Source organism: Streptomyces humicola (assembly GCF_024436035.1).
Taxonomy (GTDB): domain Bacteria; phylum Actinomycetota; class Actinomycetes; order Streptomycetales; family Streptomycetaceae; genus Streptantibioticus_B; species Streptantibioticus_B humicola.
On sequence record NZ_JANFNG010000026.1, the window covers coordinates 1 to 53716 of the forward strand.

A 53716-nucleotide genomic window follows, 5' to 3' on the forward strand; every position below is an offset into this window, starting at 1 on the left:
GACCGGGCATCTCATGCTCGGCCAGCGTGATCTCCTTACGGCCGAACTCGGCCAGCGAAAGATCGGCGACCTTGAAGTCGTCTGCCATGGAAGGCTCCTCGGGGTCGGCAACGCCGCCATGGTCCGGAGCGCAGCTCAACGCCCGTTCGAGCCCTGCTGCAGTGCGGCGGCGCAATCCTCCACCGGTCCACGAGCGGGCGCAGGCACCGTGTCGCCGTGTTCTGCCGCCGCCCGGGCGGCGGACCGCCGGGAGTCGAGGGGAGCGGCGCACATGGCCGTGCGGAAGGGTCGGTCACCGTTGGAGATCCTGATCATCGGCGGCGGCATCGGCGGGCTGTGCCTGGCGCAGGCGCTGCGCCAGGCCGGGCTGCCGGTCACCGTCCATGAACGGGACGAGTCGCCCGAGGGGCGTCGGCAGGGCTACCGGCTGCGGATCAGTCCCGAGGGCGAGGAGGGGCTGCGGGCCTGTCTGCCGCAGCCGTTGGTGGACCTGGTCGTCGCGACCTCGAACCGGCGCGAGTCCGCCGGTCTCATGGCGTACGACGAGAATCTCGAGGAGCAGTGGACGCCGAGCTTCGACGATCCGCGCGGTGACCGCCCCGACCGGATCGACGCCGTCGACCGGGTGACGCTGCGCCGCATCCTGCTGGCCGGCCTGGGCGACACGGTCCGGTTCGGCAGCACCTTCGAGCGGTTGGAGCGGACGGACGGCGGCCGGATTGCGGCGCACTTCGCGGACGGGACGGTGGCGGAGTGCGACGTGCTTGTGGCCGCCGACGGCGTCAACTCCCGGGTGCGTGCGCAGCTGCGGCCGCAGGACAAGCCGCGGGATCTGGGTGTGCGCACGGTGTTCTCCCGGATCCCGCGGACGGCCGCCATCGGGGCCGGGCTGCCGGAGATCCTGCGCGACCGGTTCTCGTACGTCATCGGCACCGACGGCCATCACCTGGGCCTGATGCCGATGGTGTTCCGCACCCGGCCGACCGAGGCCGCGGCGCGGCTGTGGCCGGACGCGGGCCTGGCGGACGCCGAGGACTACTACATGTCGGTGTTCAACGTGCACCGCGACGACCTCGGCATGGCCGAGGCGGACTTCTTCGCCCTGTCCGGCGAGGAGTTGTGCGACTTCGTGGTGAAGCGCACCGCGGCCTGGCATCCGGATCTGCGCGGCATCTTCCGGCACGCCCTGCCCGAGGAGTCGTTCGCCGTGTCGCTGCGGGCCACCCACCCGGTGCAGCCGTGGGAGGCGGGCCCGGTCGTGCCGCTCGGCGACGCCGTGCACACCATGCCCCCGTCGGGCGGGGTGGGCGCCAACACGGCGATCCGGGACGCCGCGTCGCTGGCCCACGCACTGGCCGATGTCGCCTCCGGCGCACGGGAGTTGACCGATGGGGTGGCCGGCTACCAGCAGGAGATGGTGCGGTACGCCACCGAGGGCGTGCAGATGTCGCTGCGCATCGCCCAGTGGTCGATCAAGAAGGTCGACGTCGAGGCGGCGTGATTGTCTCTTCGCGGCCGGGGAATGACCACCCGTCGGCGAACCCCGAGGACGAGGCGGCCGGGACGACCGTGTGGCTGGGGCACGCGCGTCCGCGCCGGGCCGGGGCCGCCAAGTGCCCAGCGGGTTCATCTGCACGGTGCGCTCGACGAGGTCGAGCGGGACCGTCAGCGGTCCGGTGCGTGCGTCGGGGAGCAGCCCGACGCTGCAGACCGCGATGTCGACGGGCCCGGCCGCCTCGGCGGCGCGTTTGACGCTGCCGGCGTCGGTGGTGTCCAGCGCGTGCCGGGTCCGAGGTCGGCGGCCGCGGCGAGGGCGTCGACATCGCCGCGCCACGAGATGGGCCCCTTCCGCACTCCGCCGGAAGGGACCCTCGCCGTGTGTGCGCTCAGGCGGCCTTGCCCGGGATGTGCGCGACCACCTCCATCGTGTGGAAGGAGCCCGCGCTGCGGAACGGGTGCAGCTTGCTGCGGTGTTCCAGGTGCTCGGGGCTGTTCTCGAACTCGCGGAAGCGCGGCTCGTCGACCCAGTCGCTGACGATGTAGTAGGTGGACTCCTCGGTGGTGCTCTTCGAGAGCCACTGGCCGATGTTGGCGGGGTGCCCGGTGACGGCGCCGGTGCCGGCGTGCCACTCGCGCTCGAACGCGGCCTCCTCGCCGGGCTTGATCTCCATGCGGAGCATGACGCGGAAGGTCATCAGGAGATGCCTCCGTCCACGCCGATGGCGGCGCCCGTCACGTACGACGACAGGTCGCTGGCGAGCCACAGCACCGCGCCGGCCACCTCCTCGGGGCGTCCGAGCCGGCCGAGTGCGGTCTTGCGGCTGTACATCGCCAGGGTCTGCTCGCGCTGCTCGGCGGGCTTGTCGTCGAGCGCCTCGGTGTGGATCACGCCGAGCAGCAGGGTGTTGACGCGGATCCCCTGCCCGCCGAGCTCCTTGGCGAGGGAGCGGGTCAGGCCGAGCTGCGCGGCCTTGGTCGCGGTGTAGTGCGCACGCAGCGGGACGCCCGCCTCGGCGGCCTTGGAGCCGATGTTGATCACCGAGGAGCCGGCGCCCAGGTACGGCAGTGCGCCCTGGATGACCAGGTGGGTGCCGGTGAGGTTGACGTCGACGATGCGCTTCCACTCGGCGACGTCCAGGTCTGCGTATGGGACGTGGCTGATGGCACCGGCGTTGTTGACGATCAGGTCGATGTGGCCGTAGCGCTCGCCGGCGGCCCGTACGAACGCGGTGGCCTGGTCGGGGTCGGCGATGTCGGCGCGGGCCACCAGATGATCGCCCGGGGTGCCCTTCAACTCCCGTTCGAGCGAGGCCACGAATTCGCTCTGCTGCCGGTAGTTGGTGGCGACGTCCACTCCGGCGCGGGCCAGGGCGAGGACGACGCCCCGGCCGACACCGCGGACGCCTCCGGTGACGATGGCCTTCTTTCCGGTGAGGCCGAGATCCATGAATTCCTCCGGGTCTTGCGGTGGTTGGGGGTCTTGGCAACGACGCAGGTCACAGCAGGACGACGAGGGCTGAGCAGTTGACCACCAGCGCGGCGATGGTCATCACGGCGCGGCGGCGGTTCCACATGCCCCACACCTCGCGCCGCTCGAGGCCGTCGAAGTCGTCGGGGAGGTTGTCCGGGTCAAGAGAGCGCACCCAACGGTTCGTCGGCACGTTCTTCGTCCACGAGATGACGCTCACCGCGGCCGCCAGCACCGCCCCGGCGGTGAAGAGCACGGCCGCGGACTGGGCGGCGGCGACCGCGAGGGCGATGTCGCCGACGAGGGTGCCCATCAGGCAGATCGGCATCCACGGGTCGTAGCGTCCGGCGAAGAACGCGTGGGCGTGGACGTACCGGTCGGCGGGGAGCGAGGCCAGCAGCGGGAAGCCGCCGAGCTGGGTGCCGAGCAGTACGCCGGCGGCGAGCCCGTTGAGGAGCACCACCAGCGGTGCCAGGAACTGGAGCACGGTCGCCTCCGGGTCAGCGGGCAGCGGTACGCGCCGCGGCCTCGACCTTCTTCTTGATCAGATCCATCTGGATCGCGGTGTTGCGGTTGAGGTGCGCGGTCATGCCGGCGTCGTCGACGGGCGCCTGCGGCTTCATGTGGAAGTCCTGGACCCAGCGCATCCGCACGCCGTCCTGGAGCTGGGTGTACTCCCAGTAGATGTTCATGTAATCGAACGGCCCGGTCTCCACGCGGTGTGCGCGCACCGTCCGGGTGGCCGGGTCGGGTGTGCGGCGGGAGACCCAGCTCCATACCTTCCCGTCCTCGTCCGGGTGCATGGTGAGGCGGAACTCCACGGTGCCGTCCTCGTCGGTCGACAGGATCTCGGCGGAGGCGTACTCGCTGAACAGCTCCGGCCACGAGGCCACGTCGTTGGTGCGCTCCCAGACCAGGTCGAGCGGCGCGTCGATGATGATGCTGTTGTCGGTGTGTCCGGCCATGTCGGGACCTTCCTGACGGTTGTTGGCGCCGCGAGAGCATGTCAGGGCCGTCTACAGACCGGCTCGAAGGAACATCCAGTGGTCACGCGGGCGCACGCCTCGCTCGCTCCACCGCCGTACGAGCCGCAACTGCCAGCATCTCCCGGTTGGCCCGCGGCCTTCTATCTGCAAAGCGGCATGGGCTTCTCGGCGTTCGGCGCGGGCGTCGCGGTCGTTCCCTACTCGATCGGGGCGATGGCCACGTCGTCGTTCTCCCCGCTGGTCGTCCAGCGGGCGGGCCGGATCGCGCTGAGCGCCGGAATCGCGGTGGTGATCGCCGGCATGGTGTGGATGATCCTGACGCGGACGGCGTCCCGTCGGCCGCGTGATCTTCGAGCCGGATCCGAGCGCGCTGCGGTGCGATGGCGGCATGCCTTTCGCCGCGATCACCTACGATGTCAAGTCCGGTTTCGAGAAAGAGATCACGGAGGTGTTCCGGGGCTTCCGGCGGGTACGCTCGTCGGTCGTCGAGGACGACACCGGCCGGCCCGAGGCGACGATCCTGTCGACCGCCGTGTTCATCCGCGACGCCACCCTCGTGCGCGTCATCGAGTACGAGGGCGACCTCGACGCCGTCGCCCGCTTCATGGCGAACCAGCCGGGGGTGCGCGAGTTCGAGGAGCGCATCGCCCCCTACCTCAGCCGCCCGCGCTCCACCGCGACCATTGAGGACTTCGTCGCCACCTTCAAGCGCAGCCTGCTCAACCCTGTGGTGCAGTTCTCCGTGCGCGACCGGTGAAACCCGTCAGGTGACGCCCGGTCGTTTCAACCGCCCAGCGCCAGGGCGGTGTTGACGAGCCCGATGTGGCTGAACGCCTGCGGGAAGTTCCCGAGTTGGCGCCCGGCGCGGCAGTCCCACTCCTCGGCGAGCAGCCCGACGTCGTTGCGCAGCGCCAGCAGCCGCTCGAACAGCTCGCGCGCCTCGTCGCGCCGACCGATCGCGGCCAGGGCGTCGGCGAGCCAGAAGGAGCACACCAGGAACGCGCCTTCGCCGCCGGGCAGTCCGTCCACGCCGATCTCGCTGTGCCGGGTGGGGTAGCGGGCGACGAAACCGCCCTGGAGGAGTTCGCGCCGGATCGCCTCGACGGTGCCGGCCACACGCGGATCGTCCGGCGGTAGAAACCCGACCTGCGGGATCAGCAGCAGCGAGGCGTCCAGCTCTTTGGAGCCGTAGGACTGGGTGAAGGTGCGCCGCTGCGGGTCCCACCCCAGCGCGCACACCTCGCGATGGATCGTCTCCCGCAGCGACTGCCAACGTCGCACGGCGTGCCCGGCGCGGTCGTGCCGCTCCAGCAGTCGTACGATCCGGTCGGCCGCCACCCAGGCCATCACCTTCGAGTGCACGAAGTGGCGGCGCGGCCCGCGGATCTCCCAGATGCCCTCGTCGGGCTCCCGCCAGCGGGTCTCCAGGTGGTTCATCAGCTTGTGGCGCAGCAGCCCTATGTCGTCCGTGGGCGGCAGCCCGGACCGCTCGCCCAGGTAGAGGGCGTCCATCACCTCGCCGAACACGTCGAGCTGGAACTGGCCTGCGGCGGCGTTGCCGACCCGCACCGGCGCCGAGCCCTCGTAGCCGGGCAGCCACAGCAGCTCGGCCTCGGGCAGCTCCCGCTCCCCTGCAACCCCGTACATGATCTGCAGGTTCTGCGGGTCACCCGCGACCGCCCGCAGCAGCCAGGACCGCCACGCCTCGGCCTCCTCCCGGTAGCCGGTGTTCAGCAGCACCGACAGCGTCAACGCGGCGTCGCGCAGCCAGGTGTACCGGTAGTCCCAGTTGCGCACCCCGCCCAGCTCCTCGGGGAGCGAGGCGGTCGGCGCGGCGACGACGCCGCCGGTGGGCCGGTACGTCAGCGCCTTGAGGGTGATCAGGGAGCGCACCACCGCGTCCCGCCACGGGCCGTCGTAGGTGCAGCGGCCCACCCAGTCCGCCCAGAAGCCGTCGGTGGCCCGCAGCGCCGCCGCCACGTCGCGCTGGGGCGGCGGCGGAAGGTGCGACGCCTGCCAGCTGAGGGTGAACGCGGCCTGCTCGCCGGGGCCGAGGGTGAAGTCCGAATAGGTCGTCAGGTCGCTGCCGTGGGTTTCGACGTCGGTGTCGAGCCAGAGGGAGTCGGGCCCGGCGACGGCGGCGAGCCGTCCCGCGGTCTTGCGCGCCCAGGGGACGACGCGGCCGTAGGAGAAGCGCATGCGCAGCGCGGACCGGACGGCGACGCGGCCGCAGACGCCTTCCACGATCCGCACCAGTCGCGGGGCCCGGCCGCGCGGCGGCATGAAATCGGTGAGCCGCACGGTGCCGTCGCGAGTGTCCCACTCCGATTCGAGGATCAGCGAGCCGCCGCGGTAGCGGCGGCGGACGGCGTGCGCAGGGCCTCCGGCGGGAGCGATCCGCCAGAAGCCGTTGGCGTCGTCGCCGAGGAGACCGCAGAAGACCGCGGGGGAGTCGAAGCGCGGCAGGCACAGCCAGTCGACGGAGCCGTCGCGGCCGACCAGCGCCGCCGTTTGCATGTCCCCGACAAGCGCATAGTCCTCGATCCGGCCGGCCACACACACCTCCTGCTCTGCGAGGGACGAGGCGATGGACGGGTGTCCGGCACACCGTAGGCAAGGGCGCTAGAGCACCGGTCCAGCGCCCGGCGGTCGTCCTGAGCACCCGCTCCCATCAGGTACGATGTCTGCATTCATGAGCGCCGCTAGCTCAACTGGCAGAGCAGCTGACTCTTAATCAGCGGGTTCGGGGTTCGAGTCCCTGGCGGCGCACCGATGATCACGACAATGCCCCCTCACGCGAGGGGGCATTGTCGTGTCTTTGCACGTCGAGCTGCGGGGGTCGGCGCATCGAGCGAGAATCGAGGTATCCGGCTCGTTCAAGGAGATGGTCGAGTTCAACGGAGGCCATCAGGCCTGTCACGCCATGACAGGGAGTTGACCAGACAATGAGTGCTCCTGTGCAAGAACGGCCGCACTTCGATTATCGGCACGACCGCCACGACGGTTCCGGTCCCGCCAGGATGAGAGTCCAGGAGGAGCCCGACGCTCCGCCGCTGCTCCTCGCCGGCACCGACGACGACGGCACGGAACCGCACATCTGCCGCAGCATCGACTGACTCAACTGACTTCGACTGACACGCCGGCGCGTCCCGCCGTCCCCCTCCCTGCCCTCGGTGAGGGGGACGGCGGCGGCGTCACCTCGCCAGCCGGGCCAGCAGCGCGGACGCGGCAGTGATGCCGAGCGCCGCGGCGAACGCCAGGACGGCATAGTCCGTGCCGAGGTGGGCCGGGGTGCCGATCAACAGCCCGCGCAACGCGTCGACCTCGTAGCTGAGCGGGTTGAACTTGCTGATGACCTGCAGCCAGCCGGGCATCGCGGAGACCGGGTAGAGCGCGTTGGAGCCGAAGAAGAGCGGCATCGTGATCGCCTGACCGATGCCCATCAGCCGGTCACGGGTGAGCACGATCCCCGCGATCGACATCGACAGGCACGAGAAGAAGGCCGAGCCGAGCACGACGATCGCGACGACGCCGAGCAGCTTGAGCGGGTTCCAGGTGAGCGAAACGCCGAGCAGCGCGGCGATGACGACCACCACGACCACCTGGATCACCGCCTTCACCCCTGCCGCGAAGGCCTTGCCCGTCACCAGGGCGGCCCGTGGCGTCGGGGTGACCAGCAGCTTGGTGAGGATGCCGGAGTCCCGCTCCCAGATGATCATGATCCCGTAGAAGATCGAGATGAACATCGCGGACTGGGCGATGATGCCCGGCGCCAGATAGTCGAGATACGGGATGCCCCCGGTCGGGATCGCCCGGATGCGGGTGAAGGTCTCACCGTAGATCAGCAGCCACAGCGCGGGCTGGATGGCCCGGGTGTAGATCTCGGTGCGGTCGTGTCGGAGCTTCTGCAGCTCCACGATGCACATGGCGAGCACACGGGCGGGCACCACCCGCCAACCGGTGCGGGCCGCGGGCGCGGTGAGCAGCAGGTCGAGCCGCTCAGCCGACTCGGGATGCGGTGCGACGGGTGCGGCGGACATCGCGGAACTCCCCTCCTCCCTGGTCGTCAAGACCACTGCCTGCGACGTCCCGGAAGACGTCCTCCAAGGTCACGGGCGATGCGTGGTCCACGCCGGCCTCCCGGCGGCGCTCGTCGAGCCGGTTCTTGAGCTCCTCGGGCGTGCCGTGGGCGCGGATCCTGCCCTTGTGCATGAGAGCGAGGCGGTCGCAGTACTGGTCGGCCTCGTCCATGTAGTGCGTGGTGACGAGGACGGTCATGCCGGTCGCCGCCCGCACCTGGCTGATGTGCTCCCACACACCGTCCCGGGCGATCGGGTCGAGGCCGATCGTCGGCTCGTCGAGTATGAGCAGCCGCGGCGCGCTGACCAGGGCCTGCGCCAGCTCGAGGCGGCGTACCATGCCCCCGGAGTACGTACCGGCGAGCCGGTCGGCGGCCTCGGTGAGCCCGACCGCCTCCAGGGCCTGCACCACGCGCTCGGCGCGCTCCTTGCGGGAGACGTCGAAGACGCGGGCGAACAGCGCGACGTTCTCGCGCCCGGTGAGGCTGGCGTCGGCGGAGAGCTGCTGGGGTACGTAGCCGAGCAGGCGGCGCACGTTCATCTTCTGGCGGGCCACGTCGTACCCGAAGACGCGCACCACCCCGGCCGGGACCGGCAGCAGTGTGGTGATGACGCGGATCGCGGTGGTCTTGCCGGCGCCGTTCGGCCCAAGCAGCCCGAAGACCTCCCCGGTGCGGACGGACAGGTCCACACCGTCGACGGCCTTGGTCGAGCCGAAGGAGTACTCCAGCCCCGTCAGGCTGACGGCCTCCGCGGCCGACGGGCCGTCCGTCGTCGTCTCCGGAGCGGATATCGGCACGTGAGCTCCCTCCCGTCGCCCGCCACCGCCGTCAGGCGAGGCGCTTCGCGCCACCGTCATATCTCCTCCACTTCCTCGCGCAGGTTCGTCGCCAGCCTGCGCAGTGCGGGGATGGCGGCGGCCAGGGCCGCCCGGTCGTCGTCGGAGAGCCGTTGCACCTGCTCGCGCACGAGCGCGCTGCGCCGCTCGTCCCAGGCCTTCATGCGGTCGGTGGCCTGCGGCGTGGGGTGCAGCAGTGCGGAACGGCGGTCGCCCGGATCGGTCTCGCGGACCAGCAGGCCTTCCTTGGTGAGCTGGTTGACCAGCGTGGAGACCGAATTGCCCGCGAGGTAGAGCTCCTTGGCCGCGGCCGAGACCCGGACGCCGGGACGAGCCGCGACGAGCCGCAGCAGCTCGATCTGCGCACCCCGCAGCCTGGGCCCCTCCAGGCCGCGGCGCAGTCGGCGCCGGATCAGCCGCTGGATGCCGATCAGGACATCGGCGAGCGTGTCGGGGAGCTCTATGTCAGGCATACGATAATTTTAGCTCTGCGTACGAGGTAAGAGAAGAGGCCCGGGGAGAGCCCCCCGAAGAGCACGCCGGAGAGCCCCTTTACGCGGCCGGGGACGCGCGACGCGCCGACGCACAGCCGGCCCCGGTTCAGCGCTCTTGAGGGCAGCCCAGCTCGGGCCGCGCCCTGTTCGGCGAGCAGCCGACCACCGACAGGGAGAGAAACGACGGCTGCCCGAGATAGCAGCCGAAACAGACGTCCCGCCCGGAGGCCAACGTCTCGGCCGCGCTCGCGACCACGGAGGCGAGCCGCGCGGGCTTCCTGTCGTGAGGCGAGGCGAAGCGCCCCACGTACTCGGCGGGTTGTGCGCGCAGCCATGCCGTGGCGGCGCCCGGGTCCTGCCAGGTGCCCAGGATCAGCGCGGGAGACTTGAGCAGCCACAGCGCGGTCTCCAGCGGCGGTACGCCGGAGTTGACGAAGCCGTCCAGCAGGAACCGGTACTCCGCCTCGCGCTGGGCGTTCACCTCCGGATCGGCCGTGGCCCACGGTCGGTCCGGCAGCCTGCGCAGCGCGTCGTTGTCGAACGTCGCCTTGTCCCCCACCCATGCGTATCCGTGGAAGTGCATAGTGCATAGGGCTTCCATGCGGTGAGTGCACGCCAAACGTGCCCGTCCGCTCCGGAGAGTAATCCCGCGTACGCCCCTGCGAGCGCGCTACCTCGATGCTTCCCGTGCGCTCGCCCGTATTGGTGACCGGGTGTTACTGGCCGGAGTCGTGTGGTTACGAAAGAATCATGGCCTTCTTGTGACCCGACGCTCTGTCGTCCCGGCAGCCGTCATGTACGGCGGCGCTCGCACCCGGTTCGAGCCCCCACCTCGATGGTGCGCGCGCCGCCCTACTCGAAGAGGGGGCCTGCGCGCCGCCGACAACCAAGCCCATGCGGTCGTGAGGCCGCTCTGCGACGAGGAAGAGTGACGCTTCGTGAGTGCTGTCCCCAACGAGTTGGCCTTCCCACTGTCCCCGCGCGGTGACGTCCTCCCTGCAGAGTGCGCCCAGCTGCGCACCCGCCGCCCGGTGGCCCGGGTCCGGCTGATGACCGGAGACACCGCATGGCTGGTGACCAGCCACGCGCTCGCCCGCCAGGTGCTGGAGGACGAGCGGTTCAGCCTCAGCAACACCGCAGCGCCCGGGGTGCCACGGCAGTACGCCCTCACCATCCCGCCCGAAGTCGTCAACACCATGGGAAACGTGACGAGTTCGGGCCTGCGCTGCGAGGTGCTCAAGACGCTCTCGCCGCCCGCGGACAGCGGCCTTGCCAACTGGCTGCGGATGCGCGCGGACGAACTGCTCGACCCGATCGTCGAGCAGGGCCCTCCCGTGGATCTGCGCGAGTGCTTCGCCGCACCGTACTCCGCCACGCTGATGTGCAAGCTGCTCGGTCTGCCGTATCGCGACTGGCGGCAGCTGATGTCCGGCCTCGATCTGGGCTTCATCACCAGCCCCGTGGCATTCGAGGGCTGCACCGCCGGCTGGGAGAAGGACTACGCCTATGTCCTCACCCAGCTGCGTCTCGACCGCTCCCGCCAGTCGGGCCTCATCCGCAGGCTCTGCGAACTCAAGGACGACGCCGCGGAGTCGGAGGGCCTCACCGATCAGCTCCTCGCCGGCGTCGTCGCCTCGCTCTTCGGCGCGGGCGCGGTGAGCACGTCCGCTTTCCTGCTGCACGCCGTCCTGGCCCTGCTGCGCCATCCGCAGACACTGCAGCGGCTGCGGAACGAGCCGGGACGGATGAGCCGCGCCGTCGACGAGCTGCTGCGCTTCACCCTCTCCATCGGAGACGGCCTGCCCCGGCTCGCCATGGCCGATGTCAAGCTCGGCAACGAGCTGGTCAAGGCCGGTGAGCTCGTCCTCGTGTGCGTGGAGGCAGCCAACTTCGACCCGGAGGCCTTCGACTCCCCCGATGGGTTCGACATCGACCGCAGGCGCAATCCCCACCTCGCCTTCGGCGGCGGACGCCACTACTGCCCGGCATCCGCCCTCTCCCGTCTCCACGCGGAAGTCGCCCTCAGCGCCCTGCTCCACCGGCTGCCGGGGGTGCGGCTCGCCGTCCCCGTCGACCAACTCGTCTGGCGCACGGGCTACATCAAGCGTCTTCCGGAGCGTCTCCCGGTGTTGTGGTGACGCGCGACGTGCGCGCCTCGATGAGTAAGCGCTGCGCGGAGGCGACGCCCCCCTCACGCCACGGTTCACGCCACGGTGAGTTCGCCCGTCTCCAGGAACGCCTCCAGGCGCGCCGTGTACGGGGTGACGTCGATGGCCTGGTCGGCGAGCCAGCGCGGTGAGTAGTACTTGTCGAGGTAGCGCTCGCCCGGGTCGCACAGCAGGGTGACGACGGATCCCCGCTCGCCCCGGGCCCGCATCTCCGCAATGATCCGGAACGCAGCCCATGTGCCGGTGCCCGTGGAGGCACCGGTGCGGCGGCCGAGCAGGCGGTGCAGCAGGTGGATCGTGGCGATCGAGGCGGCGTCAGGGACGCGCATCATGCGGTCGACGGTGGTGGGGATGAAGCTGGGCTCCACGCGCGGGCGGCCGATGCCCTCGATGCGGGAGCCGAGCGACGTGCGCACCGTCGGGTCGCCGGTGCGCCAGCCGTCGAAGAAGGCGGAGTTCTCCGGGTCGGCCACGCACACGGCGGTGTCGCGCTGGGTGTAGTGGATGTAGCGGGCGATGGTCGCGGAGGTGCCTCCGGTGCCGGCTGTGGCCACGATCCACCTCGGCTCCGGGTGCCGTTCGCGCTCCATCTGGCGGAAGACCGACTCGGCGATGTTGTTGTTGCCGCGCCAGTCGGTGGCCCGCTCGGCGTAGGTGAACTGGTCCATGTAGTGGCCGCCGGTACCGGCGGCGAGGCGCGCGGCCGCGTCGTACACCTCGCACGGGTCGTCCACGAGATGGCAGGTGCCGCCCTGGAACTCGATCAGCTCGATCTTCGCCCGGCTGGTGGTCCTCGCCATCACCGAAACGAACGGCACCCCGATCAGCCGCGCGAAGTACGCCTCCGACACCGCCGTCGAACCGCTCGACGCCTCGATGACGGGACGGCAGGGCCGGATCCAGCCGTTGCACAGCGCATAGAGGAAGAGAGAGCGTGCCAGCCGGTGCTTGAGCGATCCGGTCGGGTGGGTCGACTCGTCCTTCAGGTACAGGTCGATGCCCCACGCCTCGGGCAGGGGCACCGACAGCAGATGGGTGTCCGCCGACCGGTTGGCGTCGGCCTGCACCTTTGCCACGGCTTCTTTCAGCCACGCCCGGTACACCGGGTCGTGGCGATCGATGTCCTCGTTGAGCTCCGGCGCTGGTCGGGGCGGCGCGATGTCGGTCATGCCCACCTGTATAGCGACCGCACCGTCTCAAACCATTACTTGGGGTAATCACCCAGAGAGCCTTTGAGGACTCGTGTGTTCGAGGCGCTGCGGGAGCGCGTCAACGCGTTTCACGATCCACTGGAGATCCGTCGGTCGTCCACGGCGGATTCAACGGCAGATCAGGAGCGGGTGTGGAGACGGTCATCTTTCTGATGATTCTCGGGGCCTTCGCGGTGATGCTGCGAGCCCGTAGACGCCTGTATGTGATCGGTGCGTGGGCGGCCTGTCTCGTGGTCACGATGATGCTGTTCGAGTATCACGTGACGTCATCGCTCAACCTGAGGTTCTGAGGCTTCGACGTGATCACCATGACGCCCGCGACGAGGGCAGAGACCGACAAGCCGGCTGCCCCCCTTCCGCTGAAGCGTCGCGCCGGCTTCGCCTTCAACCACGTTTTCCTGCTCGGCTACTGCGCGGTGCTGCTGAGCGGGTTCGTGATCCACTTCACCGAATGGGAGCACCCGTGCCCGCTGTGCGTCGTGCAGCGGATGGCGATGATGCTCTGCGCGATGGGCCCGGCCTATGTGATCGCCCGCTCGCGCGTGGGCCAGGTGGTGCGTTCCGACGTGATGACCGGCTTCGGCATGGCGCTGGTCGGTGCGGTGGCCGGGCTGGTGATGTCGGCGCGGCAGGTGCTGCTGCACATCATGCCGCCCGACCCCGGCGTCGGCAGCACGCTGCTGGGACTGCATCTGTACACCTGGGGGCTCGTCACCTTCGTGGTGGTCTTCGCCGGCTGCGGCTTCTATCTGCTGGTGAGCGACGAGCTGGTGCCGGGGCCGGTGCGCTACGGCTGGGTCTCGCGCGCCGCGTTGTGGCTGTTCGCGCTGGTCATCCTGGCCAACGCGGTCGTCGTCTTCTTCGAGGAGGGGGTGCACTGGTTCCTCCCCGACAATCCGGTCACGTACCGCCTCGTCCACTGAGGGCGGCGCACCCGCCTCCGCCGACCCGCATGGTGGCGGGCCGTGCGTCGCTCGTCGCCACGGGCGCCTCGCTGCTGCTGGTCGCCGCCATCGTGCTGGGCAGCCGCCTGCTGCGCGACTTCGACTCGGCACTGACGCCCTACGCCGTCACCACCGTCTTCCTCACCTTCGGCCTCGCCTTCCGCTGTACGGTCTGGGTCTCCGCGCCGGGTGCACGGCGGCTGTTGGCCAAGGGCCGGCGGTCGCTGGTGTCGTGGCGCGCCTCGGCACAGGGACACGGCGACAAGGACATGGCCGCCAGTTACTTCACAGGCCTCGCCGCATATTGCCCGAGCACAGCGCCCGGGCGGTACAGGTCACGACGAGGAGTTGAGCGCCGCCTGCATCATCGACTTGGCGATCGGGCCTGCGAGCCCGTTGCCGCTGATCTCGGAGCGGACAGCGTTCGGGTCGTCGACCATGACGGCCACCGCGACCTCCTTGCCCGCGCCGTTCTTCGCGTACGACACGAACCACGCATACGGGTTGCCGCTGTTGTCCACGCCGTGCTGGGCCGTGCCGGTCTTGCCGCCTACCTCGACGCCGGGGATCTGCGCGTTGGTGCCGGTGCCCTGGTTGATCACGCTGACCATCGCGGAGCGCAGCTGCTGCGCCGTGTTCGCGCTGATCGGCTGCGACTGCTGTTGCGGGTTGAGCGACTGGATGGTGTCGCCGCTGCCGTCGGTGACCTTGGAGACCATGTGCGGGGCCATCAGCGTGCCGCCGTTGGCGATCGCGGAGACGACCATGGCCATCTGCAGCGGCGTTGCCCGCACGTCGAACTGGCCGATGCCGGTCTGTGCAGTCGACGACGCGGGCATGTTCGTCGGGTAGACGCTCTGCGCCGCCCTGACGGGGATGTCCAGATGGCTGGAGTCGAAGCCGAACGTGTCGGCCATCGCCTTCACCTTGGCCTGGCCCAGGTCGACGGCCATCTTGGCGAAGACCGTGTTGCAGGAGTATTCGAGCGCGGTGCGGATCGTGGCGTTCGCGCAGGGCGCGGCCGCGTTCTCGTTGGTGAGGCGGACGGTGGTGCCCGGCAGTGTGTAGGGGTTGGGGCTGCTGGTCGGCTGGTCGACGGAGGAGTAGAGGCCATCCTGGAGCGCGGCGGCAGCGACCACCAGCTTGAACGTGGAGCCCGGCGGGTAGGTCTGGCGCAGCGCGCGGTTGACCATCGGCTGGTTCTTGTCGTTGCTCAGCTGCTGCCATGCCTGCGCGTCGGCGCTCGAACTGCCGGCGATCCTCGACGGGTCGTACGAGGGCGTGGAGACCATGGCGAGGATGTTGCCCGTCTTGGGGTCGATCGCGACGGCGGCACCGTTCTTGGTGCCGAGCCCGCTGTAGGCGGCCTTCTGCACGGCCGGGTCGATGGTGGTGATCACGTCGCCGGGCTTGCCGTGGCTGCCTTCGAGCACGTCGAGCAGGCTCCTGGTCTGCGCATCCGTCCCGTTCAGCACCTTCTGGTAGATGCCTTCGAGCTGGGTGGTGCCGTAGACCTGGGAGCTGAAGCCGGTGACGGCGGCATACAGCGGGCCGTCGGTATAGGTGCGTGTGTACTTGAAATCCGAACCGGTTGTCGCAGCCGACCCGGTGACCGGCTGACCGGCCACGATGATGTTGCCGAACGGGTTCGCGTACTGCGCGACGAGATTCCGCCGGTTGTACTGGTCGTCCGCGAGTGCCTGTCCGTCCACCGCCTGCAGCCAGGTGGCCCGCACCATGACGGCGACCACCAGCAGCAGAGCGAAGACCGAAGTACGCCTGATCGTCTTATTCATCCCCCTCACAAACGTCCACGGGGGTTGGTCCGGTTCCTTCGATCGAGCGACTCACAGCTTCGGCGACCGATATGTTCGGAATGTGACAGCGAGAGGAATCCGCCGACTGCTCGAAGCAGTGGGCATGGCCATCTCGAGCCGCCGGGGGATGGCCATCCCACTGATGGCGCCCCTCGGGCTGACCGCCTACGCGACCGGCGCGCCGATGCCCTGGCGAGTGGAGCTCGGGCCCGACGAGGTGCTGCTGATGTGCACCGACGGCGTGGTCGAGGCCCGGGGGCGCGGCGACGGCGCGTTCTACCCGCTCGCCGAACGTGCGGCCTCGCTCGTCGCAGGCTCCTCGGCCGACCTGGAGAACGCGATCTCCCGCCTCTACGCCGATCTCCTCCGCCATGTGGGCGGCAGGCTCGGCGACGACTCGGTGCTCCTGCTGCTGGCACGGTCCTGAGGCGCCGTGCCGCTAGCGGCCGCGGGGGGCGACGGGGCAGGCTGGGCTCCGCTTGCGAACGTGTGCGGGGAGCGGAACGTGAACGTCGGTAACGGCATAGATGACGACATAGGCAGCGACATAGGCAGCGGAATGAGCGGACGTGAGCGATCGCTCGCGGAGGCTTTCGCGGAACTGTCCGCAGCCATGGCGTACGGCTCCGGGCCGGACGCCCTGCCGCGCGCCGGGACCGGGGACGTGCTGCGGCTGCTCACCGAGCGATGCTCGGCCGTCGTCGGCGCGGCCTGCGTCGCCGCGCTCCTCGCCGACGAGGGCGGCCGGGCCTGGACGGCTGCGGGATCGGACGAGCGCGCGGTCCGGCTGGCGCGGCTGGAGCTGCGCGAGGGCGAAGGCCCGTGCTCGGACGCCCACCGGGAGGCGTCCCCCGTCAGCCCGGGCACGGCGGACGAGGCCGCCGCACGATGGCCGCGATTCGACGCGGAGGCCGGCGCCGCCGGGTTATCGGTGGCGTGGGCTGTGCCCATGCGCTGCGCGGGATCGGCGGTCGGGGCACTGGCCGTCTTCCGGCCCCCTGACGTGGAGGCGGCCGCCGAGAACTCCTCCGCCGCCGTCGCCGTCACGCAGGCCCTCGCCGACGCCGTCGCCACCGGCATCGTCCAGCAACGCGTCCTGCGCCGCAGTGAGCAACGCGCCGAGCAGCTGCAGTCGGCGCTCACCAGCCGCATCGTCGTCGAGCAGGCAAAGGGCGTGCTCGCTGAACGGTGGGGCGTGAGCATCGACACCGCGTTCGCAGCCCTGCGCCGCCATGCACGCACCCACCGGCTGCGCCTGTCGGACCTGGCCCGCGGGATCGTCGACAACGCTGTCGACTCCGAGGCGCTGCGCGCCGACGGTGGCGAGGCTCCGTAGCGCTGCCTGCACATTGTCACCCAGCGCGCAAGCACCCTGACTTGGCGTCAACTCGCCCTGTACGTTGGCTGTTCGACTGTTCTAGGGTATTGACCGTGGCCCCGGACCCCGGCCACACGTCGCCACAGACAACCCCCCTCAGGTGCCAACCCCGACGACGCAGGACGTGGTCCGGCCATGGTGAAGCAGCTTGCCGCTTCCGCACGCCTCCCGTTGTCCGATCCCAGACGCTCGAGCCTCGATGTCTCATGGAGCTTCTCGCTGCGCCGCACGCCCGGCAGTGACGAGCTCGCGACGCGGATGACGCTCGCCGCGCTGACCACCGTCGGCGGCGCGCAGGCGGCGTGCGAGCGGATCGCCGAGGCGACCGGGCTCGCCTGCCGCTATGTGCTCGACTACGGCTTCGCCCGCCGCTACCGGGTCACCGTCGGCCTGGACGAGTCCCGTTGCGCCGTCTCCGTCACCGACTACGGCTACGACCAGCCTGCCGCCCCGCCCGGTGGGACGCCCGAGGTGCCCACGCCCTCGTACGAGACGACCCGGCTGTGCCAGGAGCTCTCCGAGTGTGCGACGGACGGCATGAAGCTCGACGGCATCCAGGTGCATCACGCGCTCGATGGTGCCGTCCTCGTCCGGTTCCGGGCCGGGCTCCCCATCGCTCCCGTCTCTCCCGTCTCCCCGATCGTCTCCGAGCCACCGTCGGCCGACGATGCCGGACCTCCCCCGGTCGCGCCGGACACCTCCCGCAGTCCGGGCGCCCGAGGGTGAGGGCCGCCCGGCCGGTGCTCCCGGGGGGAGCGGGGCGCCGGCCGGGCGTGCACCGCAGAGGCCGGCGCCAGGCGTCAAACGTCAAACGTCAAAACGTCAAAACGTCAAAACGTCAAAACGTCAAAACGTCAAACGAGGTCGATCAGATCCGCGATCGAATTGACAACACGCGACGGACGGAACGGATAGCGGTCGACGTCGTCCGGCCCGGTCAGCCCGGTGAGCACCAGGAACGTCTCCATCCCGGCTTCGAGACCGGCGAGTACGTCGGTGTCCATCCGGTCACCGATCATGGCCGTCGACTCGGAGTGCGCGCCGATCACGTTGAGCCCGGCACGCATCATCAGCGGGTTCGGCTTGCCGACGAAGTAGGGCTCCTTGCCGGTCGCCTTGGTGATCAGCGCGGCGACCGAGCCGGTCGCCGGCAGTGCTCCCTCGGCGGACGGGCCCGTCTCGTCCGGGTTGGTGGCGATGAACCGGGCGCCGTTGTTGATCAGACGGATCGCCTTCGTCAGCGCTTCGAAGCTGTACGTCCGTGTCTCACCGAGCACGACGTAGTCCGGCTCGTGGTCGGTGAGCACATAGCCGATGTCGTGCAGCGCGGTCGTCAGCCCTGCCTCGCCGATCACATGGGCAGTGCCGCCCGGCCGCTGGTCGTCGAGGAACTTCGCGGTCGCCAGCGCCGAGGTCCAGATGTTCCCGACCGGCACGTCCAGACCCATCCGCGCGAGCCGGGCATGCAGGTCCCGGGGGGTGTAGATGGAGTTGTTGGTGAGCACGAGGAAGGGCTTGCCCGACTCCCGGAGCCGCTTGATGAACTTGTCCGCGCCCGGGACCGGGGTGCCCTCGTGGATCAGCACCCCGTCCATGTCGGTGAGCCAGGATTCGATCGGCTTGCGCTCTGCCACGGCGACGACTCCTCTGGGGATGGTCAGCTGATCTTCAGGATCCTCCGGATCCTGCGGTGGGCACGCCGCCCGGACTACCGAGGGTATAGGGCAGCTCCGCGACCGAGCCGAGCACATGGGTGGCGCCGGCTGCACGCAGCGCCGCATCGTCGTGCGCACCGGTCAGCACGCCCGCGACGACGCCTGCGCCCGCGCGGCGTCCGCAGATCATGTCGTAGGCCGTGTCCCCGACAACGGCGATCTGCCGAACCGAGTCGGTGCGGGTGCGCAGCAGCGCGGTCAGCACCATGTCGGGGTATGGGCGGCCGCGTCCGGCGTCGGACGGGCACAGGGTGAGGTCGGCCAGATCCCGCCAGCCGAGTGCGGCGAGGATGGCGTCCTGGGTGACGCGGGCGAAGCCGGTGGTCAGGACGACCTTGCGGCCCTCACTGCGCAACCGCTCGATCGTCTCACGCGCGCCCGGCAGCGGCGCAACCTCTCCGGCGGCCACCAACTCCCCGTAGGCGCGCTCGAATTCGGCATTGGCGCGCTGTGCGCGCTGCTCGTCACCGAAGAGCGAACGGAAGACGGTGATCTTGGATTCACCCATCGTGGCGCGGACGTACGCGAGCATCGACGCATGGGCATCGCCGCCCGGTTCGACGCCGAGGGTCGCGGCGGCGCGCGAGAACGCGCGCTCGACGAGCCCGTCGTCGGCGACGGTGGTGCCCGCCATGTCGAGTACGACCAAGCTGGTCGCCTCGTTGATCGGTTCTTCGTTCGTGTCTGTCACGCTCACCATCCCAGTTCGTCCGCGGTGTCCTCGCCGATCGCGGGCGAGCACGTCATTCCCCGTCCGCCGGGCCCGGTGACCAGCCAGACCGAGCCCGAGAGCTCCTCCCGGTGGACGACCTTCCCCGGCTGCGTGCACTGCGCGTACACCCCGGCCCAGCGGCGCCGGATCCGCGGCAGCGGGCGGCCGAGCAGCGCCTCGGCGACGCCCGCGAGGTGCTCGTAGGGCTCCTCCACGACATCGAACGGGAAGGGCTCGTCATACGCATGAGTGTCGCCGATGGTCAGCCCGCCGTCCTGGCGCTGCACCATCAGCAGTTGCGTGCGATGGTGTTCCGCGACCGGCGGTTGCGGCTGCCACGCCTGCAGGGCGTCGAGTGCCCGCCCCTCGTACGCCGGGTAGTAGCGGAAGCTGTCGGCGTCGGCGACCGAGGTGGTGAGCGCGTCGCCCAGCGGATCGGTTTGCATCATCTGCAACCGCACCTTGCGTACGGGGATTCGGGGAGCGAGCTGACGCACGAGGCCGGAGAGCCACGCGCCGGTGCACAGGACGACGCAGTCGCCCTCGTGGAGCTGCCCGTGGTCGTCGACGACCCGGCCCGCCGCGACGTCACGCACCTCCCGGCCGCCGAGGAACGTGTACCGGCCGGAGGCGGTGAGGTGCTCACGCAGCGCGCGCTGGGTGACGCGCGGTTCGACGGCGGCGTCGCGCTCGCACCACAGCGCCCCGAGCATCTCTCCGCGCAGCGCGGGATTGAGCGCCCGCGCCTGCACGGCGTCGAGCCACGTCAGGCCGCGCCGGGCCGCGTCCGGCCGGTCGAGCGTCTCGGCTGCGACGGCGCGTTCGGCCTCCGTGCGCACCACCGTGAGCGAGCCGCCCGCCCGGAACCCGATGCCGGGCACGCGCTCCCCGATCTCCTGCCACAGCGCGCGGGCGCGCAGCGCGGTCTCCAGCTCGGCGCCGCAGGCGCGGCCGCTCACCCACACCAGCCCGAAGTTGCGGACCGAGGCGCCTCTGGCCTCCCGCTCCCGCTCGATGTGGATGACGTCGTGGCCGCGCGCTATGGCGTGCCATGCATGCATGGTGCCGAGGGCTCCCGCCCCGACGATGACAACCCTCATGGAGTCGATGATGCAGAGCAGAGCCCGCCTTGGTCCAGACCCGTTATCATTTCGTGATACACCACGTCATCCCGTGGACAGGCGGGTGGTGAAGCTGAAGCGGTCACCGCGGTAGAGGGAGCGCACCCGCTCGACCGGGCGGCCGTCCGGCTCGTACGAGACGCGGTGCAGCAGGAGCATCGGCAGCGCCGGCGGGGTGCCGATGAGCAGCGCCTCCCGCGGGGTGGCCAGCACCGTCTCGATCTTCTCCTCGGCCGTCGCCAACCGCACCCCGAGACGGTCGCGCACATAGCCGTAGAAGGACGAATCGGGGTCGAACTCCCCTCCCAGCTGCGGAAATCGCTGCACCGGGACATAGGTGCTCTCCAGGCCCACCCGCTCGTCGTCGGCGAGCAGCACCCGCTCCAGATGCCAGACGAGGTCGGTCGCGGCGATACGCAGCTGTGCGCCGAGCGCGGCGCCCGCGGGCAGCCGGTCGAGTGCGATGAGGGTGCGGCCCGGCACCCGCCCCTGGGCGCGCACCCCTTCGGTGTACGAGACGAGCGACAGCGGTTGTTCGAGCTTGGGGCCCGCGACGACGGTGCCGCGGCCGCGCCGCTGCAGGCGGCCCAGGATCAGCAGATCGCGCAGCGCCTGGCGGACCGTTTCGCGGGACACCTCGAAGCGGGCGGCGAGGTCGCGCTCGGTCGGCAGCGTGCCGCCCTCGCCGAGCTCGTCGAGGAGCGCTTCCAACCGGGCCTTGACCGCGTAGTACTTGGGGACGCGGCCGTGCTCGGGGATGCCTGCGCGCACCGGCGCGCCGGGCGACCGGCGGTGTTCGTCGCGGTGTTCATCGTGGTGCTCATTGTGGTGTTCATCGTGGTCGTCCACGGCGTGATCCTCGCACGCCGCCGCGTCACCCGGGACGCTCGGCCGTTCAGTGGCGCGACCGCCGGGCGACGACGACCAGCGCCGCACCGACGAGCACGAGCACAGCCGCGGCGGACCCCAGCACCGCGGCCTGCCGTCTGCGCCGCGCGGCGGGTCCCGTCACGGCAAGCGCGGGCCGCGGCGCGACGACGTCGAACGTGTAGTGGTTGGACTCGCCCACCCATGCGCCGTCGTTGCCGCGCCGCTGCATGGTGGTGGCCGAGGCGACGACGCGGTCGGGGGCGGCATGGCCGGCGAACCGCAGACGCAGCATGACGGTGACGGTGCCACGCGCGGGGACGGCGAGCCCCGGGCCGCCCTCGCCGCCGGGCAGTCCGATGTTCTCGGCGTGATCGGTCGTCTCGAACGGGACGGAGCGCCAGGGCCCGGCCGCGGACCAGGCGCACTCCAGGCTGAACCGGCCCGGTGTCAGCGTCCTGTTGCCGTCGACGATGACGACGAGCGGGTGGACATCGCGGCACTCGGCCTGTGTGGTGTTGCGCAGTTGGAGCGAGAACGACTGAGCGGCGCCGCCCGCGGTGTAGGTGGCGGGCCCGCCGGTCAGCCGCGCGTCGATCGGGAAGGTGCGGGCGGCCGGGGCGCCGCATCGCGGCGCCGGCACGGTGGACGCGGAAGTCCAAGGAGAGACGGGAATCTCGGGGTTCGCGGGGTTCACGGGTGTGGCGGGGGCAGCGGACGCGAAGCCGGAGAGCGCGAGGACGGTCGCGACGACGCCGACGACGAGACCGAGGAGGAGGGCTGCGCGCAGCTGCATGAGCGCCAATGTCGCATTGCATGATGATCTTTCCTGTGTGACACGGCCGCGCCGCCCCCGAACGGCGCATGTTTTAGTGGGCGCATGAACGACACCACCGGCACCCCGCTTCGCGTCGGCCTGATCGGCTACGGACTGGCGGGCTCCGTCTTCCACGCCCCGCTGATCGCCGCGACCGACACTCTGGCCCTCGACACCGTCGTCACCGCCAACCCCGAGCGGCAGGAGCAGGCGCGGGCCGAGTACCCCGGCGTACGACTCGTGGCGAGCCCCGACGAGCTGTGGGCGCGTGCGGACGAGCTCGACCTGGTCGTGATCGCCTCCCCGAACCGCACCCACATCCCGCTGGCGACGGCCGCGCTGAACGCCGGACTCCCCGTCGTCGTCGACAAGCCGCTCGCGGGAACCGCGGCCGAGGCGGCCTCACTCGCCGATCTCGCCGAGGAGCGCGGTCTGCTGCTGTCGGTGTTCCAGAACCGCCGCTGGGACAACGACTTCCTGACGCTGCGCAGGCTCCTCGCCGACGGCGCGCTGGGCGAGGTGCGTCGGTTCGAATCGCGGTTCGAGCGCTGGCGCCCGCAGCCCAAGGGCGGCTGGCGCGAGTCGGGCGACCCGGCCGAGATCGGCGGGCTCCTGTACGACCTGGGCAGCCACCTGGTCGACCAGGCACTGACCCTCTTCGGGCCGGTGCGCACCGTCTACGCCGAATCCGATGTGCGCCGCCCGGGAGCCGAGGCGGACGACGACACCTTCATCGCCCTCGATCACGTCGGCGGCGTCCGTTCGCACCTGTGGATGAGCGCGGTCACCCCGCAGCTCGGCCCGCGGCTGCGGGTGCTCGGCAGCATCGCCGGATACGTCAAGTACGGGCTCGACCCGCAGGAGGCCGCGCTGCGCGAGGGCCGGCGCCCCGGCCCCGGCTGGGGAACGGAGCCCGAGCCGTGCTGGGGCAGGCTGGGCGCAGGCGAGTCACCACTGACGGGCGGGGGTAAGGCGGTGCCGACGCTGCCCGGTGACTATCCGTCCTACTACGCGGAGGTCGCCGCCGCACTGCGCGACGGCACGGCCCCGCCGGTCGGCGCCCGCGAGGCCGTGGCCGCGCTGGAGGTGCTGGAGGCCGCGCGACGCTCCGCCCGGGAACGCCGCACCGTCGAGCTCCACCAGCAGGTCAGGCGGGCTTGAGAACTTGCCGCTGACGCCCGAGCCCGTCGATCTCCAGCTCCACGACGTCGCCGGGGCGCAGATACGGTTTCGGCTCGGGCTGCCCCATGGCGACGCCCGCGGGCGTACCGGTGTTGATCACGTCCCCCGGGTAGAGGGTCATGAACTGGCTGACGTAGCACACCACATGGGCGACGGAGAAGATCTGGTCGGCGGTGGTGCCGTCCTGCCGGATCTCGCCGTTGACCGACAGCTTCAGCCGCAGCGCCTGCGGGTCCGGGACCTCGTCGGCGGTGACGAGCCAGGGGCCGAGCGGGTTGAACGTCTCGCAGTTCTTGCCCTTGTCCCACTGGCCGCCGCGTTCGATCTGGAACTCGCGCTCGGAGACGTCGTTGGAGACCGCGTAGCCGGCGACGGCGGCGAGCGCCTCGTCCTCGGACTCCAGGTATCGGGCGGTGCGGCCGATGACGACGGCGAGCTCGACCTCCCAGTCGGTCTTTGCGCTGCCGCGCGGGATGAGCACGGTGTCGTCGGGGCCGACGACCGTGTCCGGGGCCTTCATGAAGATGATCGGCTCGGCGGGGATGGCCGCGCCGGTCTCCTCGGCGTGGTCGTGGTAGTTCAGCCCGATGCAGACGACCTTGCCGATCCGGCCGAGCGGAGGGCCCACCCGCAGCCCCTCCTGGTCGATGGCGGGCAGCGTTCCGCCGGCCGCGGCCTGCCGTACGCGGGCGAGCGCGGAGTCGTCGGAGAGCAGCGTCCCGTCGATCTCCGTCACGAGGCCCGACAGGTCACGCAGGACGCCGTCGGCGTCCAGCAGCGCCGGGCGTTCTGCTCCAGCCGGTCCGACACGCAGCAGCTTCATTCAAGACTCCCGTGGTCGAGGGTGGGCCCGGCTTCGTTCCGTGGAGCGCGGCCGACGCGTCCGGTCATCGGATCACTTGGCTGATCCTCCAATCCCCGATGACGGTCGCGCAAGCCCCGCTCACCCAGTGGACTCGGCGGCATCGAGTGCCATCTTCGGCTCACGGTGCAGGAAGGCCCGCTCCACGGCCGTCCAGGTGGTCGTGGTGACCAGGTAGAGCCCTGCAGCGAGCGGCACGACGGCCGCCGTCGCCAGCGTCGCGAAGGGCATCAGCAGCACGATCCTGGCCGGCCCGGCTGCACCGGGTGCCGTAAGCCCCGCCGTCGTCCTCCGGGTCCGCCGGTACGTCCAGGTGGCGACCGCAGCGAGGACCGCGAACAGGGCGAGGAAGACGAGCCCGTGCGGCCCGAACACTCCTCCGTGCCTGACGACGGTGAGCCAGCGCCCGTCCAGCGGCGCCCCGAACAGTGTGCGGTGGTCGAGGAGCCCTCCGCCCCCGGACCAGAACAGGCGGTTCATGACGAAGAAGAACGGCGTCTGCAGCAGCATCGGCAGGCATCCGGCGAGCGGCGACACCCCCTCCTTCGCATACAGCTCCGTCATCGCCCGCTGCAGCCGCTGCCGGTCCCCCTTGTGCTGCGCGCTGAGCTGCGCGACACGCGGCGCCAGCCGGGCCCGGGTCTTCTCTGCGCGTGCGGCAGCGCGGGCGAGCGGATGCAGGGCGAGTCGCACGCACACGGTGAACACGACGACGGCGGCGGCCGTCGCCGAGGCACCGAAGAGCGGCTGGAGCCCGTCGGCGAGGCGGGACAGGACAGCGATAAGTGGGGTGAAAACGAACATGGTTGAGCCCTCCACGGGTCTCGTCGAGCCGGAATCGGGAGATGCGAATTCGGCATGACGAGCCGCGCGGGCGCACTTGTGCGCACGTGTGCGGTGGATCGAGCGCCTGCAGTTCCCTGCAGCGCAGCGCCTACGCGGCCGTCCCGAGGGGACGGCCTGGCGCTCGGGGCCGCCGGCGGCCGGAGGCGTCGGGGTCGCGTTGCGCCAGAAACGCGGTGCGCCGCTCCCGGTCCTTGATCGCCGTGCGTATTCGGCCCGGCGATACCGGCCGGGCCGCGGGCACGGTGGAGAAGATCCCGGCGAGCATCAGGACGGCGGCAGTGGTGGCCGCGGCGGCGACCGCGCTCGTCAGCCCCGTCTGCGTCAGCAGCAGCCCGATGAGCAGCATGAGGAGTGCGCCGATGTATACGCGCAGCAAGCCGGTCCGCGGACTCGCGCCGCATGCGCCGATCGTGCAGGACATCGGGACACCTCCTCCCTCGGGCCGCGATTGCGCCTCGGATCCGATGGTAGACCTGGCCACCGACTACGCAACGGGCCTACCCGCGTACGTCGGCCGACCGCAGATACCCCCACCACACGAGCCGGAACTCCGAGGTGAACTCCGGCGTGCAGGTGGTGAGCGTGATGTAGTAGCCGGGCCCGCTGAGGCGGTCCTCGGGGTGCACGCCGCTGTAGGGCACGGGATCGATCACCGTCCCGTCCGACGGCGACGTCTGCGGCACCATCCGGTCCAGGACGTAGGTGAAGACGGCGTGCGCCGTCTCGATCACGACCTCGTCGCCCGGCCGCAGCCGGTTGATGTAACGGAACGGCTCGCCGTGGGTGTTGCGGTGCCCGGCGAGCGCGAAGTTGCCGGGCTGTCCGGGTTCCGCGGTCTGCGGATAGTGGCCGACGTAGCCGAAGTTGAGCACGGCCGCCTTGCTCGTCCCCTCCGCGATCGGCGCGGTGACCCCGATCGCTGGGATACGGATGATCGCGTAGGCCATGCCCCAACTGGCGTTCACCACAAAACTGTTCGACGATACATCCGATGTCTGACGGTTGCCTGTGCCCGCCGCCCTCGTCGCCGACGGCGAGGACGCAGGCGCTGCGGATGATGCGGCCGACACGGCGGACCCGGCTGGAGCGGCGTTCCACTGCCGCTCCAGCGCCGCGACCGCGCGCCGGTCGGAGCCCTGCGCCTGCACGTTGGTCCACCACAACTGGTGGACGACGAGCAGCAGGACGACGACGCCGAAGGTCACCGCGGCCTCGCCGCACCACCACAGCACCCGAGCGGCCCACTTCATGCGCGCACCATAGGTGACATGCCGTCAGGTGGCCATACCTCCGGCTCCCGCCCCCGCGACCGGACCACGCACCGTCACGCCCATCGTCAAGCGCGTTGCAGATTTGTTACACATTCGGGTGGTATATCCCACACTGCGGTCGTAGCGTCGTCACAGAAGCAACAGCACGACACGAACACCAGCAAGCGGCCGGGGAGCGGATATGCGCAGTCACAAGCTGAAGACAGCACTTCTGATCGGTGCGGGTACGGCACTCGCGACGGCCCTCGCCCCGGCCTCCGCATCGGCCTCGGCTGCATCTCCTGCCCCGTCCCCGGCGGCGCAATCGCGCTCCGGCGTGATCGTCCTCGACTGCTTCGCCAATCCGCAGGTCCGGCCGAGCACCTACCTGATCGCCTGCGGTGACGGCAACAACGGTCTCGTCTCGCTCCACTGGTCGCAGTGGGGTCCGAGCTCCGCGGTCGCCCGCGGCCTCGACATGGTGAACGACTGTCAGCCGTACTGCGCGGCAGGGAAGTTCCACTCCTACCCGGTGACCGTGCGGCTCGACCGCGTCCAGCCGTGGCCCGGCCACCCCAAGCAGCGGGACTACACCGAGATGCACCTGTCCTACACGGCCGATACGCCGCCGCAGACGGCCCGCGAGGTGACCTACCGCATCGTGGACTGACCATGGCTGACGCGCCCGGGCTCAGGTCCCGGGCTCAGGCCACCAGCTGCGAGAGCGTGTAGATCAGCAGCCCGGCCAGCGCGCCCACCACGGTGCCGTTGATCCGGATGAACTGCAGGTCACGCCCGACATGCGCCTCGATCTTCCGCGAGGTCTGCTCCGCGTCCCAGCCCTCCACCGTCTCCGTGATCAACGAGGTGATCTCGTCCCGGTACGTGGTGACCACATACGTCGCGGCGTCCTCGAGCCATGCGTCCACCTTGTCCTGCAGCCGCTCGTCCGAGCCCATCCGCGCGCCCAGCGACATCAGCGACGCCCGCGCCCGCAGCCGCAGCTCGCTGCGCTCGTCCTCCGCCGCCGCGACCACCATCGACCGCACCGCGCTCCATGCCGACTGGATCAGATCCTGCACCTCGCCGCGGGCCAGCACGTCCCGCTTCAGGCGCTCCACGCGCTCCCTGGTGTCCCGGTCGGACTGCAGCTCCGTCGCGAAATCCGCAAGGAAGCGATCCAGCGCGCCGCGCGCAGGATGCTCCGGCATGTCGCGCATCTCCGTGACGAACCGCAGCAGCTCCTTGTAGACCCGCTCGCCCACCCGCCGGTCGACGAAGCGCGGCGTCCACCCGGGCGCGCCGCCCTCGATCGCGTCCATCACCGAGTCACGGTGCTCCATCAGCCAGTCGCGCGCGCGCACGCACACCAGATCCACCACCCGCCGGTGGCCGCCGTCCTCGACCACCCGCCCCAGCATCTTGCCGAGCCCGGGCCCGATCTCCTGCGTCTCCGCGCGCCGGGTGACCGCCTCGCTCACCACCGCCTGCACATCGGAGTCCCGCAGCACTCGCAGCGTGCCGCGCAGCACCGCCATGCCCTGCTCGGTCACCCGGTCGGCGTGCTCGGGCTCGGCGAGCCACTTGCCCAGCCGCGCCCCGATCCCCACGGCCCGCAGCCGACGCCGCACGACCTGCTCGGAGAGGAAGTTCTCGCCGACGAAATCGCCCAGCGTCCGCCCGAACACGTCCTTCTTCGTCGGAATGATCGCCGTGTGCGGGATCGGCAGCCCCAGCGGCCGCTTGAACAGCGCCGTCACCGCGAACCAGTCCGCCAGCGCGCCGACCATCCCCGCCTCGGCCGCCGCCGCCACATAGCCCGCCCACGCACCCGCGCCGGCCGCGCCCGCCCACTTGGCCAGCCCGTACACCACCGTCGCCACCAGCAGGAACCCGGTCGCGATCAGCTTCATGCGGCGCACGCCGCGCCGCCGCTCCTCGTCCGCCGGGCTGTACATGAACCCGCCCGGCACGCCGGCGCCCGGCGCCCGCCCGCCACCGGGGCCGCTGACGGGACCGCCCGCCGCGGCCCGTCCCTCGGCCTGTCCCACCGCGCTCATCCGCTCCACCCCGTGATTGTCCGCGCCCGTCCGCCCGGCGGGCGTCCATCTCTGGAACGAACAAGGAGTTCCCGGCGTCCATACGGCGGAGGACACCGCCGTCCCGCCGATCACTCCCCGTCCCTCCATGGGATCATGGAAACTCCCTGCCGGAGCCTTGCGCTCCGCCTGCCCGAGGAGAGCACCGCATGACCCGGAAATCCGGTTATGCCCTGCTCACCGCGCTTGTCGCGGTGGCCGCCCTCGCCTGCACCGCGATCCTCATGGGCACCGGCGCGCTCGGCAGCGGACTCCGCCGCCCCGGCTCCGTCCCTCAGATCCACGCAACCGCCGATCCGGCCGCCGCCGGCTCCTGGACCGGCACCTGGGCCGCCGCACCCGCCACCGCCGAGCCCGGCACCCCGCAGGGCCGTCCGGGGATGTCGATCCGCGACGTCGTCCACACCAGCATCGGCGGGAACGCCGCCCGTATCGAGCTGTCGAACCTCTTCGGCACCGCACCGCTGATCCTTACGCACGTCACCCTGGCCCGCGCCGCCGCGCCCGGCAGCCCCTCCGCCTCCCCTGGCAGCCTGACCGCACTGGGCTTCGCCGGCCTGCCCGTGGTGACGATCCCGGCGGGCGGGAGCGTGCTCAGCGACCCGGTGCGGCTTGCGGTGCCCGCCGCGACCGACCTGCTGATCACCCTCTACACCCCGTACACCTCGGGCCCGGTCACGTACCACCCCACCGCCCGCCAAACCTCCTACCTTGCCTACGGCGACCACGCGGGCGACACCGACGGCACGGCGTTCACCATCCCCAGCCCGTACTGGCGCTACGTCACCGCCGTGGACGTGTGGACGCCCGGCCTGCACGGCACCGTCGTCGCGTTCGGCGACTCGATCACCGACGGCATCACCTCCACCGTAGGCGCCGACCACCGATGGCCCGACTTCCTCACCGCCCGGCTGGGCGAACGCCCCGACCTGCCGCGCATGGGCGTGCTCGACGAGGGCATCAGCGGCAACCGCGTCCTCGCCGACGCCGCCCCCACCGCCCCCTGGGACGGGCCGAGCGCCCTGCGCCGCTTCGGGCGCGACGTGCTCTCCCGCGCCGGCGTCAAGGTCGTGATCGTCGAACTCGGCATCAACGACATCATCGAAACGCCGCACCAGACCGACGCGCAGGCGATCATCGACGGGCTGCGGCAGCTCACCCGCGAGGCGCACGCCCACGGCATCCGGGTGCTGGGCGGCACGATAACGCCGTTCGAAGGGCTGCACGGCTACACGCCCGCCCTCGACGCCGTACGCGAGGACGTCAACGCCGCCATCCGAGCGGGCACGGTCTTCGACGCCGTCGTCGACTTCGATCGGGCACTGCGCGACCCGCACCACCCCGACCACCTGCTGCCGGCCTTCGACTCCGGCGACCATCTGCACCCCACCGACGCCGGGTACGAGGCGATGGCGCAGGCGGTGAATCTGCAGGACCTGCTCGGCTCCGCCCCCGCGAGCCTGTAGAGCTGACATCGGCAACCACCGGCCGACAGCCACCGTTCCCCGACCGTTCCCCGACCGTTCCGCGACCGTCCGGAACCGAACCACCTGGGGATTTCATCCGTTTCGGTGGAAGCACGCATCCGTTCGGCCGTGACCGGCCTGTCGCACGAGTGACGGGCCGACTCCGCCGCTCGGGTTGATGCAACAGTGTCCCGGGGACATGGACATTGCCGGCACAACCCTGGCGGCGGCCGAGGAGTCCGTACAGATATGAGCGACGAGCGAGCAGGCGGCGCCGCGCCGCGACCGCGGCGCACAGGACTGCGCCGTCTCGTCCCCACCTGGCGCATGACGTTCGGGACCGTGCTGCTTCTTCTGCTCCTGCTCGGCGGCGCGTTCATCGCCGGGTATCTGCTCGTCCACATCCCGCCCGCCAACGCCTCGGCGACCGCCCAGAGCAACGTCTACCTCTACGCTGACGGTACGACCGAGATCGCCCGCGCGGGCGACATCAACCGCGAGAACGTCTCGCTCAGCCAAGTCCCGCGCGCTGTGCAGGAGGCGGTGCTCGCCGCCGAGGACCGCAAGTTCTACCACGAGTCGGCGGTCGACCCGCTCGCCATGGCCCGTGCCGCCTGGAACACCGTCAACGGTCGTGGTGTGCAGTCGGGTTCGACCATCACCCAGCAGTTCGTGAAGAACTACTACCTCAACCAGCAACAGACGATCAAGCGCAAGATCGAGGAGTTCTTCATCGCGATCAAACTCGACCGCGAGCAGACCAAGGACCAGATCCTCCAGGGCTATCTGAACACCAGTTACTTCGGCCGCGGCGCCTACGGCATCCAGGCCGCCGCCCAGGCCTACTACGGCGTCGACGTCAGCAGGCTCACCACCGCACAGGGCGCCTACCTGGCCGCCCTGCTCAACGCGCCCAGCTACTACGACGTCGTCGCCAACCCGCCGGCCCGCGCCGACGCGATCGCCCGGTGGAACTACGTGCTCGACGGCATGGCCAAGGAGGGCTGGCTCAGCCAGGACGACCGCGCGCGGATGACCTTCCCCGAACCCGGCGGGATCAAGGCGTCCAACGGCCTTTCGGGCCAGCGCGGCTACATCGTCCAGGCAGTCGACCAGTACCTGATCAACAACAAGATCATCGACGAGCAGACGCTCGCCGCCGGCGGCTACCGGATCACCACGACGATCCAGAAGCCCAAGGAGGACGCGTTCGTCAACGCCGCCCAGAGCCAGCTGATCTCGAAGCTCAGCAGCGGCAACCCCACCGACGAGTACGTCCGCGCCGGCGGCGCCTCCATCGACCCCACCAACGGCGACGTCGTGGCGCTGTACGGGGGCGTGGACTACACCAAGCAGTTCGTCGACAACGCCACCCGTCGCGACTACCAGGTCGGCTCGACGTTCAAGCCGTTCGTCTTCGCCTCCGCCGTGCAGAACGGCTCCACCACCCAGGACGGACAGCCCATCACCCCCAACACCGTCTACGACGGCACCAGCGGCCGCCAGGTGCAGGGGCCGAACGGTCCCATCAACTACGCCCCCGCCAACGAGGACAACCGCTCCTTCGGGAACATCACCGTGAGCGAGGCCACCAACCAGTCGGTCAACGCCGTTTATGCGCAGATGGCCGAGGACGTCGGACCGGCCAAGGTGAAGACCACCGCCGTCGACCTCGGAATCCCGGCGGCCACACCGGGGTTGAACGCCTATCCCTCGATCGCACTCGGCGTCGCCACCGCCAGCCCGCTCGACATGGCGCAGGGGTATGCCACCCTCGACGACCACGGCACGCACATCCCGTACACACTCGTCAGCAAGATCATCAAGGGCGGCGACACGGTCGACCTGCCGAGCCGGAACTCCACCCAGGCCGTTCCACGCCAGGCCGCCGACACCACCACCTCGATGCTGCAGAACGTCGTCAACGCCTCCGACGGCACCGGCACCGCCGCCCAGGCCGCGGGCGTCCCCGCGGCGGGCAAGACCGGTACCGCCGAGGACGACAAGGCCGCCTGGTTCGCCGGCTACACACCGAACCTCGTCACCGTCGTCGCCGTCATGGGCCAGGACTCCGGCACCGGCAAGCAGCAGCCGCTCTACGGCGCCATCGGCCAGGCCCGCGTCAACGGCGGCGGCGCCCCGGCCCAGATCTGGGCCGACTACACCGGTGCGGCCCTGCGGGGCCAGTCCGTCCCCGACTTCGACCTGCAGCTGGAGAGCGGGGCGAGTCCCTCGCCGTCCGCCACGCCCTCCGCGAGCAGCCTCCCGCCCTCGAGCGGCTCCCCGTCCGCAGGGCCGCCGCCGTCCAGCTCACCACCGTCCAGCCCACCGCCGTCGTCGTCGGGCGGCCCGACGATGAGCCCGGTCACCGGCGGCCTCAACGGCGGCTTCACCCAGGGCGCGACGGCGGGCTCGACCGGCGCCACGACGGGAGGCGGCAGCACGGGCGGCTCGACCGGCTCCGCGGGCGGTACAAGCGGCACCGGCGGCGGCACCTCGGGCACGACAGGCGGTACGGGCTCCGGGGGCACGGGCGCCTCGGGCGGCACGACCATGGGCATGAGCGGCTCATCGGGCTCCACCGCGACCGGCGGCGGAGCCCTGCCCCAGTGGACGGACTGACGGCGGTTGGGCTGACGTCGCTGACGTCAATGGCCCGAGGTGGCCTTCAGCCCGACGACGGCCACGAGCAGCAGGGCGACGAAGAAGATCCGCGCAGCCGTCACCGGCTCGTGGAAGACCACCATGCCGAGCACCGCGGCGCCCGCCGCACCGATGCCCACCCACACCCGTACGGGGTGCCGATCGGCAGGGCCTTCGCCGCGAGCGACAGCAGCAGCATGCTCGCCACGATCCCCGCACCCGTGAACAGACTCGGCCACAGCCGGGTGAACCCGTCGGTGTACTTCGTCCCACCGACCAGCCGACCTCGAGCAGACCGGCGACGAGCAGCAGGACCCAGGCCATGACGGCACCTCCGTGACATGTGTGACATGTGTGCTTCTACGGGGTGCGTCGTCTTTGCGGGTCCCGGTACGGCGCGTCTCGTCGGGTCGCCACCGACCATAGCAAAGCGCAAGTAAAAGGCAAAGAAAGAGTAAAGGGTTGGTAAAGGGTAGTGACCGGGGCCACCACCCTCACACGCCGGCGCTGCAGACCGCCACAGACCGCTACAGATACAGCCCCGTCGAGTCCTCCGACCCGGCCAGCCGCTCGGCCGCCACGGCATGCAGATCGCGCTCGCGCATCAGCACATACGCCACCCCGCGCACCTCGACCTCCGCCCGCTCCGCAGGATCGAACAGCACACGGTCGCCGACCTCCACGGTCCGCACGTTCTGCCCCACCGCGACCACCTCCGCCCAGGCCAGCCGACGGCCCACGGCCGCCGTCGCAGGGATCAGAATGCCGCCGGACGAACGCCGCTCACCCTCCGGGCTGTCGGTACGGACCAGCACCCGGTCGTGCAGCATGCGGATCGGCAGCTTGTCGTGGTCATGCACACCGGCGGCGCCGACACCGCCAAGGGACGTGTTCGAGTTCGAGCTCACGGGCACGACGTTACCCGGCGCACGCCCGACACGAGCACCTGGCATCCTGCCGGCCTGCCTGCGCCCGCCTACTTGCGCCTGCGTCGCGACGACCTCCGCGAGACCAGCACGACCACCGCCACCGCCGCAACCGCCACCGGCACGATCCGCTCCATCCGCGGGGAGCCGTCATCGGCGACAAGGCCGGACCGGACATCCGACACCGCCCGGTTCACCGCCACATAGGCACGGCCCACGGTCCGGTCCACTGCCTCACGCACCGAGGCCGTCGCATGGTCCGCGATCGTCTTCGGGTGCACCCGCACGCCGATCTCATCCAGCGTCGCGGCGAGATCCTGCCGCCGGCGGACGATGTCCGCCTCGATCTGAGCCGGAGTCCTGCCATCCGACACCGCGCTGCCTCCGTCACGTCGAACCCAGTTACCGTGCCGACAGTCTGTCAGGCCACGCCCCACCCCGCCCGCCCGGCACCCCCGTTCGCGACCGGACGCGAAAACCGGACGTAAACTCCGTACGGGCACGACATCGAGACAAGGAGCCCCGGCCATGAGCGAGCGTCTGACGCCCGGCGACACCGCACCCGCATTCACCCTGCCCGACGCCGACGGGAAGCAGGTCTCGCTCGCCGACCACCGGGGCCGCAAGGTCATCGTCTACTTCTACCCCGCCGCCCTCACCCCCGGCTGCACCAAGCAGGCCTGCGACTTCACCGACAACCTGACCCTCCTCGCCGGCGCCGGCTACGACGTCATCGGCATCTCCCCCGACAAGCCGGAGAAGCTCGCCGCCTTCCGCGACAAGGAAAACCTGAAGGTCACCCTCCTCGCCGACCCCGACAAGCAGGTTCTCGAGGCCTACGGCGCCTTCGGCGAGAAGACGATGTACGGCAAGCAGGTCACCGGCGTCATCCGCTCCACCGTCGTCGTCGACGAGCAGGGCAAGGTCGAACGCGCCCTGTACAACGTCAAGGCCACCGGCCACGTCGCCAAGATCATCAAGGATCTCGGAGTGTGACATAAGTCCCCCAAGTGCGGGACATTGGTTTGGTCCGGCACGAACCGCGCAGATGTTCCTCTGGTTCATGGAAGACGAACGAGAGGAACCGTTTCGTGACGAACAGCGACGCCGGAGCTCTGGCTGACGCCGACGTCGACCCGGCCGCCTACCGCCGCCACCGAGCGCTCTTCCAGGCCATCCAGCGCCGGAAGAACCCCCGGCTGCGCCGCACCGACATCACCGTGACCGATGAGCGTGCCGTCAAGCGCGCCGTGAAGGCCGCGGCGCTCGGCAACGCCATGGAATGGTTCGACTTCGGCATCTACAGCTACCTGGCCGTCACGATCGGTCACGTCTTCTTCCCGTCCGGCAACGGCACGGTGCAGCTGCTCTCGTCCTTCGCGACCTTCGCCGTGGCGTTCCTCGTACGCCCCCTCGGCGGCACGTTCTTCGGCCCTCTCGGCGACCGCATCGGCCGCAAGAAGGTGCTCGCACTCACCATGATCCTCATGGCCGTCGGCACCTTCTCGATCGGCCTGATCCCCAGCTACGCGGCGATCGGCTTCTGGTCGCCGGCACTGCTGATCCTCTTCCGCCTCATCCAGGGCTTCTCCACCGGCGGCGAATACGGCGGCGCGTCCACGTTCATCGCCGAATACGCCCCCGACAAGCGGCGCGGCTTCTTCGGCAGCTTCCTGGAATTCGGCACCCTCGCCGGCTACATCGGCGCCGCCGGCCTGGTCACCGTCCTCACCTCGGTCCTCAGCGACGCCTCGATGATCTCCTGGGGCTGGCGCGTACCGTTCCTCGTCGCCGGACCGCTCGGCCTCATCGGCCTCTACCTGCGGATGAAACTGGACGAGACCCCGGCGTTCGAGAACGCCGTACGCTCCCACGCCGTGCGCTCCTCCGAAGCGGCCCAGCGCGTGGAGACCGCCACGAAGGGCGAATTCCGCCGGATCTTCGCCGAGCAGTGGCCGCGGCTCGTCCTGTGCATCGCCCTCGTCGCCGCGTACAACATCACCGACTACATGCTGCTGTCGTACATGCCGACGTACCTCACCGACCAGCTGAAATACAGCACCACACACGGCCTGGTCATCCTGCTGGCCACCATGGCCCTCCTGATGCTGATCATCACGTACATCGGCCGCCTCAACGACCGCTTCGGCCGCAAACCACTGCTGATGGCGGGCATGACCGGCTTCTTCGTGCTGTCCGTGCCGTCCTTCCTGCTGGTCAAGCAGGGCAGCCTGCCCGCCGTCTGCGCCGGCATGCTGATGCTCGGCCTGTCCCTGGTCTGCCTTCTCGGCACCATGTCGGCGGCGCTGCCCGCCCTCTTCCCCACCGAGGTCCGCTACGGCGCCCTGTCGATCGGCTACAACCTCTCCGCGTCCCTCTTCGGCGGCACTACACCGCTGGTGATCACGGCCCTGATCAGCCTCACGGGCAGCGACATGATGCCCGCCTTCTACACGATGGCCGGAGCGCTGGTCGGCATCGTCGCCGTCGCCTGCATGAAGGAGACCGCCCGCAAACCCCTCGAAGGCTCCCCGCCCGCGGTCGCGACGAAGGAGGAGGCGGCGGAACTGGTGAGCGCCCGGACCCCCGAACCGCGCTTCTGACGTGGCGCGGAGCCCAGCGGGCGCACCGCGAATCAGCCGTCGTCCCCCTGCTGGGCCGACGGGGCTGACGTACTTCGCATGGGAAACGGCGTCCACCAGCCGGCCGAGCGCATAGTCGTTGTCCGTGACATACGCCTTCGGCGTGGGGTAACCCGGACTGGTCGTCGCGTGTGATCGTCCGGCAGGCGCAGGAACTCCATCGAGGGCAGGTCATTGTTCGCCTCGTGCTGCCCGAACTCCCGCTCCCACTCACCAGTGCGCGTGTTGCACGTCGTCATCGGCGTGAACGTGCCCGGCGGATCGGGACACTTCAAGTCCCAACCGTAGAAGGCAGGGTCGGTGTCGGCCGCCGGCCGCGGATCGGCAGGGGCACTGCCAGTGTTGTCTCGTATTCCCATGACCGCCGACCCGGTACCATAGGCGGGGGCTAGCGGCCGTGGTGCAAAGGCGACACAGCAGGTTTAGGTCCTGTGGCCCCAACGGGCTTGAGGGTTCGAATCCCTCCGGCCGCACACACAACGAAGGCCCGGCCCGCTCACCAGCGGGCCGGGCCTTCGGCGCGAGTCACCCCACCAGCTCCCGCACCACCGGCACCAGCGCCCGGAACGCCTTCCCCCGGTGGCTGATCGCGTTCTTCTCCTCCGGGGTGAGCTCTGCGCACGTGCGCGTCTCGCCGAGCGGCTGGAGGATCGGGTCATAGCCGAAACCGCCCTTGCCCGCCGGGGCGTGGCGCAGCGTGCCCTCCAGGCGGCCTTCGACGACGCGTTCGGTGCCGTTGGGGAGGGCGAGCGCCGCGGCGCAGGCGAAGTGGGCCGCGCGGTGGGGGTCGTCGACGTCGGCGAGCTGGGCGAGGAGCAGGTCGAGGTTGGCGCGGTCGTCGCCGTGGCGGCCGGCCCAGCGGGCCGAGAAGATGCCGGGGGCGCCGCCGAGGACGTCGACGCACAGGCCGGAGTCGTCGGCGACGGCGGGCAGGCCGGTCGCCTGGGCGAGGGCGTGTGCCTTGAGCAGCGCGTTCTCGGCGAAGGTGACGCCGGTTTCCTTCACGTCGGGTGCATCGGGGTAGGCGTTGGCGCCGACGAGGTCGACATCGAGTCCGGCGTCGGTAAGGATCGCGCGGAGCTCGGTGATCTTGTGGGCGTTGCGGGTGGCGAGGACGAGTCGCTTCACGGGAGCCATTGGAGCCGTAGGTGCCATGGGAGCCGATTATCCGGTCTGCGCCGACGAGCCGGGGACGCAGGACTTGGCGAATGCCGCTGCCGCGTCCGCGATGGGTTTGATGTCGGGCTTGACGCCGTTGTCGAGGTCGTCCTTGGCGTTGTCGAGGCCGGTGCTGAGTTCGTTGATCGCCTTGGTGGCCGCGGCGTTGCCGGTCTTGCCTGCGATCTCGTCGATGTCGGACTGGAGTTGGCGGATTGCGGTGGCCGCGTCGTGCGGGTCGTTGCCGTAAGTGGCGACGGCCTTCTCCAGGGAGGCGAGGTGTGCGCCGATGGAGCCGGCGACGGAGGCGCAGGTCGCTGTCTTCCCCTGCGAGCTGCTGCAGGCGGTGGCGAGGGGTGCGGCGAGTGCCAGCAGGGCGGCGGCCGTGATCACGGTGGGGCGCATCGTGGGGTGCATCGTGGGGCTCCTCACGCCTGGTCTGCGAGTGCCGCCCGCTGGATGCCGTCGAGTTGGGCGCAGCCGGCGACGGCGAGGCCGAGGAGTGTGTCGAGTTCGCTGCGGGCGAAGGGTTCACCTTCGGCGGTGCCCTGGACTTCGACGAAGCGGCCGTCGCCGGTGCAGACGACGTTCATGTCGGTTTCGGCGCGGACGTCTTCTTCGTAGGCGAGGTCGAGCATGGGGACGCCGTCGATGATGCCGACGCTGACGGCGCTGACGGTGCCGGTGAGCGGCTGGGCCTTTGCCTTGATCAGTTTGTGCTGCTGGGCCCAGCTGACGGCGTCGGCGAGTGCGACGTAGGCGCCGGTGATGGCGGCGGTGCGGGTGCCTCCGTCGGCCTGGAGGACGTCGCAGTCGAGAACGACGGTGTTCTCGCCGAGCGCCTTGTAGTCGATGACGGCGCGCAGGGAGCGGCCGATGAGGCGGGAGATCTCGTGGGTACGGCCGCCGATGCGGCCGCGTACGGATTCGCGGTCGCCGCGGGTGTTGGTGGCGCGGGGCAGCATGGCGTATTCGGCGGTGACCCAGCCTTCGCCGCTGCCTTTGCGCCAGCGGGGTACGCCTTCGGTGACGCTCGCGGTGCACAGTACGCGGGTGTCGCCGAAGGAGACGAGGACGGAGCCCTCGGCGTGCTTGCTCCAGCCGCGTGCGATGGTGACGGGGCGGAGTTGTTCGGGGGTGCGGCCGTCGATGCGATCCATGGTGACGAGCCTATCCCTGATGGTGGTGGCCCCGTTCCGTCGGTGGTGGGCGGCGCGGGGCTTCCGCCATGAACGTCGAGTTGGCCACCTGGCTGTTGTGGGTTACATCATGTCTTCGATGTCGGCGGCGATGGGGTCGGCGTCGGTGCCGATGACGACCTGGATCGCGGTGCCCATCTTCACGACGCCGTGGGCGCCGGCGGCCTTGAGGGCGGCTTCGTCGACGAGGGAGGGGTCGATGACCTCGGTGCGGAGTCGGGTGATGCAGCCTTCGATCTCTTCGATGTTGTCGAGGCCGCCGAGACCGGCGACGATCTTCTCAGCCTTGCTGGCCATGTCCACTCCTGTCGTCATACGCAGCTGGTCCACACCATACTGCGGCGCCCGTTGAACCAGGCATCCCGTGCCATTCGTCGCGAACCGGTAAATCTTGGCATCATGGATTCCTTTGAATGCCATGCACATGTTACAACTGGTCTACACCACTGGAGGATGGTGGTGTAGACCACACTGGGCGGGGCCCGTCCCCCTCACTGCCCGCCCACACCGGGAGGAATCTGATGTCTTCGGCCACCGCTGCGGCCGCGCCCGCGAAGAAGCGAGGTACCAGCGTCTTCCAGGGACTGCAGAAGATCGGGCGCAGCCTGCAGCTGCCGATCGCCGTGCTTCCCGCAGCGGGCATCCTGCTGCGTCTCGGCCAGGATGACGTGTTCGGCGCCAAGGGCCTCGGCTGGGACAGCGTGGCGAAGGTCTTCGCCGGTGCCGGCGGCGCCCTGCTCGACGCTTCTCTGGGCCTGCCCTTGCTGTTCTGCATAGGTGTCGCCATTGGCTTTGCGAAGAAGGCGGACGGCTCGACGGCGCTCGCCGCGGTGGTGGGCTTCCTCGTTTACTACTCGGTGATCCACCAGTTCCCGGTGGCTTGCGCGGGAGGCGGGAAATTCACCTCCACGGGATCGCTCAGCGGCGCCTGTGTGCAGGGAAGCACGGTGACCCCGGCCGTGTACCAGAACCCCGGTGTCCTCGGCGGGATCATCATGGGCCTGCTTGCGGCGGTCCTGTGGCAGCGTTTCCACCGCACCAAGCTCGTCGACTGGCTGGGCTTCTTCAACGGCCGCCGCCTCGTGCCGATCATCATGGCCTTCGTCGGCACGGCCTTCGGCGTCCTGGTCATCCTGGGCTGGCAGCCGATCGGCGACGCGATCAGCAGCTTCGGCAGGTGGATGACCGGTCTGGGTCCGCTGGGCGCGGGCCTGTTCGGCTTGGTCAATCGCGGTCTGCTGCCGATCGGTATGCATCAGTTCGTGAACACGGTCGCCTGGTTCCAGATCGGCGACTACACCAACTCCGCCGGGCAGGTGGTCCACGGCGACCTGAACCGGTACTTCGCCGGTGACCCGACCGCCGGGCAGTTCATGTCCGGCTTCTTCCCGATCATGATGTTCGGTCTGCCGGCAGCCGCCCTGGCGATCGCGCACTGCGCCCGTCCCGAGCGGCGCAAGGCCGTCACCGGCATGATGCTGTCGGTCGCGCTGACCGCTTTCGTCACCGGCGTCACCGAACCGATCGAGTTCTCTTTCATGTTCATCGCGCCTGTGCTCTACGCGATCCACGCCGTGCTGACCGCGATATCCATGGCCGTGACGTGGGCGCTGGGCGTGCATGCGGGCTTCACGTTCTCCGCAGGCGTGATCGACTACGTGCTCAACTGGCACTTCGCGACCAAACCGTGGCTGATCATCCCGATCGGTCTGTGCTTCGCCGTGATCTATTACGCCGTCTTCCGCTTCGCGATCACGAAGTTCAACCTTCCCACCCCGGGCCGCGAGCCCGAGGAGGAGATCGAGGATCTCACCAAGGCGTGAGCCTTGTCGGGATGCGGCCCGGGGCCCTTGGAACCACTCGGTTCCAAGGGCCCCGGGCCGTTCCGGGACGGCGTCCAGCACGGCGTTGCGTTCGGATGCGTCGTCAGACCTCGTAGACCGCGCCGGGCCGTGCGAGCCCGACATCGCCGGGGTACGAGGCCCGGGCGTCCGCGAGGGCAACCTGCGGGTCGGTCCACGGCGGGATATGCGTGAGGACGAGGCGTGCGACGCCGGCCCGTGCCGCATACTCACCGGCTTCGCGGCCGTTGAGGTGCAGCTCGGGCACGTCCTCCTTACCGTCCGTGAAGGACGACTCGCACAGGAAGAGGTCAGTGCCGTCGGCGAGGCCGAGGAGCGCCTGGCAGGGGCCGGTGTCGCCCGAGTACGTCAGCGAGCGGCCGCCGTGCTCCAGGCGGAAGGCGAAGGACTCGACGGGGTGGCTGACCCGGTCGGCGGCGACGGTGAACGGGCCGACCTCGAAGCGGCCCGCGTCGAGGCTGTGGAACTCGAAGACCTCGCTCATGCACTTGTCGTCGGGGACGTCGCCGTACGCGGTGGCCAGCCGTTCCTCCGTGCCCTGGGGGCCGTAGACGGGGATGCGGTCGGGCATGCCGCCTTCGTGCCGGTAGTAGCGGGCCACCCAGTAGGCAACCATGTCGATGCAGTGATCGGCGTGCAGATGGCTCAGCAGTACGGCGTCCAGGTCGTACAGTCCGCAGTAGCGCTGCAGCTCGCCGAGGGCGCCATTGCCCATGTCGAGTAGCAGCCGGAAGCCGTCGGCCTCGACGAGGTAGCTCGAACAGGCCGATTCCGCGGAGGGGAACGACCCCGAGCAGCCGACGACGGTGAGCTTCATGCAGGAGCCTCCTTGGGGTCTCCCCTGCCGGGTGCCAGGGGCTGGTCCGGGAGTCTTGCGGGTCGTTTTACCGTCCCGCACCCCAGTGGCGGCACGTCGGCGTGAGCGCGCCACTGAACGCCGGTGGTCGCGCGCGGGAGAGGATGCCGCGGCCGGCCGGACGAGGATGGCGGTGGGTGCGGTCGGTGCCGCCATGTGCAGTCGAGGGTAAGGCGCGGGGCTGTTCCCCGCGCCTTCACAGGTCGCTGTTGTGGGCGGAATCACCAGTACGGGCGGGGCGCGCGGGGGCGCTCCCGCACGGGATTTTCCGCCTGTCCGCCCGCCTGTTGCCGTGGTTGGCCGAACCGGCCGGACCGGCCTGATCCGGCCTGATCCGGCCTGACCGGCCGGATCACCTCGCGGCTTCGCGCCGCGGGAGGGGTCTAGGGCCTGGCTCGGACGTCGCATCGGATCAGCCCGCGCCCAGCCCCGCGCCCACCGCGCCCGCCACGCCGGCGGCTTGTGTCGCCGACGGTGCGTGCGATCGCAAGGCGGAGGGTCGATACCGGGTCGTGCTTGGGCGCGCCGGACAACGCAGCAAGCGTGCGTGCCGCGCGTCGCGGCCCGGCGTGGCTTCTTCCGACAGCCGGCTCTGGGCCTAGGCCCAGAGCTGCCCTTTCAGTGCGGCGACGGCCGCCTCCGTCGACTCGGCGGTGTAGATCCCTGTCGACAGGTACTTCCATCCGCCGTCAGCCACGACGAACACCACGTCCGCTCGCTCGCCCGCACGCAGCGCCTTGTTCGCCACCCCCAGCGCCGCGTGCAGCGCCGCCCCCGTCGAGACGCCCGCGAAGATCCCCTCCTGCTGCAGCAGCTCACGCGTGCGACGCACCGCGTCCTCGCTGCCCACCGAGTAGCGCGTGGTGAGCACCTTCTCGTCATACAGTTCCGGCACGAAGCCCTCGTCGAGGTTGCGCAGCCCGTAGACGAGGTCGTCGTACCGCGGCTCGGCGGCGACGATCGCCACGCCCGGCACCTTCTCCCGCAGGTAGCGGCCGACGCCCATCAGCGTGCCCGTGGTGCCGAGCCCCGCCACGAAGTGGGTGATCGACGGCAGGTCGGCGAGGATCTCGGGGCCGGTGGTGGTGTAGTGCGCGGCCGTGTTGCCCGGGTTGCCGTACTGGTAGAGCATCACCCAGTCCGGGTGCTGCCCGGCCAGTTCCTTGGCGACGCGCACCGCCGTGTTGGAGCCGCCCGCGGCCGGCGAGGAGATGATCTGCGCCCCCCACATCGCCAGCAGCTGCCGCCGCTCCTCGGAGGTGTTCTCCGGCATCACGCACACGATGCGGTAGCCCTTGAGCTTGGCCGCCATCGCCAGCGAGATGCCGGTATTGCCCGAGGTCGGCTCCAGGATGGTGCAGCCCGGCGTGAGCCGGCCCTCCCGCTCGGCCTTCTCGATCATGTGCAGCGCGGGGCGGTCCTTGATCGAGCCGGTGGGGTTGCGGTCCTCCAGCTTGGCCCAGATGCGCACGTCCTGCGCCGGCGACAGCCTCGGCAGGCGGACCAGCGGAGTGTTGCCGACGGCGGCGAGCGGGCTGTCGTACCGCATCAGCGTCCCGCCCGCCACCCGGCCGCCACCCCGGCCGGACGGGGCTTCGCCCCGGCAGCACCTCCGGCCACGGCCGGGAGGATGGTGACGTTGTCGCCGTCCGTGACCTTGGTGGCGATGCCGTCGAGGAACCGCACGTCTTCGTCGTTGAGGTAGACGTTGACGAAGCGGCGCAGCTGGTCGCCGTCGACGACACGCTCACGGATCCCGGCGTGCCGGGTGTCGAGGTCGGCGAAGAGCTCGTCAAGAGTGGTGCCGCTGCCCTCGACGGTCTTCGCGCCGTCGGTGTAGCTGCGCAGGATGGTCGGGATACGGACCTCGATGGCCATGGGTTGCACTCCAGTGCGGGAACGACGTCGGTGGGATTGCGCGGCAGCAAGGCTGTGCCGGGCGGCGGGAGGAGGTGCTGGAGGTGGTGCGGGCCGCGGCGTCAGCGGGTGGTCGCCGGGCAGTGCACAGCGCACGGACAGATGGCGCTGGCGAGGCGGCACAGGTCGACGTGCAGCCGCGCCACGAGCAGCATGCCCGGCGTCTTCTCGCTCACGTCGTCGTCAACCATGCGGGCATGGTATCGATTCCCCGCGGGAGGCCGAGACGGCCGTCCCAGGATCCGGACGCGCTCACGGACAATTCTCCCTCCGGCGGCCGCTAGGCCGCGTAGGACGTGACGACGCGCACCTCTTCCTCCGTGACCTCGCCGTCCACGATCCGGAACGAGCGGAAGGAGACCGGGCCTTCGCCGTTGCCGCACTCCGCCGTCGAAACCAGGACATAGTGGGCGTCGGGTTCGTTGGCGTAGCTGATGTCGGTGCGGGAGGGGTAGGCCTCGGTCGCGGTGTGCGAGTGGTAGACGATCACCGGCTCCTCGTCGCGGTCGTCCATCTCGCGGTAGAGCTTGAGCAGGTCCGTGGAGTCGAACTCGTAGAACGTGGGCGAACGGGCCGCGTTGAGCATCGGGATGAAGCGCTCGGGGCGGCCGGTGCCCGCCGGACCCGCTACGACGCCGCATGCCTCGTCGGGGTGGTCGGCCCGCGCGTGGGCAACGATCTCGTCGTACAGGGCCTGCGTGATGGTGAGCATGGGCCAAAGCATAGGTCGGCTATGACCGCCCCCGCGGGGGCGGTCATAGCCTGACGGCTCAGACCTTCTCGCTCTCCCTCCGCTCCTCGGGCAGCTTGGCCGCGAAGACCTCCGGGGTGCGCGCCTTGAGCACGAAGTACGAGACGATCATGATCGCGGCCCAGACCGGGGCGGCGTAGAGGGAGACGCGGGCGTCCGGGTCGATGGCCATGAGCACGATCACCACGCCCAGGAACACCAGCGCGATCCAGCTCGTCCAGGGTGCGCCCGGCATCCGGAAGCCGGAGGCGGGCAGCTCGCCGCGGTTGACCTTGGCGCGGTAGCGCAGCTGCGCGAGGAGGATCATGATCCAGGCCCACATGCCGGAGATGGTCGCGAAGGAGACGACGTAGGTGAACGCGTTCGACGGCCACTCGTAGTTGATCCACACGCCGATGAGCATGAGGGCGGCCGAGACGGTGGTGCCGATCAGCGGCGTACCGCTCTTGGTGAGCCGCGCGAAGACCTTCGGGCCCTGGCCGTTGAGGGCCAGGTCGCGCAGCATGCGGCCGGTGGAGTACATGCCCGAGTTGCAGGAGGACAGGGCCGCGGTCAGCACGACGAAGTTGACGATTCCGGCGCCGAGCGGGAGTCCGATCCTGGCGAAGGCGATGACGAACGGGCTGTGGCCGGCGGAGAATTCGGTCCACGGCACGACCGACATGATGATGATCAGCGCACCGATGTAGAACAGGCCGATGCGCCACGGAACGGTGTTGATCGCCTTGGGCAGGACGGTCTTCGGGTCCTTGGACTCGCCCGCGGTGACGCCGACGAGTTCGACGGCGAGGAAGGCGAACACCACGATCTGCAGCGTCATCAAAGTGTTGCCGACACCGTGCGGGAAGAAGCCGCCGTGCGCCCAGAGATTGGAGACCGACGCGGTGGGACCGGCCTTGGAGAAGCCGACGGTGAGCACGCCGATGCCGATGAGGATCATGCCGATGATGGCGGTGACCTTCACCATCGAGAACCAGAACTCCAGCTCACCGAAGAGCTTCACGGAGATGAGGTTCACGAAGTACAGGACGACGGTGAACACCAGCGCGGAGGTCCATTGAGGCACGCTCGGCCACCAGTACTGCACGTATGTCGCCGCTGCCGTGACCTCGGTGATGCCGGTGACGACCCAGAAGAGCCAGTACGTCCAGCCGGTGGCATAGCCGAAGAACGGGCCGAGGAATTCCCGGGCGTACTCCGAGAAGCTTCCCGACACCGGGCGGTACATGAGCAGTTCGCCCAGCGCACGCATGATGAAGAAGATGATCAGGCCGACGATCAGATAAGCGAGGATGAGGCTCGGGCCCGCCTTGGCGATCGCCTTGCCGGCGCCGAGGAAGAGCCCGGTACCGATCGCACCGCCGATCGCGATCATCTGGATCTGACGGTTGCCGAGCCCCCGCTGGTAGCCCTCTTCGCCGGCCTCGTCGTTGGCCTCGTCCGTAGCCTGTCCCGCGGTCTGCCTCTGGGTGACCCGCTCTGAGGTCATGGTGGTGCGCCCTTCTCCACGTTGCAAACGCCCGGCCGGTTTCTGTGAATCACCGGGCCGGGTCCCGATTCCCCCGGATGGAGTTGCACGCCGACGATCGGCCGGCTTCAGCCGTCACCGCCGAGAACAGGGGTGGCGTCCCGGCGGTGATCGTGCAGTCGTATCACGCGCAGGCGGGGGCGCTTGTGGCGCACATCACGGCGCATTGCGAATCAACAGGGCGCATTGGGGTGAACACGGACACATCAGTGACGCGATCGTTATCCGGAATTGAGCAACCGCTGAGCGAACACCGGACGACGTGCAGTCGACCGGAGGCCGTCCACGGGCCACGAACCCACGGCTTCCGGTGACGGTTTCGGCGATGACGCGTTTCGGTGATGACGCGTTTCGGCGATGACGCGTTTCGGTGATGACCGATGACGGGTTACGGCAGGAGCGTCTCGACGAGGGTCTCCTGGAGACCGCCGAGCCACAGGTACGCCATCATCAGCGGCTTGCGCGGATCGTCGTCCGGCAGGTGGTACAGCTCGCTCTCCGGGTCCTCGTCGACCTCGAGCCGGGTTCCTATGGTCAGCCGCAGATCGTTGAGCGCGCCGAGCCAGCGCTTGGCGTCGGCCTCCGTCACCTTGAGCACGGCTCCGCCGTCACCGCCGGGCGTCAGCCGGTCGAGACAGCGCACGACGGCGAGCGCGTCCTCGCGCTTGCGCGCGCGCAGGTCGTTCTCGGTGTAGCGGCGGAACTCGCCGGACGCGCGCTCGGCCTCCTCGTCCGGCTCCTTCTCCGGATCGATGTAGGCGCTCGGGAAGAGGCGGGCGAGCGCCGGGTCGGCGGGGGGTTTGGACGGTCCCTCGGCGAACAGCTCGGCGAGCGGGTCGTCGTCGGCGTGCGCCTCCCCCGGCCCCGGGCCGATCAGTTCCAGGAGCTGAACGGCGAGGCTCCGCAGGATGGAGATCTCCACCTCGTCGAGGGCGATCGCGGCTCCGCCGTCGGGGGCGGCTTCGAAGTATCCGGCCATATGGCCCGTAAATCTCCCAGCTGGATTCGGGTCCGTCGACTCAGCGGTCCTGGGTGAGTGTTGCCCACAAGCCGTACCCGTGCATCGCCTGGACGTCGCGCTCCATCTCCTCGCGGCTGCCGCTGGAGACGGCGGCACGGCCCTTTTGATGCACGTCCATCATGAGCCGACGGGCCTTGTCCTTGGGATAGCCGAAGTACGCCTGGAAGACGTACGTCACATAGCTCATGAGGTTGACCGGGTCGTTGTGGACGAGGGTCACCCACGGGACGTCGGGAGACGGCACCTCGAAGGGCGCCTCGCTCGACTCGGTCCGTTCGATCTCCACGGGTGCGACGCTCACAACTCCCATGCTGCCACTCGCCTCCTCCCGAGTCGAAGCGGCCCCGCCCTGTCGCGTCGGCCCCTTTCCGCAGGCCGCACGACGAGAAATCGTCACTCTGACGATACTCGGGGTAGGATCCCGCCATGGACACTCCAGGATTGGACGCACCCGGCCGGCAGGCCGTATCGGCGGCCGACCCGTTCGCCGGGTCCGCACTGGGACTACCTGTTGCCGTGCCGTCCACCGCGCTGTTCACCGACCGGTACGAGCTGACCATGGTCCAGGCCGCACTGCACAGCGGCGCGGCACACCGCCGGTCGGTCTTCGAGGTCTTCGCCCGGCGGCTCCCCGAGGGCCGTCGCTACGGTGTCGTCGCCGGGACCGGGCGCGTGCTGGACGCCGTCGAGAACTTCCGCTTCGACGACGACGTGCTCGCCTTCCTCTCCCGCGAGAACGTCGTGGACCGCGAAACCCTCGACTGGCTCGCGCGCTTCCGCTTCCGCGGCGACATCCTCGGCTACCCCGAGGGCGAGGTGTACTTCCCCGGATCCCCGGTCCTGCAGGTCGAGGCCACGTTCGCGGAGGCCGTGCTGCTGGAGACGCTGATCCTGTCGATCCTCAACCACGACTCCGCGATCGCCGCGGCCGCCTCCCGGATGGCCGTCGCAGCCGGAAGCCGCCCGCTGATCGAGATGGGCGCACGCCGCACCCACGAGCTCGGCGCCGTGGCCGCCGCCCGCGCCGCGTACGTCGGCGGCTTCACCACCACCTCCGACCTGGCGGCCGGTTTCCGCTACAAGATCCCCACCGTGGGCACCAGCGCCCACGCCTTCACCCTGCTTCACGACACCGAGCGCGACGCGTTCACCGCGCAGGTGCAGTCGATGGGCCGCGGAACGACGCTCCTCGTGGACACCTACGACCTGAACGCCGCCGTCCGTACCGCCGTCGAGGTCGCCGGGCCCGAACTCGGCGCCGTGCGCATCGACTCCGGCGATCTGCTGCTCCTCGCGCACCGGGTGCGCCAACAGCTCGACGACCTCGGCGCCAAGCAGACCAGGATCGTGGTGACGAGCGATCTCGACGAGTACGCCATCGCCTCGCTCGCGGCCGCGCCCGTCGACGCGTACGGCGTGGGCACCTCCCTCGTCACCGGCAGCGGGCACCCCACCTGCTCGATGGTCTACAAGTTGGTCGCCCGCGCCTCGTACGACGCCGACGACGCCCCGCTCCTCCCCGTCGCGAAGAAGTCGATGGGCGCCAAGACCAGTACTGGCGGCCGCAAGTGGGCGGCGCGGCGGCTCGACGACGACGGCGTGGCCGAGGCCGAGGTGATCGGCACGGGCCCGGTCCCGTCGGAGCTCGCCAACCGCCAACTGCTCGTGCCGCTCGTACGCGGCGGCGAGATCGTCGCCCGCGAACCACTGGACGCGGCACGCACCCGGCACACCGAGGCACGCGCCGGACTCCCGTTGTCGGCCACCCAACTGTCGCGCGGCGAGCCCGTCATCGCGACCGAAATGGTGTGACGAGTACGGCTTGTTGGGTACGGATGGGGTCGTAGGCCCCGATCCCGCCACCGCAGACCACTGGCAGATCCCACTGAAGGGCATGCGCCATGCACCGGGCACTGATAGTCGTAGACGTGCAGAACGATTTCTGCGAGGGGGGCAGCCTCGCGGTCGCCGGCGGTGCCGACGTGGCCGCCGCGATCACCGACCTCGTCGGTGAGGCCTCCGCCGGCTACCAGCACGTGGTGGCCACCCGGGACCGGCACATCGCACCCGGCGGCCACTTCTCCGACCACCCCGACTATGCGTCCTCCTGGCCTCCGCACTGTGTGGCGGGCACGGAGGGGGTCGGCTTCCACCCCAACTTCGCCCCCGCGGTCACCTCGGGATCGGTCGACGCGGTCTTCGACAAGGGCGCCTACGCGGCCGCGTACAGCGGTTTTGAGGGCGCCGACGAGAACGGCACCGCGCTCGCCGACTGGCTGCGCGCTCGCGGCGTCGCCGAGGTCGACGTGGTCGGCATCGCCACCGACCATTGCGTTCGCGCCACCGCCCTCGACGCGGTACGGGAGGGGTTCACCACCCACGTGCTGCTCGACCTGACGGCGGGCGTGGCAGCGGATACGACGGAGCGGGCGGTCGAGGAGATGCGGGAGGCGGGCATCGAGCTGAGCGGCAAACCGGTCGTTGCGACCGGATGAGGCGGACGTGACGGGCGAGGCGGCCAGGCCCTCAGCCGCCCGCTCCGAGGCGGCGCAGCGCCGATATCGGGTGCCAGGGCTCGGTGTCCGGGGCGTCGTGCGGGCGCCAGACCAGGCCCTCGGGATGGTGGAGCACGGCGCTGATCTCGTCGGGGGTGGGCGGCTCGGCGTTGCCGCTGAGTCTCGGCGCCCGGAACCCGAGGTTCCTCAGCCGGGTGAGGGCACGCTGACGGTTGACGGCGAGCACCACGACGCGCACCAGGCCGCGGTCGGCCCCCTCCGGGTGCGGCAGGGTCAGCGTGACCACGACATTGCCGCTCGGGAGCCTGCTGAATCCGCCACGCGCCACGGCCTCACCCCCGGTCAACGAGACGTACGAGACGTCATGGACGTCCTGCCACAGCTCGATGATCACTCCAATGGCGACGACCCGCCAGACGGACAGCAATGATCACGCCACGAACATCCGTTCACGCCCGGGCCGGCGGCGCACGGACCGCGCGACCCATCGCGCCCAACACCATTGACACAAAGGCGACTTGAGCGGGATTTGAGAAATCGTGACTCCGTGCGCCCCCTGTGCACCGCACCGTGGGTTAGGTCACGCTTACCAGGCGTTCCCATCGGGCATGCCGAACCGTAGAGTCGATGGGCGGTACACCAGCACACGCGAACGAACGCACGAACACACGCCCGCACACCCCACACACGGGTGGCACGAGCGCATCACGAGCACAGCTCAACGGCACCACGGCACCACCGCCCTGAACGTCTTACCAGCGTTTTTCGGTTGTCCGGTAAAGAGACCACGAGGACGGAACCCGCCATGCCGCGTCCGACCCCCGCACAGTTCGCTTACGGTTCGGCCACTGTCGTCTTCTCGACTCTCGCCATGCTGCTGCTCTTCCAGGCGACCTCCGGCGCCGGCGTCATCGCCATAGCGCTCGCGGGGCTCGCACTCGGAGTGCTGGTCGCCGTGACGGTCGCTCTGCCGTGGAGCTCGCGCGCCGCCACGGCCGCGGCGCTCCCCGCCCCCGGCGCACCGAAACCGCCCCTGCCCGGCCTCCCCCGTACCCGTACCGGCGGCTCCGCGGAACCAGCGCTCAGCGAACACTCCCTACGCCCCTGAGCGCCCGGCCCCGCGCACTCCGCTCCACCGCACCGCCACCGGCTCCCGTTCCAGCTCCGGGGGCCCAGGTCAGGCGGTGGAGACGACGACAGTCTTGGCTGCCTTGTCGTGCAGAGCCTGCCGGTACGGCTTGTCCCACAGCAGCCACAACACATTGATCAGCCAGAAGATCGAGCCGCAGCACGGCACGATGGGCGGCAGTGAGTACACCGCTGCGCGCGTCCAGCCGGGCGGCCCCGCCGGGATCTGACCGTTCTGCAGCATGCCGACGCGGATCTTCATCGCCATCTTGCCGACGGTCTGGCCGCGCGTCGTGAGCATCAGCGCCTCGTACACGAAGTAGACGAGGGCGTAGACAAGGTCCTGAGTGGCGCTACGACCCGTGTTGTTGACGTCGTAGCCGCCCCAGGCCAGCCCCACGACGAGGCCGACCGGAATGCCGATGATCAGCGCGTCGATGATCCGCGCGACGAGGCGCCGCCAGCGGTGGGCGAGCGGCGGCATCCCGGCGAGCGGGTCCCGTACCTCCTCCTGGGGAGGCGGCGGCGCCGCACCATACGGCGAGCCGCCCGCGGGCCCGGGCGGCGGAGGGGGCGGGGGGCCCGGTGGTGGCTGCTCACCCCCCGCGGGGGGCTCCGGCCGCGCATCCTCGGGGCCGGGCGCCGGCTGGTCGGTACTCATGAACCCGAGTCAACCCCCCCTCACTGGGCCTCGCCTTCCGGCCAGACCCGTTCGAGGGACGGCCGCAACCGGTCGTGATCAGTTCTCCCCGGCGACGAACGTGCGCGCCGCCTTGTCGTGCCAGCACTGCCGCCATGGCCGGTCGAACAGGCACCACACCACGTTCACTACCCCGACCACGACGACATCGAGCAACTGCCGTACCAGCATGCGCCGGAAAGCCTGTCCGAAACCAGGGGGCAGCTGCGATTCGATGTCCAGCACCTGCAATTTGAACAGCTTCTTGCCCAGCGTGCGCCCCCACTTGGCGGTCGGCAGCGCCTCGTAGAGCACCCCGGCGACCAGCAGCGCGGCAATGACGACGGCCAGGTAGGGGCCGGTGGTGCCGTCGATCAGCCACACCTGGACGTTCTCGCCGCTCAGCCTCGCTGCGTCAATCTTGTTCTCGATATGCCGAACGGAGGCCGTGACGAGCGGGAAGGCCACGGCAGTGACGAGCGCGCCGACGAGGAGCGAGTCGAGGAGGCGAGCGGCGAACCGGCGGCCGAGCGGCGCCGGGCGCGCGGACTCCTGCGCCTGCAGAAACGGGTTGCTGGCGACCGGCGGACGCCACGGGATGGCACGGTCGGGGTCGCCCCCGCCCTGCCCGGGCGCCCCCGCGAGCTGTTGCACCTGCTGCGGCCACGGCACCGGATCGGCTTGGGCGGGTTGGACGGGTTGGACGGCCGGGGCCGCCTGCGGGTAACCGTAGCCGGCAGCGGGCGGCGCCTGCCGCGGATACCCGTAGCCTCCGACCTGGTCGCCCTGGTCCTCCCCGGGGTGCCCCCAGGAGACACGACGGGCCTCCTCACCGACGCCGCCCTGCTGTGCGGGATCGGCATTCCACCCCGCCGCCCCGGCCCGCGGCGACTGCGGCTGGGCCTGCTTGGCAGGGGCCTGCGCCTGCGGGCTCTCGGCCACCGGCGCCTGGGGATCCTCGTCGAGGAACATCGGCCCCGACTCCTCGACCGCGGGCGTACGCGGTGGAGCCTGGGGCGCGACGGCGGGACCGCCGCCCGCCCCCGCACCCGACTCGGCCACGGCCGGAGGCGTAAGCACCTCACCGGGCTTCGGCTCGGGACGGCTCGTGCCAGGTACCCAAGCGGATCCGTTCCAATACCGGACATAACCCGGAATAGAGGGATCCGCGTAGTACCCGGGTACCGGGGAAGGGGCGCTCATGGTCCTGATCCCGTATCTGCTCGTCTGCGGTCTTGCTCGTCTGTCGTACGCCACAAACATCTACCAGACCCGCGCGGGGCCCGTGTCTTCCTTAGTCGGTACGGGCCCGCCCCGCGGGCGGTTCAAGAAAATCCAACATAGTGCTCCGAAGTCGCGTAATGGTGTGGGGAGTATGCGCTCTCTCCCGGTGCGGCCCCCGCAGCGCCCGCTGCGTCACCCGCCAGGGGCCGCCGAGGAAAGGACGTCGTCTTCATGCAGACCGTGGTGGAACGCGAACTGGAACTGAACCTGGTGCTGTCGCCCGAACGCATCGTCCCCGTACCAGCCCGGTTCACCTACCGGGTGGACGACCCGTATGCCGTGCACATCACCTTCCACGTCGGCTCGGACTCCCCAGTCAACTGGACGTTTGCCCGTGAACTGCTGGTGGAAGGGGTGTTCAGGCCGTGCGGGCACGGAGACGTGCGGATCTGGCCGACGAAGGTCGCAGGGCGTAGCGTGCTGTGCCTCGCGCTGACCTCCCCGGACGGAAACGCACTGCTCGAAGCCCCCTCGTCCCCGGTCGCGGCATGGCTGGAACGCACGCTGCACGCCGTGCCCCCGGGCAAGGAGCTCGACCAGCTCGGAATGGAGGACGGACTGAGCGAACTACTGGCCCCCACGACCCGCGACGATCTGTGGCTGCGCGACCCTTGGCCCACGGACGAATCGGGGGAGGCCGGAGTCTGACGCCCGCCGTGCGTACGTGTCGCCCGATGGCGCGCCGGTTACAGCCCTCTAGCCCCGCCCGTAGTTGGCGACGAACGCCGCCCACGCACTCGGCGCGAACACCAACTGCGGGCCGGCTATGTCCTTGGAGTCCCGCACGTGCACGGTGTCGGGGCACACCGCGACCTCGACGCAAATCGCGGCTGGTCGGCCGCAGGGCGGAACGCCGTTGCCGTCGGCGTGTACGGGGTACCGAGGCTGCCGCCCGGATTGATCGGGCAGTCCCCGGAGGCCGGGTGGACAGTGGCATCCGGCGTCTTGGGGTCGATGTGCAGGGCCACGGGGTCGCGGTGGTCGTGGCCGAGATACCCAACGCGGGAACGGACGCCGTGAGAGCGGCCTGAGTACCCGTCAGAACAGCTTGCCCGGGTTGAGGATCCCCAGCGGGTCGAAGGCCGACTTGATGGCGCGCTGCATCTCGACACCGACCGGGCCCAGCTCACGCGCGAGCCATTCCTTCTTCAGGACGCCCACGCCGTGTTCACCCGTGATCGTGCCGCCCAGCCGCAGGCCCAGCTCCATGATCTCATCGAACGACTCGCGCGCCCTGCGGCTCTCGTCGGGGTCGGAGGAGTCGAAGCAGACCACGGGGTGGGTGTTGCCGTCGCCGGCGTGGGCGCAGACGCCGATCGTCAGGCCGTACTTGGCCGCGATGGCGGCGACGCCGTCGAGCATCGCGCCGAGTTCGGAGCGCGGCACCGCCACGTCGTCGATCATCGTCGTGCCGCCCATGCGTTCCAGCGCCGTCAGCGACAAGCGGCGGGCCTGGAGCAGCATTTCGGATTCGGTGGCGTCCTCGGCGGGGACGACTGCCGTCGCGCCCGCCACCGTGCACAGTTTGCCGAGTGCGGCCAGGTCGGCGGCCGGGTCGGCGGTGTCGAAGGCGGCGAGCAGCAGCGCCTCCGTGGTCTCGGGCAGGCCCATGTTGGCCATGTCGTTGACGGCCCGGATGGTGGTGCGGTCCATCAGCTCCAGCAGCGAGGGGACATGGCCACCTTCCATGATCGCGCAGACCGCGGTGCACGCCGTGGCCGTGGAGGGGAATTCGGCGACGAGGGCGAGCTGCGGCGGCGGGGTCGGCTTGAGGGCGAGCACTGCG

Annotated in this window: 61 protein-coding genes, 2 tRNA genes, 2 pseudogenes and 1 riboswitch (1 of these 66 cut by a window edge); of the genes and pseudogenes, 23 read left to right on the plus strand and 42 right to left on the minus strand. The window is 70.2% G+C overall.

What is annotated here, in order from left to right; translation table 11 throughout:
• Positions 1–88, minus strand: an 88-nt coding sequence (locus NGB36_RS25205) for an adenosylhomocysteinase (protein ID WP_255922876.1), incomplete at its 3' end; no start/stop codon positions are given.
• Positions 89–271: 183 nt separating this feature from the next.
• Here NGB36_RS25205 and NGB36_RS25210 point away from each other — a divergent pair.
• Positions 272–1501, plus strand: coding sequence for an FAD-dependent oxidoreductase (locus NGB36_RS25210; RefSeq protein WP_255922778.1), 1230 nt, complete (start codon positions 272–274; stop codon positions 1499–1501).
• A gap of 385 nt (positions 1502–1886) precedes the next feature.
• Here the strand turns inward: NGB36_RS25210 and NGB36_RS25215 are convergent, their stop codons facing one another.
• From NGB36_RS25215 to NGB36_RS25230, 4 genes are read right to left on the minus strand one after another with little or no spacing between them, the layout of a single operon-like run.
• Positions 1887–2195, minus strand: a complete 309-nt coding sequence (locus NGB36_RS25215) for an antibiotic biosynthesis monooxygenase family protein (RefSeq protein WP_255922779.1) — start codon at positions 2193–2195, stop codon at positions 1887–1889.
• The gene (locus tag NGB36_RS25220) at positions 2195–2947 is read right to left on the minus strand and encodes an SDR family NAD(P)-dependent oxidoreductase (protein WP_255922780.1); all 753 of its coding nucleotides are present in this window, start codon (positions 2945–2947) and stop codon (positions 2195–2197) included. The genes NGB36_RS25215 and NGB36_RS25220 overlap by 1 nt, the downstream gene beginning before the upstream one ends.
• A 49-nt stretch (positions 2948–2996) precedes the next feature.
• Positions 2997–3455 carry an anthrone oxygenase family protein gene (locus NGB36_RS25225; protein WP_255922782.1) on the minus strand — a complete coding sequence of 153 codons (459 nt, stop codon included), beginning with the start codon at positions 3453–3455 and terminating at the stop codon, positions 2997–2999.
• A 13-nt stretch (positions 3456–3468) separates the two neighbouring features.
• Positions 3469–3933, minus strand: a complete 465-nt coding sequence (locus NGB36_RS25230) for an SRPBCC family protein (RefSeq protein ID WP_255922783.1) — start codon at positions 3931–3933, stop codon at positions 3469–3471.
• Positions 3934–4342: 409 nt separating this feature from the next.
• On the opposite strand from NGB36_RS25230, the gene NGB36_RS25235 reads away from it, so the two are divergent.
• Positions 4343–4711, plus strand: coding sequence for a SchA/CurD-like domain-containing protein (locus NGB36_RS25235; protein ID WP_255922784.1), 369 nt, complete (start codon positions 4343–4345; stop codon positions 4709–4711).
• 26 nt (positions 4712–4737) lie between these two features.
• Here NGB36_RS25235 and NGB36_RS25240 read toward each other — a convergent pair whose 3' ends face one another.
• The gene (locus NGB36_RS25240) at positions 4738–6510 is read right to left on the minus strand and encodes a glycoside hydrolase family 15 protein (RefSeq protein ID WP_255922785.1); all 1773 of its coding nucleotides are present in this window, start codon (positions 6508–6510) and stop codon (positions 4738–4740) included.
• Between the two features lie 140 nt (positions 6511–6650).
• On the opposite strand from NGB36_RS25240, the gene NGB36_RS25245 reads away from it, so the two are divergent.
• A tRNA-Lys gene (locus NGB36_RS25245) sits at positions 6651–6723 on the plus strand.
• Between the two features lie 176 nt (positions 6724–6899).
• Positions 6900–7070 (plus strand): hypothetical protein, encoded by a 171-nt coding sequence (locus tag NGB36_RS25250; protein WP_255922786.1) that lies wholly within the window; start codon positions 6900–6902, stop codon positions 7068–7070.
• Positions 7071–7148: 78 nt separating this feature from the next.
• Here the strand turns inward: NGB36_RS25250 and NGB36_RS25255 are convergent, their stop codons facing one another.
• From NGB36_RS25255 to NGB36_RS25270, 4 genes are all read right to left on the minus strand, one after another.
• Positions 7149–7994, minus strand: coding sequence for an ABC transporter permease (locus tag NGB36_RS25255; protein WP_255922788.1), 846 nt, complete (start codon positions 7992–7994; stop codon positions 7149–7151).
• Positions 7954–8832 (minus strand): ABC transporter ATP-binding protein, encoded by an 879-nt coding sequence (locus NGB36_RS25260; protein WP_255922789.1) that lies wholly within the window; start codon positions 8830–8832, stop codon positions 7954–7956. Before NGB36_RS25260 ends, NGB36_RS25255 begins: the two co-directional genes overlap by 41 nt.
• Positions 8833–8888: 56 nt before the next feature.
• Positions 8889–9344: a MarR family winged helix-turn-helix transcriptional regulator gene (locus NGB36_RS25265; RefSeq protein WP_255922790.1), complete on the minus strand. Its 456-nt coding sequence runs from the start codon at positions 9342–9344 to the stop codon at positions 8889–8891.
• A 127-nt stretch (positions 9345–9471) separates the two neighbouring features.
• Complete coding sequence (locus NGB36_RS25270) at positions 9472–9948, minus strand: hypothetical protein (protein WP_255922791.1); 477 nt, start codon at positions 9946–9948, stop codon at positions 9472–9474.
• Between the two features lie 355 nt (positions 9949–10303).
• Between NGB36_RS25270 and NGB36_RS25275 the strand changes: the two genes are divergently transcribed.
• On the plus strand, positions 10304–11503 hold the full coding sequence (locus NGB36_RS25275; protein ID WP_255922792.1) for a cytochrome P450: 1200 nt from the start codon (positions 10304–10306) through the stop codon (positions 11501–11503).
• Between the two features lie 65 nt (positions 11504–11568).
• On the opposite strand, the gene NGB36_RS25280 is transcribed toward NGB36_RS25275, so the two are convergent.
• Positions 11569–12702: a PLP-dependent cysteine synthase family protein gene (locus NGB36_RS25280; RefSeq protein ID WP_255922793.1), complete on the minus strand. Its 1134-nt coding sequence runs from the start codon at positions 12700–12702 to the stop codon at positions 11569–11571.
• 173 nt (positions 12703–12875) lie between these two features.
• Between NGB36_RS25280 and NGB36_RS25285 the strand changes: the two genes are divergently transcribed.
• The 3 genes and pseudogenes from NGB36_RS25285 to NGB36_RS25295 all read left to right on the plus strand — a co-directional run.
• Entirely contained in the window at positions 12876–13034 is a 159-nt protein-coding gene (locus NGB36_RS25285; protein WP_255922794.1) for a DUF5993 family protein, read from the plus strand.
• An 18-nt stretch (positions 13035–13052) separates the two neighbouring features.
• Positions 13053–13667, plus strand: a complete 615-nt coding sequence (locus NGB36_RS25290) for a disulfide bond formation protein B (RefSeq protein ID WP_255922795.1) — start codon at positions 13053–13055, stop codon at positions 13665–13667.
• A gap of 29 nt (positions 13668–13696) precedes the next feature.
• A pseudogene (locus NGB36_RS25295) lies at positions 13697–13921 on the plus strand (MFS transporter); the annotation flags it as partial.
• A gap of 102 nt (positions 13922–14023) precedes the next feature.
• Here the strand turns inward: NGB36_RS25295 and NGB36_RS25300 are convergent.
• Complete coding sequence (locus NGB36_RS25300) at positions 14024–15484, minus strand: peptidoglycan D,D-transpeptidase FtsI family protein (RefSeq protein ID WP_255922796.1); 1461 nt, start codon at positions 15482–15484, stop codon at positions 14024–14026.
• Positions 15485–15608: 124 nt separating this feature from the next.
• Here NGB36_RS25300 and NGB36_RS25305 point away from each other — a divergent pair, with 124 nt between their 5' ends.
• The 3 genes from NGB36_RS25305 to NGB36_RS25315 all read left to right on the plus strand — a co-directional run bounded on the left by NGB36_RS25305 (position 15609) and on the right by NGB36_RS25315 (position 17609).
• Positions 15609–15932 (plus strand): SpoIIE family protein phosphatase, encoded by a 324-nt coding sequence (locus NGB36_RS25305; RefSeq protein ID WP_255922797.1) that lies wholly within the window; start codon positions 15609–15611, stop codon positions 15930–15932.
• Between the two features lie 78 nt (positions 15933–16010).
• Positions 16011–16841 (plus strand): ANTAR domain-containing protein, encoded by an 831-nt coding sequence (locus tag NGB36_RS33500; protein WP_255922798.1) that lies wholly within the window; start codon positions 16011–16013, stop codon positions 16839–16841.
• A gap of 177 nt (positions 16842–17018) precedes the next feature.
• Positions 17019–17609: a hypothetical protein gene (locus tag NGB36_RS25315; protein WP_255922799.1), complete on the plus strand. Its 591-nt coding sequence runs from the start codon at positions 17019–17021 to the stop codon at positions 17607–17609.
• A gap of 128 nt (positions 17610–17737) precedes the next feature.
• Here the strand turns inward: NGB36_RS25315 and NGB36_RS25320 are convergent, their stop codons facing one another.
• From NGB36_RS25320 to NGB36_RS25340, 5 genes are all read right to left on the minus strand, one after another.
• Positions 17738–18517: an HAD-IIA family hydrolase gene (locus tag NGB36_RS25320; RefSeq protein WP_255922800.1), complete on the minus strand. Its 780-nt coding sequence runs from the start codon at positions 18515–18517 to the stop codon at positions 17738–17740.
• A 34-nt stretch (positions 18518–18551) separates the two neighbouring features.
• The gene (locus NGB36_RS25325; RefSeq protein WP_255922801.1) at positions 18552–19289 is read right to left on the minus strand and encodes a phosphonatase-like hydrolase; all 738 of its coding nucleotides are present in this window, start codon (positions 19287–19289) and stop codon (positions 18552–18554) included.
• A gap of 2 nt (positions 19290–19291) precedes the next feature.
• Positions 19292–20410 (minus strand): TIGR03364 family FAD-dependent oxidoreductase, encoded by a 1119-nt coding sequence (locus NGB36_RS25330; RefSeq protein ID WP_255922802.1) that lies wholly within the window; start codon positions 20408–20410, stop codon positions 19292–19294.
• Positions 20411–20476: 66 nt separating this feature from the next.
• Positions 20477–21280, minus strand: coding sequence for a GntR family transcriptional regulator (locus tag NGB36_RS25335; RefSeq protein ID WP_372509526.1), 804 nt, complete (start codon positions 21278–21280; stop codon positions 20477–20479).
• Between the two features lie 46 nt (positions 21281–21326).
• Positions 21327–22094 (minus strand): hypothetical protein, encoded by a 768-nt coding sequence (locus tag NGB36_RS25340; protein ID WP_255922803.1) that lies wholly within the window; start codon positions 22092–22094, stop codon positions 21327–21329.
• Positions 22095–22178: 84 nt separating this feature from the next.
• On the opposite strand from NGB36_RS25340, the gene NGB36_RS25345 reads away from it, so the two are divergent.
• A complete protein-coding gene (locus NGB36_RS25345) occupies positions 22179–23276 on the plus strand; it encodes a Gfo/Idh/MocA family oxidoreductase (RefSeq protein ID WP_255922804.1) in 1098 nt (365 codons plus the stop codon).
• Here NGB36_RS25345 and NGB36_RS25350 read toward each other — a convergent pair.
• The 4 genes from NGB36_RS25350 to NGB36_RS25365 all read right to left on the minus strand — a co-directional run bounded on the left by NGB36_RS25350 (position 23263) and on the right by NGB36_RS25365 (position 26255).
• Positions 23263–24120, minus strand: coding sequence for a fumarylacetoacetate hydrolase family protein (locus NGB36_RS25350; RefSeq protein WP_255922805.1), 858 nt, complete (start codon positions 24118–24120; stop codon positions 23263–23265). The genes NGB36_RS25345 and NGB36_RS25350 overlap by 14 nt on opposite strands.
• 120 nt (positions 24121–24240) lie before the next feature.
• Positions 24241–24963 (minus strand): YidC/Oxa1 family membrane protein insertase, encoded by a 723-nt coding sequence (locus NGB36_RS25355; protein WP_255922806.1) that lies wholly within the window; start codon positions 24961–24963, stop codon positions 24241–24243.
• Between the two features lie 130 nt (positions 24964–25093).
• The gene (locus NGB36_RS25360; RefSeq protein WP_255922807.1) at positions 25094–25426 is read right to left on the minus strand and encodes a DUF6412 domain-containing protein; all 333 of its coding nucleotides are present in this window, start codon (positions 25424–25426) and stop codon (positions 25094–25096) included.
• A 76-nt stretch (positions 25427–25502) separates the two neighbouring features.
• A complete protein-coding gene (locus tag NGB36_RS25365; RefSeq protein ID WP_255922808.1) occupies positions 25503–26255 on the minus strand; it encodes a class E sortase in 753 nt (250 codons plus the stop codon).
• A gap of 202 nt (positions 26256–26457) precedes the next feature.
• Between NGB36_RS25365 and NGB36_RS25370 the strand changes: the two genes are divergently transcribed.
• A complete protein-coding gene (locus NGB36_RS25370; protein ID WP_255922809.1) occupies positions 26458–26925 on the plus strand; it encodes a hypothetical protein in 468 nt (155 codons plus the stop codon).
• Positions 26926–26959: 34 nt separating this feature from the next.
• Here the strand turns inward: NGB36_RS25370 and NGB36_RS25375 are convergent, their stop codons facing one another.
• Complete coding sequence (locus NGB36_RS25375; protein ID WP_255922810.1) at positions 26960–28315, minus strand: DUF445 domain-containing protein; 1356 nt, start codon at positions 28313–28315, stop codon at positions 26960–26962.
• 188 nt (positions 28316–28503) lie between these two features.
• Between NGB36_RS25375 and NGB36_RS25380 the strand changes: the two genes are divergently transcribed.
• Entirely contained in the window at positions 28504–29820 is a 1317-nt protein-coding gene (locus NGB36_RS25380) for an SGNH/GDSL hydrolase family protein (protein WP_255922811.1), read from the plus strand.
• 249 nt (positions 29821–30069) lie between these two features.
• A complete protein-coding gene (locus NGB36_RS25385; RefSeq protein WP_255922812.1) occupies positions 30070–32442 on the plus strand; it encodes a transglycosylase domain-containing protein in 2373 nt (790 codons plus the stop codon).
• Positions 32443–32468: 26 nt separating this feature from the next.
• Here the strand turns inward: NGB36_RS25385 and NGB36_RS25390 are convergent.
• The 3 genes and pseudogenes from NGB36_RS25390 to NGB36_RS25400 form a co-directional block, all read right to left on the minus strand.
• Positions 32469–32787: pseudogene (locus NGB36_RS25390) on the minus strand (DMT family transporter).
• Between the two features lie 42 nt (positions 32788–32829).
• Positions 32830–32895, minus strand: a riboswitch (guanidine-III (ykkC-III) riboswitch).
• Between the two features lie 95 nt (positions 32896–32990).
• Entirely contained in the window at positions 32991–33293 is a 303-nt protein-coding gene (locus NGB36_RS25395) for a GroES family chaperonin (protein WP_255922878.1), read from the minus strand.
• Between the two features lie 146 nt (positions 33294–33439).
• Complete coding sequence (locus NGB36_RS25400; protein ID WP_255922813.1) at positions 33440–33763, minus strand: DUF3618 domain-containing protein; 324 nt, start codon at positions 33761–33763, stop codon at positions 33440–33442.
• A 154-nt stretch (positions 33764–33917) separates the two neighbouring features.
• Here NGB36_RS25400 and bcp point away from each other — a divergent pair, with 154 nt between their 5' ends.
• The 3 genes from bcp (at position 33918) to NGB36_RS25415 (ending at position 36504) form a co-directional block, all read left to right on the plus strand.
• The gene (bcp, locus tag NGB36_RS25405) at positions 33918–34385 is read left to right on the plus strand and encodes a thioredoxin-dependent thiol peroxidase (protein WP_255922814.1); all 468 of its coding nucleotides are present in this window, start codon (positions 33918–33920) and stop codon (positions 34383–34385) included.
• 95 nt (positions 34386–34480) lie between these two features.
• Entirely contained in the window at positions 34481–35992 is a 1512-nt protein-coding gene (gene proP, locus NGB36_RS25410; RefSeq protein ID WP_255922815.1) for a glycine betaine/L-proline transporter ProP, read from the plus strand.
• A 430-nt stretch (positions 35993–36422) separates the two neighbouring features.
• Positions 36423–36504: transfer RNA gene (locus tag NGB36_RS25415), tRNA-Leu, on the plus strand.
• Between the two features lie 52 nt (positions 36505–36556).
• On the opposite strand, the gene rdgB is transcribed toward NGB36_RS25415, so the two are convergent.
• The 4 genes from rdgB to NGB36_RS25435 all read right to left on the minus strand — a co-directional run bounded on the left by rdgB (position 36557) and on the right by NGB36_RS25435 (position 38703).
• Positions 36557–37159: an RdgB/HAM1 family non-canonical purine NTP pyrophosphatase gene (rdgB, locus tag NGB36_RS25420; protein ID WP_255922816.1), complete on the minus strand. Its 603-nt coding sequence runs from the start codon at positions 37157–37159 to the stop codon at positions 36557–36559.
• A gap of 36 nt (positions 37160–37195) precedes the next feature.
• Complete coding sequence (locus tag NGB36_RS25425; RefSeq protein WP_255922817.1) at positions 37196–37606, minus strand: hypothetical protein; 411 nt, start codon at positions 37604–37606, stop codon at positions 37196–37198.
• Between the two features lie 11 nt (positions 37607–37617).
• Positions 37618–38349, minus strand: a complete 732-nt coding sequence (gene rph, locus NGB36_RS25430; RefSeq protein ID WP_255922818.1) for a ribonuclease PH — start codon at positions 38347–38349, stop codon at positions 37618–37620.
• A gap of 102 nt (positions 38350–38451) precedes the next feature.
• Positions 38452–38703, minus strand: coding sequence for a PTS sugar transporter subunit IIB (locus NGB36_RS25435; protein WP_269470570.1), 252 nt, complete (start codon positions 38701–38703; stop codon positions 38452–38454).
• Positions 38704–38909: 206 nt separating this feature from the next.
• On the opposite strand from NGB36_RS25435, the gene NGB36_RS25440 reads away from it, so the two are divergent.
• Positions 38910–40211: a PTS transporter subunit EIIC gene (locus NGB36_RS25440; protein WP_255922821.1), complete on the plus strand. Its 1302-nt coding sequence runs from the start codon at positions 38910–38912 to the stop codon at positions 40209–40211.
• 103 nt (positions 40212–40314) lie between these two features.
• Here the strand turns inward: NGB36_RS25440 and NGB36_RS25445 are convergent, their stop codons facing one another.
• The 8 genes from NGB36_RS25445 to clpS all read right to left on the minus strand — a co-directional run bounded on the left by NGB36_RS25445 (position 40315) and on the right by clpS (position 46633).
• Positions 40315–41067, minus strand: a complete 753-nt coding sequence (locus NGB36_RS25445; protein ID WP_255922823.1) for an MBL fold metallo-hydrolase — start codon at positions 41065–41067, stop codon at positions 40315–40317.
• A 637-nt stretch (positions 41068–41704) separates the two neighbouring features.
• A complete protein-coding gene (locus tag NGB36_RS25450; RefSeq protein ID WP_255922879.1) occupies positions 41705–42655 on the minus strand; it encodes a PLP-dependent cysteine synthase family protein in 951 nt (316 codons plus the stop codon).
• Entirely contained in the window at positions 42655–42984 is a 330-nt protein-coding gene (locus tag NGB36_RS25455) for a MoaD/ThiS family protein (protein ID WP_255922825.1), read from the minus strand. Before NGB36_RS25455 ends, NGB36_RS25450 begins: the two co-directional genes overlap by 1 nt.
• 101 nt (positions 42985–43085) lie before the next feature.
• On the minus strand, positions 43086–43214 hold the full coding sequence (locus tag NGB36_RS25460) for a putative leader peptide (protein WP_255922826.1): 129 nt from the start codon (positions 43212–43214) through the stop codon (positions 43086–43088).
• A gap of 89 nt (positions 43215–43303) precedes the next feature.
• A complete protein-coding gene (locus NGB36_RS25465; RefSeq protein WP_255922827.1) occupies positions 43304–43735 on the minus strand; it encodes a M67 family metallopeptidase in 432 nt (143 codons plus the stop codon).
• Positions 43736–43793: 58 nt separating this feature from the next.
• Complete coding sequence (locus NGB36_RS25470) at positions 43794–45263, minus strand: amino acid permease (RefSeq protein WP_255922828.1); 1470 nt, start codon at positions 45261–45263, stop codon at positions 43794–43796.
• 427 nt (positions 45264–45690) lie between these two features.
• Complete coding sequence (locus NGB36_RS25475) at positions 45691–46281, minus strand: DUF2017 domain-containing protein (RefSeq protein ID WP_255922829.1); 591 nt, start codon at positions 46279–46281, stop codon at positions 45691–45693.
• 40 nt (positions 46282–46321) lie between these two features.
• Positions 46322–46633: an ATP-dependent Clp protease adapter ClpS gene (gene clpS, locus NGB36_RS25480; RefSeq protein ID WP_255922830.1), complete on the minus strand. Its 312-nt coding sequence runs from the start codon at positions 46631–46633 to the stop codon at positions 46322–46324.
• 248 nt (positions 46634–46881) lie between these two features.
• Between clpS and NGB36_RS25485 the strand changes: the two genes are divergently transcribed.
• Together NGB36_RS25485 and NGB36_RS25490 are read left to right on the plus strand one after the other, a co-directional pair.
• The gene (locus tag NGB36_RS25485) at positions 46882–48135 is read left to right on the plus strand and encodes a nicotinate phosphoribosyltransferase (RefSeq protein WP_255922880.1); all 1254 of its coding nucleotides are present in this window, start codon (positions 46882–46884) and stop codon (positions 48133–48135) included.
• Between the two features lie 89 nt (positions 48136–48224).
• Complete coding sequence (locus tag NGB36_RS25490) at positions 48225–48818, plus strand: isochorismatase family protein (protein ID WP_255922831.1); 594 nt, start codon at positions 48225–48227, stop codon at positions 48816–48818.
• Positions 48819–48849: 31 nt separating this feature from the next.
• Here the strand turns inward: NGB36_RS25490 and NGB36_RS25495 are convergent, their stop codons facing one another.
• On the minus strand, positions 48850–49167 hold the full coding sequence (locus tag NGB36_RS25495; protein ID WP_255922881.1) for a hypothetical protein: 318 nt from the start codon (positions 49165–49167) through the stop codon (positions 48850–48852).
• A gap of 477 nt (positions 49168–49644) precedes the next feature.
• On the opposite strand from NGB36_RS25495, the gene NGB36_RS25500 reads away from it, so the two are divergent.
• A complete protein-coding gene (locus NGB36_RS25500; RefSeq protein ID WP_255922832.1) occupies positions 49645–49947 on the plus strand; it encodes a hypothetical protein in 303 nt (100 codons plus the stop codon).
• 69 nt (positions 49948–50016) lie between these two features.
• Here the strand turns inward: NGB36_RS25500 and NGB36_RS25505 are convergent, their stop codons facing one another.
• Positions 50017–50628 (minus strand): RDD family protein, encoded by a 612-nt coding sequence (locus NGB36_RS25505; protein ID WP_255922833.1) that lies wholly within the window; start codon positions 50626–50628, stop codon positions 50017–50019.
• 78 nt (positions 50629–50706) lie between these two features.
• Positions 50707–51909, minus strand: coding sequence for an RDD family protein (locus tag NGB36_RS25510; protein ID WP_372509528.1), 1203 nt, complete (start codon positions 51907–51909; stop codon positions 50707–50709).
• 192 nt (positions 51910–52101) lie between these two features.
• Between NGB36_RS25510 and NGB36_RS25515 the strand changes: the two genes are divergently transcribed.
• On the plus strand, positions 52102–52578 hold the full coding sequence (locus NGB36_RS25515) for an SsgA family sporulation/cell division regulator (RefSeq protein ID WP_255922835.1): 477 nt from the start codon (positions 52102–52104) through the stop codon (positions 52576–52578).
• Positions 52579–52626: 48 nt separating this feature from the next.
• Here NGB36_RS25515 and NGB36_RS33900 read toward each other — a convergent pair whose 3' ends face one another.
• Together NGB36_RS33900 and NGB36_RS25525 are read right to left on the minus strand one after the other, a co-directional pair.
• Positions 52627–52839 carry a DUF397 domain-containing protein gene (locus tag NGB36_RS33900; RefSeq protein ID WP_372509532.1) on the minus strand — a complete coding sequence of 71 codons (213 nt, stop codon included), beginning with the start codon at positions 52837–52839 and terminating at the stop codon, positions 52627–52629.
• A gap of 129 nt (positions 52840–52968) precedes the next feature.
• Positions 52969–53716, minus strand: partial view of an FAD-binding oxidoreductase gene (locus tag NGB36_RS25525; RefSeq protein ID WP_255922837.1) — the 3' portion only. 635 nt of this gene lie beyond the right edge of the window; the window shows 748 of its 1383 coding nt (coding positions 636–1383); its start codon lies off the right edge, out of view; its stop codon occupies positions 52969–52971.

Coding starts and splice junctions, on each gene's coding strand:
- NGB36_RS25510 (WP_372509528.1), bottom strand. CDS start 51,909: ATGTTTGTGGCGTACGACAGACGAGCAAGACCGCAGACGAGCAGATAC.
- NGB36_RS25490 (WP_255922831.1), top strand. CDS start 48,225: ATGCACCGGGCACTGATAGTCGTAGACGTGCAGAACGATTTCTGCGAG.
- NGB36_RS25380 (WP_255922811.1), top strand. CDS start 28,504: ATGACCCGGAAATCCGGTTATGCCCTGCTCACCGCGCTTGTCGCGGTG.
- NGB36_RS25305 (WP_255922797.1), top strand. CDS start 15,609: ATGGCCATCTCGAGCCGCCGGGGGATGGCCATCCCACTGATGGCGCCC.
- NGB36_RS25465 (WP_255922827.1), bottom strand. CDS start 43,735: ATGCTCACCATCACGCAGGCCCTGTACGACGAGATCGTTGCCCACGCG.
- NGB36_RS25440 (WP_255922821.1), top strand. CDS start 38,910: ATGTCTTCGGCCACCGCTGCGGCCGCGCCCGCGAAGAAGCGAGGTACC.
- NGB36_RS25350 (WP_255922805.1), bottom strand. CDS start 24,120: ATGAAGCTGCTGCGTGTCGGACCGGCTGGAGCAGAACGCCCGGCGCTG.
- NGB36_RS25270 (WP_255922791.1), bottom strand. CDS start 9,948: ATGCACTTCCACGGATACGCATGGGTGGGGGACAAGGCGACGTTCGAC.
- NGB36_RS25515 (WP_255922835.1), top strand. CDS start 52,102: ATGCAGACCGTGGTGGAACGCGAACTGGAACTGAACCTGGTGCTGTCG.
- NGB36_RS25445 (WP_255922823.1), bottom strand. CDS start 41,067: ATGAAGCTCACCGTCGTCGGCTGCTCGGGGTCGTTCCCCTCCGCGGAA.
- NGB36_RS25280 (WP_255922793.1), bottom strand. CDS start 12,702: ATGACCGACATCGCGCCGCCCCGACCAGCGCCGGAGCTCAACGAGGAC.
- NGB36_RS25500 (WP_255922832.1), top strand. CDS start 49,645: ATGCCGCGTCCGACCCCCGCACAGTTCGCTTACGGTTCGGCCACTGTC.
- NGB36_RS25210 (WP_255922778.1), top strand. CDS start 272: ATGGCCGTGCGGAAGGGTCGGTCACCGTTGGAGATCCTGATCATCGGC.
- NGB36_RS25355 (WP_255922806.1), bottom strand. CDS start 24,963: ATGTTCGTTTTCACCCCACTTATCGCTGTCCTGTCCCGCCTCGCCGAC.
- NGB36_RS25290 (WP_255922795.1), top strand. CDS start 13,053: ATGACGCCCGCGACGAGGGCAGAGACCGACAAGCCGGCTGCCCCCCTT.
- NGB36_RS25370 (WP_255922809.1), top strand. CDS start 26,458: ATGCGCAGTCACAAGCTGAAGACAGCACTTCTGATCGGTGCGGGTACG.
- NGB36_RS25505 (WP_255922833.1), bottom strand. CDS start 50,628: ATGAGTACCGACCAGCCGGCGCCCGGCCCCGAGGATGCGCGGCCGGAG.
- NGB36_RS25455 (WP_255922825.1), bottom strand. CDS start 42,984: ATGGCCATCGAGGTCCGTATCCCGACCATCCTGCGCAGCTACACCGAC.
- rph (WP_255922818.1), bottom strand. CDS start 38,349: ATGGATCGCATCGACGGCCGCACCCCCGAACAACTCCGCCCCGTCACC.
- NGB36_RS25220 (WP_255922780.1), bottom strand. CDS start 2,947: ATGGATCTCGGCCTCACCGGAAAGAAGGCCATCGTCACCGGAGGCGTC.
- NGB36_RS25340 (WP_255922803.1), bottom strand. CDS start 22,094: ATGCAGCTGCGCGCAGCCCTCCTCCTCGGTCTCGTCGTCGGCGTCGTC.
- NGB36_RS25395 (WP_255922878.1), bottom strand. CDS start 33,293: ATGCTGCACGACCGGGTGCTGGTCCGTACCGACAGCCCGGAGGGTGAG.
- NGB36_RS25300 (WP_255922796.1), bottom strand. CDS start 15,484: ATGAATAAGACGATCAGGCGTACTTCGGTCTTCGCTCTGCTGCTGGTG.
- NGB36_RS25315 (WP_255922799.1), top strand. CDS start 17,019: ATGGTGAAGCAGCTTGCCGCTTCCGCACGCCTCCCGTTGTCCGATCCC.
- NGB36_RS25425 (WP_255922817.1), bottom strand. CDS start 37,606: ATGCACCCCACGATGCGCCCCACCGTGATCACGGCCGCCGCCCTGCTG.
- NGB36_RS25235 (WP_255922784.1), top strand. CDS start 4,343: ATGCCTTTCGCCGCGATCACCTACGATGTCAAGTCCGGTTTCGAGAAA.
- NGB36_RS25450 (WP_255922879.1), bottom strand. CDS start 42,655: ATGCGGTACGACAGCCCGCTCGCCGCCGTCGGCAACACTCCGCTGGTC.
- NGB36_RS25485 (WP_255922880.1), top strand. CDS start 46,882: ATGGTCCAGGCCGCACTGCACAGCGGCGCGGCACACCGCCGGTCGGTC.
- NGB36_RS25435 (WP_269470570.1), bottom strand. CDS start 38,703: ATGACGACAGGAGTGGACATGGCCAGCAAGGCTGAGAAGATCGTCGCC.
- NGB36_RS25345 (WP_255922804.1), top strand. CDS start 22,179: ATGAACGACACCACCGGCACCCCGCTTCGCGTCGGCCTGATCGGCTAC.
- NGB36_RS25475 (WP_255922829.1), bottom strand. CDS start 46,281: ATGGCCGGATACTTCGAAGCCGCCCCCGACGGCGGAGCCGCGATCGCC.
- NGB36_RS25460 (WP_255922826.1), bottom strand. CDS start 43,214: ATGGTTGACGACGACGTGAGCGAGAAGACGCCGGGCATGCTGCTCGTG.
- NGB36_RS25375 (WP_255922810.1), bottom strand. CDS start 28,315: ATGAGCGCGGTGGGACAGGCCGAGGGACGGGCCGCGGCGGGCGGTCCC.
- NGB36_RS25360 (WP_255922807.1), bottom strand. CDS start 25,426: ATGTCCTGCACGATCGGCGCATGCGGCGCGAGTCCGCGGACCGGCTTG.
- NGB36_RS25470 (WP_255922828.1), bottom strand. CDS start 45,263: ATGACCTCAGAGCGGGTCACCCAGAGGCAGACCGCGGGACAGGCTACG.
- NGB36_RS25365 (WP_255922808.1), bottom strand. CDS start 26,255: ATGAAGTGGGCCGCTCGGGTGCTGTGGTGGTGCGGCGAGGCCGCGGTG.
- NGB36_RS25230 (WP_255922783.1), bottom strand. CDS start 3,933: ATGGCCGGACACACCGACAACAGCATCATCATCGACGCGCCGCTCGAC.
- clpS (WP_255922830.1), bottom strand. CDS start 46,633: ATGGGAGTTGTGAGCGTCGCACCCGTGGAGATCGAACGGACCGAGTCG.
- NGB36_RS25265 (WP_255922790.1), bottom strand. CDS start 9,344: ATGCCTGACATAGAGCTCCCCGACACGCTCGCCGATGTCCTGATCGGC.
- NGB36_RS25250 (WP_255922786.1), top strand. CDS start 6,900: ATGAGTGCTCCTGTGCAAGAACGGCCGCACTTCGATTATCGGCACGAC.
- NGB36_RS25385 (WP_255922812.1), top strand. CDS start 30,070: ATGAGCGACGAGCGAGCAGGCGGCGCCGCGCCGCGACCGCGGCGCACA.
- NGB36_RS25215 (WP_255922779.1), bottom strand. CDS start 2,195: ATGACCTTCCGCGTCATGCTCCGCATGGAGATCAAGCCCGGCGAGGAG.
- bcp (WP_255922814.1), top strand. CDS start 33,918: ATGAGCGAGCGTCTGACGCCCGGCGACACCGCACCCGCATTCACCCTG.
- NGB36_RS25255 (WP_255922788.1), bottom strand. CDS start 7,994: ATGTCCGCCGCACCCGTCGCACCGCATCCCGAGTCGGCTGAGCGGCTC.
- NGB36_RS25330 (WP_255922802.1), bottom strand. CDS start 20,410: ATGAGGGTTGTCATCGTCGGGGCGGGAGCCCTCGGCACCATGCATGCA.